This is a genomic window from Mammaliicoccus sp. P-M59 (genome assembly GCF_022386135.1).
GTDB classification, from domain to species: domain Bacteria; phylum Bacillota; class Bacilli; order Staphylococcales; family Staphylococcaceae; genus Mammaliicoccus; species Mammaliicoccus sciuri_A.
Genome location: NZ_JAJNJJ010000009.1, coordinates 1 through 57,671, shown reverse-complemented (window position 1 = coordinate 57,671; position 57,671 = coordinate 1). Strand labels below are relative to the sequence as shown.

51 protein-coding genes and 1 pseudogene (1 of these 52 running past the window's edge) are annotated in these 57,671 nt (G+C 32.8%); 17 read left to right on the top strand and 35 right to left on the bottom strand.

Annotated elements, in window-relative coordinates:
* Positions 1–135, bottom strand: the 5' portion of a protein-coding gene (locus LQ617_RS13510) for a hypothetical protein (RefSeq protein ID WP_037590487.1). Its footprint begins 87 nt before the window's first position; only the first 135 of its 222 coding nucleotides appear in the window; the start codon lies at positions 133–135; the stop codon falls past the left edge of the window.
* Between the two features lie 7 nt (positions 136–142).
* Entirely contained in the window at positions 143–1,318 is a 1,176-nt protein-coding gene (locus LQ617_RS13505; protein WP_239740592.1) for a DUF418 domain-containing protein, read from the bottom strand.
* 134 nt (positions 1,319–1,452) lie between these two features.
* Here LQ617_RS13505 and LQ617_RS13500 point away from each other — a divergent pair, with 134 nt between their 5' ends.
* The 3 genes from LQ617_RS13500 to LQ617_RS13490 are packed head-to-tail and all read left to right on the top strand — an operon-like array spanning position 1,453 to position 3,947.
* Complete coding sequence (locus tag LQ617_RS13500) at positions 1,453–2,112, top strand: response regulator transcription factor (protein WP_239740591.1); 660 nt, start codon at positions 1,453–1,455, stop codon at positions 2,110–2,112.
* Between the two features lie 4 nt (positions 2,113–2,116).
* Positions 2,117–3,580: a sensor histidine kinase gene (locus LQ617_RS13495; RefSeq protein WP_239740590.1), complete on the top strand. Its 1,464-nt coding sequence runs from the start codon at positions 2,117–2,119 to the stop codon at positions 3,578–3,580.
* A gap of 13 nt (positions 3,581–3,593) precedes the next feature.
* Entirely contained in the window at positions 3,594–3,947 is a 354-nt protein-coding gene (locus LQ617_RS13490; RefSeq protein ID WP_206166654.1) for a hypothetical protein, read from the top strand.
* Between the two features lie 636 nt (positions 3,948–4,583).
* Here the strand turns inward: LQ617_RS13490 and LQ617_RS13485 are convergent.
* The 4 genes from LQ617_RS13485 to LQ617_RS13470 all read right to left on the bottom strand — a co-directional run bounded on the left by LQ617_RS13485 (position 4,584) and on the right by LQ617_RS13470 (position 8,438).
* Positions 4,584–4,754 (bottom strand): LPXTG cell wall anchor domain-containing protein, encoded by a 171-nt coding sequence (locus LQ617_RS13485; RefSeq protein WP_239705850.1) that lies wholly within the window; start codon positions 4,752–4,754, stop codon positions 4,584–4,586.
* A 564-nt stretch (positions 4,755–5,318) separates the two neighbouring features.
* Positions 5,319–7,085 (bottom strand): SpaA isopeptide-forming pilin-related protein, encoded by a 1,767-nt coding sequence (locus LQ617_RS13480; RefSeq protein ID WP_239740589.1) that lies wholly within the window; start codon positions 7,083–7,085, stop codon positions 5,319–5,321.
* A gap of 295 nt (positions 7,086–7,380) precedes the next feature.
* Positions 7,381–8,139: a membrane protein insertase YidC gene (yidC, locus tag LQ617_RS13475; RefSeq protein ID WP_239740588.1), complete on the bottom strand. Its 759-nt coding sequence runs from the start codon at positions 8,137–8,139 to the stop codon at positions 7,381–7,383.
* Positions 8,140–8,168: 29 nt separating this feature from the next.
* Complete coding sequence (locus tag LQ617_RS13470) at positions 8,169–8,438, bottom strand: hypothetical protein (RefSeq protein WP_037590157.1); 270 nt, start codon at positions 8,436–8,438, stop codon at positions 8,169–8,171.
* Between the two features lie 170 nt (positions 8,439–8,608).
* Between LQ617_RS13470 and LQ617_RS13465 the strand changes: the two genes are divergently transcribed.
* Positions 8,609–9,532: an ABC transporter substrate-binding protein gene (locus LQ617_RS13465; RefSeq protein ID WP_239740587.1), complete on the top strand. Its 924-nt coding sequence runs from the start codon at positions 8,609–8,611 to the stop codon at positions 9,530–9,532.
* 580 nt (positions 9,533–10,112) lie between these two features.
* Here LQ617_RS13465 and LQ617_RS13460 read toward each other — a convergent pair.
* The 6 genes and pseudogenes from LQ617_RS13460 to LQ617_RS13435 form a co-directional block, all read right to left on the bottom strand.
* Positions 10,113–11,477: an MFS transporter gene (locus LQ617_RS13460; RefSeq protein WP_239740586.1), complete on the bottom strand. Its 1,365-nt coding sequence runs from the start codon at positions 11,475–11,477 to the stop codon at positions 10,113–10,115.
* Positions 11,478–11,493: 16 nt separating this feature from the next.
* Entirely contained in the window at positions 11,494–12,057 is a 564-nt protein-coding gene (locus LQ617_RS13455; RefSeq protein ID WP_239740585.1) for a cysteine hydrolase family protein, read from the bottom strand.
* A 118-nt stretch (positions 12,058–12,175) separates the two neighbouring features.
* Entirely contained in the window at positions 12,176–13,147 is a 972-nt protein-coding gene (locus LQ617_RS13450) for a FecCD family ABC transporter permease (protein WP_239740584.1), read from the bottom strand.
* The gene (locus LQ617_RS13445; RefSeq protein WP_103361815.1) at positions 13,144–14,130 is read right to left on the bottom strand and encodes a FecCD family ABC transporter permease; all 987 of its coding nucleotides are present in this window, start codon (positions 14,128–14,130) and stop codon (positions 13,144–13,146) included. The genes LQ617_RS13450 and LQ617_RS13445 overlap by 4 nt, the downstream gene beginning before the upstream one ends.
* A gap of 70 nt (positions 14,131–14,200) precedes the next feature.
* Entirely contained in the window at positions 14,201–15,139 is a 939-nt protein-coding gene (locus LQ617_RS13440) for an ABC transporter substrate-binding protein (protein ID WP_159315968.1), read from the bottom strand.
* A 209-nt stretch (positions 15,140–15,348) separates the two neighbouring features.
* Positions 15,349–16,699 (bottom strand): annotated as a pseudogene (locus LQ617_RS13435) (amino acid permease).
* A gap of 242 nt (positions 16,700–16,941) precedes the next feature.
* On the opposite strand from LQ617_RS13435, the gene add reads away from it, so the two are divergent.
* Entirely contained in the window at positions 16,942–17,919 is a 978-nt protein-coding gene (add, locus tag LQ617_RS13430; protein WP_239740583.1) for an adenosine deaminase, read from the top strand.
* A 1,302-nt stretch (positions 17,920–19,221) separates the two neighbouring features.
* Here add and LQ617_RS13425 read toward each other — a convergent pair.
* Complete coding sequence (locus LQ617_RS13425; RefSeq protein WP_239740582.1) at positions 19,222–19,851, bottom strand: NDxxF motif lipoprotein; 630 nt, start codon at positions 19,849–19,851, stop codon at positions 19,222–19,224.
* 173 nt (positions 19,852–20,024) lie between these two features.
* Here LQ617_RS13425 and bioB point away from each other — a divergent pair, with 173 nt between their 5' ends.
* Both bioB and LQ617_RS13415 read left to right on the top strand, forming a co-directional pair.
* Positions 20,025–20,987: a biotin synthase BioB gene (gene bioB / locus LQ617_RS13420; protein WP_239740581.1), complete on the top strand. Its 963-nt coding sequence runs from the start codon at positions 20,025–20,027 to the stop codon at positions 20,985–20,987.
* Positions 20,988–21,135: 148 nt separating this feature from the next.
* Entirely contained in the window at positions 21,136–22,497 is a 1,362-nt protein-coding gene (locus LQ617_RS13415; RefSeq protein ID WP_159315977.1) for a CitMHS family transporter, read from the top strand.
* Positions 22,498–23,165: 668 nt separating this feature from the next.
* On the opposite strand, the gene LQ617_RS13410 is transcribed toward LQ617_RS13415, so the two are convergent.
* From LQ617_RS13410 to LQ617_RS13400, 3 genes are all read right to left on the bottom strand, one after another.
* Positions 23,166–24,104, bottom strand: coding sequence for a mechanosensitive ion channel (locus LQ617_RS13410; protein WP_025907316.1), 939 nt, complete (start codon positions 24,102–24,104; stop codon positions 23,166–23,168).
* Between the two features lie 197 nt (positions 24,105–24,301).
* On the bottom strand, positions 24,302–24,787 hold the full coding sequence (locus tag LQ617_RS13405; RefSeq protein ID WP_239740580.1) for a GNAT family N-acetyltransferase: 486 nt from the start codon (positions 24,785–24,787) through the stop codon (positions 24,302–24,304).
* 112 nt (positions 24,788–24,899) lie between these two features.
* Entirely contained in the window at positions 24,900–25,229 is a 330-nt protein-coding gene (locus LQ617_RS13400; protein ID WP_025907313.1) for a DUF4889 domain-containing protein, read from the bottom strand.
* Between the two features lie 190 nt (positions 25,230–25,419).
* Here LQ617_RS13400 and LQ617_RS13395 point away from each other — a divergent pair, with 190 nt between their 5' ends.
* From LQ617_RS13395 to LQ617_RS13380, 4 genes are all read left to right on the top strand, one after another.
* Entirely contained in the window at positions 25,420–26,310 is an 891-nt protein-coding gene (locus LQ617_RS13395) for a fructose bisphosphate aldolase (protein ID WP_037590178.1), read from the top strand.
* Positions 26,311–26,704: 394 nt separating this feature from the next.
* Complete coding sequence (locus tag LQ617_RS13390) at positions 26,705–28,009, top strand: MFS transporter (protein WP_159315988.1); 1,305 nt, start codon at positions 26,705–26,707, stop codon at positions 28,007–28,009.
* 4 nt (positions 28,010–28,013) lie between these two features.
* On the top strand, positions 28,014–29,438 hold the full coding sequence (locus tag LQ617_RS13385; protein WP_239740579.1) for a glycoside hydrolase family 32 protein: 1,425 nt from the start codon (positions 28,014–28,016) through the stop codon (positions 29,436–29,438).
* Between the two features lie 265 nt (positions 29,439–29,703).
* Positions 29,704–30,681: a LacI family DNA-binding transcriptional regulator gene (locus LQ617_RS13380; RefSeq protein WP_204253295.1), complete on the top strand. Its 978-nt coding sequence runs from the start codon at positions 29,704–29,706 to the stop codon at positions 30,679–30,681.
* Positions 30,682–30,765: 84 nt separating this feature from the next.
* Here LQ617_RS13380 and LQ617_RS13375 read toward each other — a convergent pair whose 3' ends face one another.
* Positions 30,766–32,217 carry a SulP family inorganic anion transporter gene (locus LQ617_RS13375; protein WP_239740578.1) on the bottom strand — a complete coding sequence of 484 codons (1,452 nt, stop codon included), beginning with the start codon at positions 32,215–32,217 and terminating at the stop codon, positions 30,766–30,768.
* Between the two features lie 94 nt (positions 32,218–32,311).
* Here LQ617_RS13375 and LQ617_RS13370 point away from each other — a divergent pair, with 94 nt between their 5' ends.
* Positions 32,312–32,854: a recombinase family protein gene (locus LQ617_RS13370; protein ID WP_239740577.1), complete on the top strand. Its 543-nt coding sequence runs from the start codon at positions 32,312–32,314 to the stop codon at positions 32,852–32,854.
* Positions 32,855–33,153: 299 nt separating this feature from the next.
* Here the strand turns inward: LQ617_RS13370 and betA are convergent, their stop codons facing one another.
* Positions 33,154–34,836 carry a choline dehydrogenase gene (betA, locus tag LQ617_RS13365; protein ID WP_159315997.1) on the bottom strand — a complete coding sequence of 561 codons (1,683 nt, stop codon included), beginning with the start codon at positions 34,834–34,836 and terminating at the stop codon, positions 33,154–33,156.
* A gap of 39 nt (positions 34,837–34,875) precedes the next feature.
* Positions 34,876–36,366: a betaine-aldehyde dehydrogenase gene (gene betB, locus LQ617_RS13360; protein ID WP_239740576.1), complete on the bottom strand. Its 1,491-nt coding sequence runs from the start codon at positions 36,364–36,366 to the stop codon at positions 34,876–34,878.
* A gap of 208 nt (positions 36,367–36,574) precedes the next feature.
* Between betB and cudC the strand changes: the two genes are divergently transcribed.
* Positions 36,575–37,129, top strand: a complete 555-nt coding sequence (cudC, locus tag LQ617_RS13355) for a choline uptake/conversion transcriptional regulator CudC (RefSeq protein WP_107565381.1) — start codon at positions 36,575–36,577, stop codon at positions 37,127–37,129.
* Between the two features lie 306 nt (positions 37,130–37,435).
* On the opposite strand, the gene cysC is transcribed toward cudC, so the two are convergent.
* The 16 genes from cysC to LQ617_RS13275 all read right to left on the bottom strand — a co-directional run bounded on the left by cysC (position 37,436) and on the right by LQ617_RS13275 (position 54,276).
* On the bottom strand, positions 37,436–38,035 hold the full coding sequence (cysC, locus tag LQ617_RS13350; protein WP_239740575.1) for an adenylyl-sulfate kinase: 600 nt from the start codon (positions 38,033–38,035) through the stop codon (positions 37,436–37,438).
* Positions 38,036–38,054: 19 nt separating this feature from the next.
* On the bottom strand, positions 38,055–39,233 hold the full coding sequence (sat, locus tag LQ617_RS13345) for a sulfate adenylyltransferase (protein WP_159316000.1): 1,179 nt from the start codon (positions 39,231–39,233) through the stop codon (positions 38,055–38,057).
* 15 nt (positions 39,234–39,248) lie between these two features.
* Complete coding sequence (locus LQ617_RS13340) at positions 39,249–40,157, bottom strand: sulfite exporter TauE/SafE family protein (protein WP_025907279.1); 909 nt, start codon at positions 40,155–40,157, stop codon at positions 39,249–39,251.
* A gap of 21 nt (positions 40,158–40,178) precedes the next feature.
* On the bottom strand, positions 40,179–40,793 hold the full coding sequence (locus LQ617_RS13335) for an NAD(P)-binding protein (protein ID WP_239740574.1): 615 nt from the start codon (positions 40,791–40,793) through the stop codon (positions 40,179–40,181).
* Between the two features lie 25 nt (positions 40,794–40,818).
* A complete protein-coding gene (locus tag LQ617_RS13330; protein WP_239740573.1) occupies positions 40,819–41,559 on the bottom strand; it encodes a sirohydrochlorin chelatase in 741 nt (246 codons plus the stop codon).
* 15 nt (positions 41,560–41,574) lie between these two features.
* The gene (cobA, locus tag LQ617_RS13325) at positions 41,575–42,345 is read right to left on the bottom strand and encodes a uroporphyrinogen-III C-methyltransferase (RefSeq protein WP_191836299.1); all 771 of its coding nucleotides are present in this window, start codon (positions 42,343–42,345) and stop codon (positions 41,575–41,577) included.
* A 20-nt stretch (positions 42,346–42,365) separates the two neighbouring features.
* Positions 42,366–44,069 (bottom strand): assimilatory sulfite reductase (NADPH) hemoprotein subunit, encoded by a 1,704-nt coding sequence (gene cysI, locus LQ617_RS13320; RefSeq protein ID WP_481816979.1) that lies wholly within the window; start codon positions 44,067–44,069, stop codon positions 42,366–42,368.
* Positions 44,070–44,083: 14 nt separating this feature from the next.
* Positions 44,084–45,904: an assimilatory sulfite reductase (NADPH) flavoprotein subunit gene (locus LQ617_RS13315; protein ID WP_126477974.1), complete on the bottom strand. Its 1,821-nt coding sequence runs from the start codon at positions 45,902–45,904 to the stop codon at positions 44,084–44,086.
* 102 nt (positions 45,905–46,006) lie between these two features.
* Positions 46,007–46,738, bottom strand: a complete 732-nt coding sequence (locus LQ617_RS13310; RefSeq protein ID WP_048540518.1) for a phosphoadenylyl-sulfate reductase — start codon at positions 46,736–46,738, stop codon at positions 46,007–46,009.
* Between the two features lie 295 nt (positions 46,739–47,033).
* Complete coding sequence (locus LQ617_RS13305) at positions 47,034–48,656, bottom strand: BCCT family transporter (protein ID WP_126477972.1); 1,623 nt, start codon at positions 48,654–48,656, stop codon at positions 47,034–47,036.
* A 339-nt stretch (positions 48,657–48,995) separates the two neighbouring features.
* Positions 48,996–49,685 (bottom strand): LrgB family protein, encoded by a 690-nt coding sequence (locus LQ617_RS13300; RefSeq protein WP_049320490.1) that lies wholly within the window; start codon positions 49,683–49,685, stop codon positions 48,996–48,998.
* Positions 49,682–50,065: a CidA/LrgA family protein gene (locus tag LQ617_RS13295; protein WP_048540515.1), complete on the bottom strand. Its 384-nt coding sequence runs from the start codon at positions 50,063–50,065 to the stop codon at positions 49,682–49,684. The genes LQ617_RS13300 and LQ617_RS13295 overlap by 4 nt, the downstream gene beginning before the upstream one ends.
* Positions 50,066–50,213: 148 nt before the next feature.
* A complete protein-coding gene (cidR, locus tag LQ617_RS13290) occupies positions 50,214–51,110 on the bottom strand; it encodes a cidABC operon transcriptional activator CidR (RefSeq protein WP_239740572.1) in 897 nt (298 codons plus the stop codon).
* Positions 51,111–51,145: 35 nt separating this feature from the next.
* Positions 51,146–52,480, bottom strand: a complete 1,335-nt coding sequence (locus LQ617_RS13285) for a sodium-dependent transporter (RefSeq protein WP_159316009.1) — start codon at positions 52,478–52,480, stop codon at positions 51,146–51,148.
* A gap of 70 nt (positions 52,481–52,550) precedes the next feature.
* A complete protein-coding gene (locus LQ617_RS13280; protein ID WP_239740571.1) occupies positions 52,551–53,699 on the bottom strand; it encodes an FAD-dependent oxidoreductase in 1,149 nt (382 codons plus the stop codon).
* A 13-nt stretch (positions 53,700–53,712) separates the two neighbouring features.
* Entirely contained in the window at positions 53,713–54,276 is a 564-nt protein-coding gene (locus LQ617_RS13275; protein ID WP_103361078.1) for a PadR family transcriptional regulator, read from the bottom strand.
* A gap of 214 nt (positions 54,277–54,490) precedes the next feature.
* On the opposite strand from LQ617_RS13275, the gene scdA reads away from it, so the two are divergent.
* From scdA to LQ617_RS13255, 4 genes are all read left to right on the top strand, one after another.
* Positions 54,491–55,174 (top strand): iron-sulfur cluster repair di-iron protein ScdA, encoded by a 684-nt coding sequence (scdA, locus tag LQ617_RS13270; protein WP_239740570.1) that lies wholly within the window; start codon positions 54,491–54,493, stop codon positions 55,172–55,174.
* Positions 55,175–55,199: 25 nt separating this feature from the next.
* Positions 55,200–55,955: a class I SAM-dependent methyltransferase gene (locus tag LQ617_RS13265; RefSeq protein ID WP_239740569.1), complete on the top strand. Its 756-nt coding sequence runs from the start codon at positions 55,200–55,202 to the stop codon at positions 55,953–55,955.
* Between the two features lie 58 nt (positions 55,956–56,013).
* Positions 56,014–56,451: a VOC family protein gene (locus LQ617_RS13260; RefSeq protein WP_239740568.1), complete on the top strand. Its 438-nt coding sequence runs from the start codon at positions 56,014–56,016 to the stop codon at positions 56,449–56,451.
* A gap of 111 nt (positions 56,452–56,562) precedes the next feature.
* Positions 56,563–57,429 (top strand): nuclease-related domain-containing protein, encoded by an 867-nt coding sequence (locus LQ617_RS13255; protein ID WP_239740567.1) that lies wholly within the window; start codon positions 56,563–56,565, stop codon positions 57,427–57,429.
* Positions 57,430–57,671 lie beyond the last annotated feature (242 nt).

Below are 57,671 nucleotides of genomic sequence, written 5' to 3'. Positions count from 1 at the left end.
CACACGTTCTAAATAGAACCAACTTAATTGCAAATCAGTAAATTGATTAAGCTGCTGAATGACATATCTTGCGACTAATAGCCCTGAAAATACGACAAATAATATGCGTGCGACTTTCTTAACTATTTCAATCATTATTATTTCATCTCCTCTTCCCTACTTTAATTTTCCAATGTGTAAACATTCGAAGTATATATTCTAACGGACCATATCGCCAATGCTTTTGATACCATGTTGCAAAAAGCATTTGTAATACATAAATTAATATAAAACTAAACGATGTCACTATGAGTATATCTTTACCGAATAATCCTAATCCATAGCCATACAGAATGAGTGTTCCGATAATACTTTGTAAAATATACATCGATAACGACATTTTACCGAGACTTTCAAACCCTCTAAATATTACGTTCTGTTGATACGTTTGATATAAATATTTAAATAAACAAATATAGCTGATGGCCAACAATATACCAAATATCATGGCAATGCTCTCTGCTGCATTTTCATTCGATAACCATAAATAAGAGGACTTTCCTAATATCCATACTGGTGTTATATATATAAACCATTTTGAAATGTGTTGATCTTTAATACGTTTTTCAAACCATTTATATTTAGATAAACATATACCTAGTGTGAAATACGGAACTTCTATAAACAGAATCATTACAAATAACCATCCCATATTATCGCCAAGCATTGCTTTTAATTGCATGAATTTCGGATCTTGTATCGTGTCATCTGCTTCACGAATATCCCAATAACTACCTTCACTAAATAATGTTTTAACTTCATGCACATACGAAGCTTTATCACTCGTTTCTATAATAGGAGCTGAAGTATCAAATAAAGAGCCAACCGACATTGCTAATATGAACCCAAATCCAATAATCGTCACCCATTTAAAAAATTTACGATTCAATGAAATGAACGGAATCACGATTAACATCGATAGTGCATAACCAAATAAGATATCTCCTTCCCATATAAAATAAGCATGTAAACTACCTAATATTAATAAGAATATGGCTCTTCTTAACAGTTTAATTCTCGGACGTTTAACTTGTTTACTTTTCATAGATTGATAGAGCTTATCTAAAGAAAAACCAAATAAAATCGCAAATATTGGCATAAAGCTACCTTCAAATATAATCTTGATAATATGATAAATTGTTTGATTCAAACCACTTAAATGATACTGATCTATGTATAATTGCCCGGTTAAACCAAATTGGAAAATTAATAAATTGGCCATAAATATGCCAAATAAACTAAATCCCCTTAGTGCATCGGCAACTTCTATTCTGTTCATTCTATTCACCTCACATATTATATTAACAAGTTAAAATAAAATGTGACTTATATAAACCTTAAATCTGACTTAATTTTACATATACGTGTAGATACATATAAAATGAAAATATACAATAATATAGAGGTGTAAAAATGACTGCCAAAATATTAATAGTAGAAGATGATTTAGATATACAAACATTGATAAAAATATCCTTATCGAATAAACAATTAGGTGAGATATATTTAGCAAGCGACAAACCAGAAGCTGAATCAAAATTAAAAGCCCATCACTTTGATGTTGTGTTGCTTGATTTAAACTTAAAATCAGAAAATGGCTATGAACTCGTCAAATATATTAAACATGAAGATACCAAACTTATTATCGTTACAGCAAAAGATTCTGATTTAGATGTTTATAAAGGATTTGAAAATGGTGCCGTAGATTATGTTAAGAAACCATTTGATCCTATTGAACTTGCTTATCGCGTTTCCGTACATATTAAAAATATCAATACGCATCATAATAAGAATTTGAAAGTCAATCTCGATACAACTGATGTCATCACAAATAACAAGAAGGCTAATCTAACATCAAGAGAATATGACCTTCTCGCTTATTTCATTAAAAATAAAAACCAAGTTTTGACAAAGAGTCAACTATACGAACGTGTATGGGGTTATTCAGTCAGTGTGGATGACAATACATTAATGGTTCACATACGTACACTACGCAAAAAAATAGAAGATGACCCGAATAATCCTCAACTTATACAGACAGTTCGAGGCAAAGGTTACATATATAGAGGTTAATGAAATGAATAAAAGATTCACATGGAAATTCACGAAATACATTTTTATTTTTCTTACGATTACTTTTATTATAGGTGTTATCGGCATCTGGCTTTTCTTTACCAATGTTATAAAAATTTCTTATTCCGATTTAGATGATGTTGATGATTTTTATATGGATTTTTCAATATCAAATGAAGAAAACGGCTATAAATTAAATGATGATTTAAAACAAAAATTAAAAGACAATCATGTTCAGTTGTATATTATCGATAAAAATGCCAATGTCCTTTATCCTAAAAAACAAATGAATTTGAAAAATAAAATTGTTGAAAACTTATACAACACACAAGCCATTCCATTTCGCAGTGATGACTATAGCGTCATATTAATTTATCCAAAATCACATAGACATGCTATTCAATCAACAGAAAATATTGATACAAAGAAATTGATAAGTAGCTTGTACATCAATAATTACAATAAATATTATCATGTCGAAAAGGATAATCAATTAACATTTATAGATAATCCTGCCTATCATAAAGTAGAATATACAGATGAGTTTAATGACATTGAAAATAAGACATTTAAATTTTTAGCACTATCTTATTTATTATTGATTATACTCAACATGATTTTAGTAATCATTTTCGCATTTATCATTTCTAAAAGACTTTCTAAGCCATTATTCTTCTATACCGATTGGATAGAAAATCTTTCTAAAGGTAAATTGTTTAAGCCAAGCTCTAAACACTACAACAAAAGAAGCAAAAAATTATTTAAAGAACTGAATGATTCTGTAGAAAGCTTAAACTTACAACTGACTGAAGATAAAATCTACCAAAATCAAATTAATTACTATCGCGAGAAATGGCTTAATCAACTATCTCATGATTTAAAATCACCTTTAACATCTATTTATGGTTACGCCAAGCTCTTATCATCAGAAGAAATTGATACTAAGAAATATGCGATTTTAATTTCAGATAAAGCTGCATATATGACTGAGCTGATTGATAGTTTAAACAATAACTTCAGATACGAAACAGATCAAATGACCATTCATAAAGAATCATTCGATATTACTGAGACATTAAAGCAGCTGAGAAGAACCTTACAATATGACAAACTTGAAATTATCAATGAATTAACAGAACAAAAATTTTATGGCAATAAACTATATTTTGAACGTATGATGATGAACCTTATAGATAATAGTATCGATCATAATAAATGTAACCCAAACATCGAAATCAACATTAAGAATATAAATGAAGGTTTAGAAATTAACTACAAAGATGACGGTGTCGGCATAAGTAAGACGACAGAGAAACACATGCTTCATTCAAATTACACAACAAAAGACAACAAAGAAGGACACGGTATCGGTTCAACAATCATTATGGATTGCATCACATTTCATAACGGAACCTTTAAAATTATGCCCACTACAAAAGGTGTAAACTTCAAAATCCATTTAAATTAAGGAGCTGAGAAGAATGAAGGAGAAATTGTTTTATAGTGTGACATATGGATTGTATATCATTACAATTATTTTATTAACCCAACTTATTATTTTCAATAAAGTGGATTTAGCGTCATTAATTGGTTCAATAATCGGAATTTCACTAGTTATGCCACTAGTTTTAGCAAGTGATATATATAAAAAAGAAAAATACAATATCTTTACTAAAGAATACTTAATACTATTTAGCTCATTAATTATCGCATTCATCTTAATAAGATTATTCGTTGCTCCCGATTATAGAATATATCCTATGATGGTGATTGTTGTTATCTTGATTACATATGAATTCATTAAGAGAAGAAAGAAAAAGAAGCTCGAGAATTGAGCTTCAAGTGTTTAAGTCACTAGACAAATTGTATTTTTTCATGATATTCTATAATCAAATAAAGGTAACGTGCTGGTACACGTTACCTCAACAAGCCCGTTTAAGTGACGGTGACTTTTAGATGATTAAATAACCATCAGCTTGCCAAAGTTGTGATGGTTATTTTTTATTTCTTTTTTTCATTACAATGACTACTTCAATAAACATTAGTACTAATATACTCATGCTTATTTTGAGTTGCATTGCAATTTCAATAGAAAACAAAGGCTATCCTCCTTTCTAGAGATTGTTTAAATACCTTCATAGGCATCAACCTCCTTAGATTGGATTAGCCACCATCTACCCAACTTGCTTGTGACATCATTATACCATTATATGTTTTTCTAATTCTATAAAAAACACATAAAATTTTAGAGAACTTATATCTATACAAATACTAATATTTTATTTATAATAGAGTTATAAGCCCGTTTAAGTGACGGTAGCTGTATATAATTTTAATAACCTTCTATATGCACGCTAAAGCGAATAGAAGGTTATTTTTTTATGTTTTTATTCATAAAAAGACGCTCAAAAATCGAGCGTCTTTTTTGTATAGTCGTTAGTCTTTATTTGCAATTAAGGCCAACATTTACCTTATTTTTGTTTTTTTCTAAAGAATAGTAATACAGATCCAATTGCTAATAATAATAGTATGCTTGCTGTTGTTATTATTGGATGATTTTGTATGACTTCACCTGTATTAGGCAATATTCCATCTTTATCATTTTTTTGTTTTTGTTGTGTTTTGTCAGATGTTACTGTCATATTTCCATCTTTTTCAGTATTATTTTTAGCTTGATCTTTATTTACATTTTCTTCACTTGATTTACCTGATTTTGCTTCTTCTTTATTTTGAGCTTCTGGTGTTGGTTTTTCATGTGTTGGTTTATCTGGTGTTGGATTATCTGGCTCTGGTTTGTCTGGATTTGGATTATCCGGTGTTGGGTTATCTGGTTTTGGATTGTCCGGTTTCGGATTGTCTGGTTTTGGATTATCTGGCTCTGGTTCATCCGGTGTTGGGTTATCTGGTTTTGGCTCATCCGGTTTCGGATTATCTGGTTTTGGTTCATCCGGTGTTGGGTTATCTGGTTTCGGGTTATCTGGTTTTGGTTCATCTGGTTTCGGGTTATCTGGTTTTGGTTCATCCGGTTTCGGATTATCCGGTGTTGGGTTATCTGGATCTGGTTTGTCTGGATTTGGATTATCCGGTGTTGGATTATCCGGTGTTGGATTATCTGGTTTTGGTTCATCCGGTGTTGGATTGTCCGGTTTCGGATTATCTGGTTTTGGATTGTCCGGTGTTGGGTTATCTGGTTTTGGTTTATCCGGTTATGGATTATCTGGTTTCGGCTTATCCGGTGTTGGATTATCTGGTTTTGGTTCATCCGGTGTCGGATTATCCGGTGTTGGGTTATCTGGTTCTGGCTTGTCTGGTTCTGGTTTATCTGGATCCGGCTTATCTGGATCCGGCTTATCTGGTTCTGGCTTATCCGGATCTGGGTTATCTGGATCCGGCTTATCTGGATCCGGCTTATCTGGTTCTGGCTTATCCGGATCTGGGTTATCTGGATCCGGATTGTCCGGTGTTGGGTTATCTGGTTTCGGATTATCTGGTTTTGGATTGTCCGGTGTTGGGTTATCTGGTTTTGGTTCATCCGGTTTCGGATTATCTGGTTTTGGTTCATCCGGTTTCGGATTATCCGGTGTTGGGTTATCTGGTTTCGGATTATCCGGTGTTGGGTTATCTGGTTTCGGATTATCTGGATCCGGATTGTCCGGTGTTGGGTTATCTGGTTCCGGATTGTCCGGTGTTGGGTTATCTGGTTCTGGATCTTTAATGTTCACAACAGTCAAATTAATTTCTTTATCTTTTTCAAAATCTAATACAACCTTACTAGGAAAATCAGCTTCATTAATTTTATATCCATCTGGAATTTTAGTCTCTTTAAGCGTGTGTGTTCCACCTTTAATATTTTCAAAAACTAATGTCCCATTTGAATCAGTCGTTCCTTTACCAACTACTTCTCCATCTAAATTAACTAATTCAAATTCTGCACCTTCAAGTGGTTTTGAATTTCCTTTTTCATCATTTCCAACTTTAGAAATCACTACTTTACCACTATATTTTGCTAAATCTCCTTCTGCCTTACCGCCAGAGTTAATATTCTGAACAACAGCATTAGAATGCTCTATTATTTGTTTTTCATTTTTATCTATATATGTAACTGATGATTGATTTTCAAATGATTTCAATGAATTATCAGTGATCTTTGTTGAATAATAGACAATTAATTCATTGTAACTAGGTGTGTTGAACCTAATATTTATCGTTTTATTGGTAACATCAACATTTCCTAATCCAGCATTTTCAAATTCTTCAACTGTATAAAATCTTGGTTGTGCTTCATTTACTTGTTTTACCGATAATTGCAAGCTATCTTTATTTAATTCCATACCGCTTCCAATATTATCAGATATTAAAGCTGGATCATTTCCTCTAAAATAATCTTGCTTGTTATTGAATCTTATTGCCCATTGTATATTATTTACGTCATCTGGGAGTATCTGTCCGGTTTTATGAAATATCTCTTCCGATTTTCCTCCTGCAGAAGACCCATTATTTACAGTTATCACTTTAGTGATATTTGTATTTCCAAAATCTAAGTCAACTTTATGTGATCCTTCTTCTGATTTATTTATTTCTGCTTCAAAGAAGAATTCTCCTCTAATATTATCTAATTTTTCTACATTGTCATTAAAAGTACAATTAACAGAATTATTAGATACCTGACATGTACCAAGTTCTGTACCCTCAGAATTTTTCAAAGAAATTGCTGAATTAAATCCTAATAATTCCTTCGGGAGCAAAACTGATAAAGTATCGTTTGGTGAAATTTTAGTACCATTTCCGGCAAAGGTTACGGATATTTTAGTTCTTTCTCTATGTGAAAATTCACCATTAGAACCATCTTGTTTAGTAACATTGATGTCTTTAATAACATGGTTCGTTAAATCCTTTGCTTGAACTTGATTGTTAAAACTAAAAATTTGTGTAAAAAGTAATAAAAACATAATTAAAATTGAAACTTTCCTCATATTAACCTCCTAATTTTTGTATATTTTTGGTTATTATACCATTATTTATCAAAAATAAAAATATTTTCTAAACAAAATTGTTTGAAAAATATTTCTATTATAGAAACTAGTTAGCTTTATCTAAAAGTTTATTTACTAATAATAAAATATAGTATTTCTATAAAAATGGTCACCTTTAATTCAATATACAAACATTTTATAAAAATTGATTATTCTTTTAACCCTGTCTAAAAAGTCATTAAAAAATGCCACTAAAGTCATAGACTTTAGCGGCATATCGAGCGTCTTTTATTATTTATGAACTTGTTTGAAGTTCGTCTTCGTGATAATTAAAGTACTTATTAGATATATATTGTTGAACGATAAGTACGATCGCACTTGCACTCCAATATAATGGAAGTGCTGCTGGTGTGCTCATACTTACAATAAAGATCATAATTGGACTAATATACATGATGTATTTCATTTGTCCATTTGATTCTTCTGGTAAATATTTTGTTGATAAATATGCTTGTAATAAATAGAGTGCTCCGGCAATCAGTGCCATAAATATATTTGGTGTACCTAGGTTAAACCAAGCGAAACTATGACTTGCAAGTGCATCATTATGAGATATTGCAAAGTACAACGCCATTAGTATCGGCATCTGTATAATCATTGGTAAACATCCCATACCTAAAGGATTTATACCATGTTCTTTATATAAAGCCATCATTTCTTGGCTATATTGTGCACGTTCTTGTTCATCTTTAGCTGATTTCATCTTCTTATTAATTTCATCCATTTGTGGTTTTATTTTCTTCATTTTAAATTGCATTTTCTTCTGTCCTTTAAAAGAACGCAACATAAACGGCATAACAATTAGTCTTACACATATAGTAACGATGATAATGCCAATTCCGTAACTATTATTAAAGAATGATGCAAAGAATTTAATCAAATAAATGAATGGTTCTACTAATGAATTATAAAATACACCACCTTCTTGTGGTGCACATCCACTTAGTAATATCGATACTGCTAAAAATGCTAAAACTGTATATAATTTTTTCAAAATTTCTCCTCCAATATATTAATTATGCGTTAATATATTGGACTAGCGTCTTCTTCATCGACTGTTTTGGATAAGCAACGTGTTCTCCACCTTAAAATAGGGACTATCCATTCGAAAATGTATTGATCCTCTACTTCAGTTGAAAACCTTACAATCCAATCTTTGTGGAGCTTGATGTTTGCCTGCATTTGCAAGTAAACAAACAAGAGCGTTAATAACACAGGAATGAAATAATGTATGCTAAATGCAACATAATTAATTAATATCTCTTCACCTAACAACCCTATGAGCCATTCCATTACGCCTTCACTCCTTTCCAATTGAATTTACTACGTTCAATATACATGGTAAAAATATGATATTCAAATAATTACACTCTTTAAATTTCGCAAAACCTATTGTAATATCACTATATTTTGATACAATTGAGAAAGATTATCAATATCAATAACAAAGGGGAGGCCTTTTAATGAAAAAGGTATTAATTTTAGTATTAACGTTAATTTTATTTGTTGCAGCATGCGGGAACAACAATGACAATAAAGATTCAAGTAGTAAGAAAGATTCAAACTCTGATACAAAATCATTTACGATGGATAATGGTAAGAAAGTTGACGTACCAAAAAATCCTAAACGAATTGCAGTATTACATCCAACATATGTCGGCGCATTAGTTAAATTTGATCATACTCCAGTAGCGGTACCAGAATTTATTAATCAAAATAAAGTACTTAAAGATGTTACGAAAGATGCTAAGAAAATAGATCAAACAAATGTTGAACAAGTTGCGAAATCTAAACCAGACTTAATTATTACAAGTGCACAAGACAAAAACCTTAATAAACTTAAAAAGATTGCACCTACAGTTACTTTTGATGCAATGACTTCTACATATAAAGATAATACAACTAAATTAGCAGAATCAGTCGGCGAAGAAGATAAAGCCAAAGAATGGATTAAAGAATGGGATAAAAAGCTTAAAAATGATAGAGAAGAATTAGATCCACTTATTAAAGGAAAAACAGCGACAGTCTTACAACAAACACCAAAAGGACTAATGGCATTCAGTGATGAATTAGGTCGAGGTACTGAAATCTTATATAGCGGTTGGGGATTAAAACAACCAGAAGACCTTAAGAAAGCAACAGAAAAAACAAATGCTATCTCAATAACACCAGAAGAATTCGATAAATATTTAGGTGACTTTGTTGTAATCGCAGCAAACGGAGATCAAAAAGCACCATTCGAAGATACAAATGTTTGGGCAAATACAGAAGCTAAGAAAAATGATCATGTCGTTAAATTCGATGTATCAGAAACACAATATAACGATCCAATTTCATTAGAAAAACAAAGAGAAATATTCTTAAAAGCATTTAAAGAAATGAAATAAATATGAAAAGAGCTAGGATACGTGCCCTAGCTCTTTTTTTGATGGAGAATGTGGAATTGGTTGGTGTTGTGGCTTTAATTAGTAAATTAGTAAAAGTTGTGAGTTTATTCTGCCTTTAACTCACATCTTTTGCGATCTCGTGAGTTTACTCCGCCTTTAACTCACATCTTTTACGATCTCGTGAGTTTATTCTGCCTTTAACTCACATGTTTTGCGATCTCGTGAGTTTATTCCACCTTTAACTCACATCTTTCCCAATCTCGTGAGTTTATTCCGCCTTTAACTCACATCTTTTACGATCTCGTGAGTTTACTCCGCCTTTAACTCACATCTTTTACGATCTCGTGAGTTTATTCCGCCTTTAACTCACATCTTTTACGATTTCGTGAGTTTACTCCGCCTTTAACTCACATCTTTCCCAATCTCATGAGTTTTCTCTATCATTAACTCACAAGTTTCTAAATCCCAAATATTCACTTGATCATTAACACATAAATCCCCACATTATAAAAGGACATTTTCTAAGCAACCACTCCAAAACCAACCCACCCTTCTCTCTAACTTCAGACAACCCGCAGTCTTACCTTGCGCTTAATGAACGTCTGCTGACAAAGGTTAGAATGATGATAACTACGCCTATTAGCATACAGAAAAAACCTAATTCATGTATGCCATTTGTGATGTGGTCACCTTTGAATAAAGTACTAATGAGAGTGGATGATACGATCGCTCCGATATACATCGCAGTTCTTAATAATCCTGCTGACATGCCTATCATTGATTTTGGCGCTTGATGATAAAGTGCATTTTGGTTTGCTAAATTTAGTAATCCTTGTGGCACACCGAAAATTGCTGCTAATAATATTAATATCCATAATGGTGTATCAGCTTGTATGAATTGAAATCCCATCATTGTTATGAGTGCGCAAATTGTTCCTAAATATAGTTTGAACTTGATTGATAATCTTGTGCCTGTTAATTGTGCCATAAAAATTCCAACCAAGAATTGAGGTATCATCATGAGTCCTGCATGTGCCGCAGTCAACCCTCTCCCCTCTTCTAACCATTGAACATATCCGTATAGCACACTATAAGAAATAACTGCTGTAAGTAGTGATCTTACATACGTGTTGTTTAAAGCACCATTATGACCAAGGACTCTTAAATCGATGAATGGCTTTTTAGATTTAAGTTCCATGATAACAAAAGCAACTAAACTGAACAGTCCAATTATAAATAGATAAAGAATAGATTGATCTGGCTCCATAAAGAAAATCATCCAAGTTGTTAAAGTAATTGTAAACAACGTTATACCTATAAAGTCAATTTGTTCTTTTAATGCATTTAATTTTTTCGGACTTTCAACTTTTGGATAATATAAAAATCCAAATACGAATGACAGAATGGAAAGTGGAACATTAACTAAGAATATTGCTTGCCAACCGCCACTGTGAATTAATAAACCACCGATTGTTGGACCAATAACAGAAATCGTCTGATTGGATATCGATAACATTGTTAATATTTTACTTGGACTATCTTTACCTGTACGCTTACCCTCATAACTGATTAAATACATTGCTGAAGGATAACCTGCACAAGTACCAATACCTATAAGAAATCTTGCTAATACTAATCCATAAAAAGATGGTGTAAAAATCGCAATCAAACTTGCTACACCTACTAAACTTGTAGCAAATAAAAACAACCCTCTAGGGCCAAATATATCTATAAGTTTACCTATCACCGGTTGACCAATACTCGTTGCTAAATATAACGATGACACAAGCCATGTCGTTTGATAAAAAGGTATATCAAAAGCTTGTGCAATTGGTATAAGTGCAACAGCTAACATAGAAGAGTTGATAGGATTCAATATTGACCCTAATATCATTGGAGGATATAGTTTCGTATTAAAGGTTTCCTCACTCGAAACTTGACGCATATAAATTATCTCCTATCTATACGATTGTATTTGACCAATCTATCGTCTCAGTTACTTCCGCATACCTAGGAAAAATTTTATCTATTAAAAATTGATGTGTTTCAAGATCTCTGTCTGTCATCGCATCTGATAAGACCGTTAATTCAAAGTCTTTGTCTGCCGCTTCAACTAAAGTAGATAACACAACACCACTCGTTACCACACCTGTTAAAATAAGGTGATCAATTTGCATACCACGCAATAACACTTCTAAATTACTACCTGTAAAAGCACTAAAGCGATGTTTTGTAACAATGACTTCATCTTCATTTGGTGCAAGTTCGTCTATAATTTGAGTTGATGCATCATTCACACTCATTTGTTGTCCACTTGCTTTAATTCGTGAAAATGATTTGTTGTGAGGTGACACTTCATGAAATTCTTTCGAAAAAGCGACTCTCACAAAAATGACGGGAATTTGATGTTTCCTAGCACTTTCGATAGCCTTTTTATTTTTATCGATAATTTCATTCGAATTAGATAAACTACCAACAATACCATTTTGCATATCCATAACTAATAAAGCAGATTGATTAGACATACTTACACTTCCTTAATATTCTTTTTAATGCAATGTTATCACAGCCATATTTCTCAAGAAATAATTATGCCTATCAAAAAAGCCGAAACAATCATGACTGTTTCGGCTAAATAACTCATTACACACTTTGAGATTTTTTTAATAAATATAAGAAATAAGGGGCACCAATAATGGCTGTAACTACACCTGCAGGAATTTCGAGTGGTGGAAACAGCCCTTTACCTATTGCATCTGCTACTAATAAGAATATTGAACCTATTAAAGCTGACAATGGTAACAATTTAATAGCTTTCGGTCCTGCTAATAACCTTGCTATATGAGGTGCAATTAAGCCTATAAAGCCAATTGTTCCTGTTACTGACACAACAGATCCAACGCAAATTGCTGCCATCACAAGATATACATTTCTAATAAGAGATACTTTTTCACCCAAACTGACAGCAGATTCATCACCTAAACTTAATATGTCAATTTTACGAGCAAATAAGAAAATAAATGGAAACACCACTATGCCTGGGATAAAGAACCATAAATCATCATAATTCCGTCCCCACACACTTCCTGACAACCACAATAATGTCGTATTAATATTGTCTGGATATCTAATCATGAAATATTGAAGACCTGCCTGACATATCGCACTTAAAGCAACACCTATTAATGCAATGGTGTATGTACTTGCTTGGAACAATTTGCCGATAAGCATAATAAGCATGATGAGTACAACTGCACCTATAAATGAAGCAATACCTAAGAAATAAAATGGTAGTGCTGGTAACAATAATGTTTGTGCGACTGCAAATAATCCTGCTCCTTTTGTAACACCGATGATATCTGGTGATGCTAAAGGATTTCTCAGTAAACTTTGGACAATAGCACCTGATACACCTAATAAGCCTCCACCAATCAATGAAATAATCATTCTTGGTAATCGATAATTATATACAACAAAATCATAATCATCTGAAAAGCCAGAAAATGTAGATATAATCTTTGATGTACCTATAAACTGAGAACCTACTTGTAGATTAATGAATAATGCGACCAATAGTACGAGTGAAACGATGATATATTTCCATTTAAGTTTCATCCTTTTTGAACACTCCTTCCATTTTTACATAAGTAAAGGAAGAATGGTCCGCCTATTAAAGCTGTTACAATTCCGACAGGCGATTCATAAGGATAAGCAATAATATGTGATAACGCATCTGAATAAACGAGTAACACTGCACCAATGAGTGCTGTTAATATAATATGTCTTTCATAACCGCCTCTAATCAACCTCTTAGAAATATGAGGTGCAATTAAGCCTACAAAGCCAATTGGACCTGCAACAGATACTGATGAACCAGCTAGAATAATAACCATCAATCCAAATACTATATAAATCAGTTTCTTATAAACACCTAAACCTGTAGCTAAATCATCACCAAGTGAAATAACCGTTAAATGTCTCGCTAACATAATTGTGATAATCGTACCGATTACAAACCACGGTAATAAGACTTCCACACTATCCCAATCTTTACCGTTTAACGACCCTGTTAACCAATATAGAATATCTGTGGCGTTTTCATTCATTAATATCAACACTTCAGTGACTGAAGATAGTAATAAATGAATGGTCATACCCGCTAATGCTAAACGAACTTGATTATTCTCATGTCCATAAATAAAGGTATACACAATCACGCCACCTAAAATCGCACCAATAAATCCAATATACGCACTTTGATTACCATTATAATCAGGAAAGAAAACTAATGCCGCAACAAGCACTAACGAAGCACCGGCATTAATACCAAATGTTTGAGGTGAAGCAAGTGCATTTCTCGTAATACCTTGCATGATTGCACCTGCTAGCGCTAAACTCACACCAACCATAATCGCAACTAATAGTCTTGGTAGTCTTACTGTTCTAATAATTAATGTATCTTTCGAATGATCATTATGTAATAAAGCATGAAATATCGTTTTAAAACTCATAATTGACGAAGCAAAGCTTAAATTTATAAAAATTCCTATTATTAAGATTATGACTGTTGCTATAATGATTATCGTTTCTTTTTTCATAACATCACCAACTCAACTCAGAAATAAAACAATGAACGGACAATTGTATGTACGTTCATTGTTCAAGTATTTATTTCTCTTCGTTATATTTTTCTAAATCTTTTATGATATAGTCATTTGCATTAATACCTCTGAATCTTGTCCAGAAGTCTCTATCTACTTGGTATATTTGACCTTTTTTATATGCTTTAAGATCTTTCCAAATTGCTTTTTCTTTCCAATCATCTGTTATTGGATGCTTTTTGTCAGTTGTAAAAATGATTTTATCTGGATTAATTTTAGATAAATTTTCTAGATTAATATCTTCATATGCATTTTTAGATTCTACAGCGTTGTCTAATCCCAATTTCGTTAATAGTTGACCAGCATAAGAAGTAGAAGTATGCGCTTGGAATGCATCTTCCCTCGCAACAGCTATCATCACTTTTTGACCTTCGTTTTCTTTTGTATCTATTTTATCTTTAGCTTTTTTAATTTTCGCATCTTGCTCTTCAAGTAATTGTTTCGCTTTATCTTCTTTACCTAAAGCTTTACCAATTGTTTTGAATGAGCCATTCACATCATCGTAGCTTGCTTCTCTACTTTTCAATACAAGTGTTGGTGCAATTTTCTTCAAGTCTTCACTTATTCCTTTATGACGTTGAACATCGGCTATAATCAAATCTGGTTTAAGCGAACTGATAGATTCTAAGTTTGGTTGTTTACGTGTACCAACTGATGTATATTTCACATCTTCACCATATAATTTTTTAATAATTTCTTTCTTATTATCATCCGCAATACCGACTGGTGTATTGCCAAGATTTTTAACTGCATCTGCAAAAGAATACTCTAACACGACAATGTTTTTAGGATTCTTTTTAACTTTTTGAGTACCTAATTCGTCTTTTATTTCTATTGTTTCAGATTTCTTAGCACCTGCTTCGCTACCTTTATTATTGCCACATGCTGCTAGAAACATTGCTGAAACAACTAATACTGCCATAAAAATTCTTGAATATTTATTCATGATGTCCTCCTATTAATTGATAACTGTTATCAATTGTATTATATTCATAAAATAATGTCTATAGTCAATTTTGAATATTTAATTTATAAATCCCTTTATTTAACTGTTATATAACAATTCATAGTTATAAAATAGATTTACTTTATTTTGATTCAGACTATAAAAAAATACATATACATTCAAAATGTACATGTATTTTTATTCATATATTATGGTTTTTTAATAAATGCGTATAAACTAATGATCGCAATAAATACAATCCCAATAATGACTGAGATTCTTGTTTCAGCGTTGAACAACATGCCAATAACAACTAATACAAGCATAATAATTGTGATTATAGTACTGACTGGTGCGAATGGCATCTTAAATGGATGATCTTTAATTTGTTCTCTCTTTCTAAAATTCATATGACTAATTAAAATAGCAAACCAAGGTACCATACCTGGAAGCACACCTGCACTGAACACATATACAAATATATTCGTATCTTTACCTAATATCAGAGGTAATACAATATCTAAGACGATACCGAAGAAGATACCAATTGATACTGCGATAACAGCTATATGTGGGACACCATTTTTATTCGTTCTATAGAATATTTGAGAAATTTGCTTTTGTTTAGATAACGTATAAAGTATACGACTCGTACTAAAAATACCAGAGTTACACCCTGACATTGCTGCTGTAATCACAACAAAGTTAATAATAGTTGCAGCTGCAGTGATACCTACTTTTGCAAATGTCGCAACAAACGGTGAACCAATTTGATTCACTTCATCCCATGGATAAACAGTTACAATAACGAAAATCGAACCGATATAGAAAATTAATATTCTCCATACAACACCGTTAATAGCTTTTACTATATTTTTCTGTGGATCTTTCGTTTCACCTGCAGTAATACCAATTAATTCAATACCAATATAAGAACCAAATACGATCGATAATGCAAAGAAGAAACCACTTAGACCACCTGTGAAGAAACCACCACGATCCCATAAATGACTGATTCCAATCGGATTAAAGTTATTACCTATTCCAAAAAGTATTAACCCTAACCCTGCAATAATCATTAATATAATCGTTACAACTTTTACAGCGGCAAACCAAAATTCAAATTCACCAAACCACTTAACAGAAACTAAGTTTGCAGAAAGCAATATAAGAACGACAGCTAAACCTGGTATCCATGAAGGTAAATCTGGCCACCAAAATTTAAAATACGAACCTACTGCTATAACTTCACTCATACCGACAATAATCCAGTTAAATGTACTACTTCCAGCGGTTACGAATGAAAATGACGGGTGAATATAATCATTTGCGAACTTAGCAAATGAACCCGTGTCTGGATAAACGTAAACCATTTCACCTAACGCTCTCATAATTAAAAATACAAATACACCTGCAATCGCATATGCTAATAACACGGATGGTCCTGTCCACTTAATCGTACTTGATGCCCCCCATAAATAAACCAACACCAATTGTGCCACCAATCGCAATCATTTGCATTTGTCTTGACGTTAACGCTCTTTTCAAATTATTATTCATGTCTGACCCTTCTTAATATGTATGTACTAAATTTTGAAACTGTAATTTTAAAAATATTCTATAAATATAGCATTTTTAATAATTCGAAACCAAGAATTTTCAGATAAAAAAATAATATTTTTATAAACTTTCTCACAAAATCTACACATTTGTGCTAAATACTACCAGATATTTCTGAATTTGTTTATAATATATAACTATATTTAAAAATCATACCAATAGATAAAGAAAGGATATTCCCAATGTCTACAATAAATGAAGTAGCAAAAACAGAGTTACACTGTCACCTAGACGGTTCTGTTAGCATCGAATTAATCCAGCAACTCGCACGAGAACAACATGTATCTATTAATTTAGAAGATATTCAAGTAGACCAAAATTGCGAAAGCTTAGATGACTACTTAAAATCTTTCGACACCATTTTAAAAGTTTTACAAACAAAAGATAGTTTAGAGAAAGCAGTTGTCGATGTCGCACAACAAGCACATCACGACAACATTAAATATATAGAAATACGATTTGCGCCACTTTTCCATACAGATAAAGGCTTAAACATTGAAAAAATTTTAGAAGCTGTTAACAACGGAGCAATCGAAGCTGAAGATACATATGATATTAAAGTCAATTTGCTAATTTGTGGCATGCGACATCACGACAACCAAACAAACATTGAACTATTTAAATCAGTAGATCAGTTAAATACAACCAATCGTCACATTGTAGGTTTTGATTTTGCAGGTCCTGAAGAAGCATTTCCTACAAAAGTCATACAGGAAGCCATTCAACATTCTACAGATTCTGGCCACCACTTAACATTGCATGCCGGTGAATGCGGATGTATACATAATATAATAGAAGGAATCGAACTCGGTGCACGAAGAATAGGACATGGCGTTGCTGCAATTCAAGACAATCAAGCATTATCATACATTAAACAAAACAACGCATTATTAGAAATTTGTCCAACGAGCAACTTACAAACAAAAGCAATTCAATCAGTAGAAGAACTTAATATTAGAAAGCTTATAGAACAAGGCATTCCATTTAATATTAATACAGATAATAGAACAGTTTCGAATACAAACTTAAACAAAGAATACCAACTCTTGTACAACCATCAGTTGTTATCTATAGCAGAAATGAAAGACATTAATATTAAAGCAATAGACCATGCATTTATATCAGACATTGAAAAAGAACAATTAAAGACGAAATATTAAAATATCCAAAAGGCTGAGACAGATTATACTGTCCCAGCCTTTTTGGTTTCTTGATTATTATTTATCCGATTCTTTTTTTATGAAATATTTATTCTCAATAATGTAGCCGATAAAGATAACAATACACCAGCCAAGCATATACAAAATATTTGGGCCACTATCACTTTGGTATGAACTGAAAATATATAGAATCATTAATACAAAGATTATTATGTTAATGATGAGCCTAAATACCATAAAATGCTTCAAATTTTTTGCTTCCTCTTGTCCCTTTAGCCAATCTCTAAACATCATGAAAATGATTAATACAGGAGATATACATATCAAAATTTGTTCAAGACTTAGGAATGTACCCAGTAACAAACATATGCCTATCAAGATAAAAATAAATATCAACGTTAATAACTCTCTATTTTTTATTAATCGTTTCATCATACAACCACCATCTTTCAAAATAACCTTTTAGCTTTTATCCAATTTCGTGTTCATATTGTTTTGTTTTATAAAATATTTATTTTCAATAATGTCAGTAATGAATAATACAATAAACCAACCAAAAATATATAATGGATTCGTAAATTGATTATTCATATACGTACTCAATATGTATAATGACATTATTACCAAAAATATTATCATTACAACTATTCTAAATATCATGAATTTCTTGAAATCCTTTGCTTTCTCTCGTCCTCTCAACCAATCTCTAAATAAAAGAAAAATAATAAAAATCGGAAAGATACATATAAGAATTTGTTCAGGATTTAGGAATAAACCTAATAATAAACTTAAGGCGATAATTAGAAATACAAATACCACCGTTAATAACTCTCTATTTTTAATTAATTGTTTCATCATACAACCACCATCTTTCAAAATAACCTTTTAGCTTTTATCCAAATTCGTGTTCATATTGTTTTGTTTAAGGAAATATTTATTTTCAATAATGTCAGCGATAAATGATATTATAAGCCATGCAAACAAGTATAAAGACTTTACGTCTTCTCGATAAATACTTAAAAAATATTGAACCAATAATACAACACCTATTAAGAGTATAATTAACCTATAGGTCATAAAATGTTGTATGTTCTTGGCTTTTTCTACACCTCTTAACCAATCACAAAATAGCACCAATAATATAAACAATGGAACCATGAAAACGAGCATTTTCGGAACTGACATAAATGAATATAGAAGTGCTCCAATTACAAAGATTAAAAACAAGCTTGCTCCTCTTATTAGTGTTTGATTCTCTAATAGTCGCTTCTGCATACAACCACCATCTTTCAAAATAACTTTTTACCTTTTAAACGCATTTGTCGTCACATTGATTTGTTTAAGGAATTTTTCTATTTTTGCTTGTTGTCTACCATTTACATTTTGACTATCTGGTACGATATCTTTTATATCTTTTGTTGAGATGGTACCTTTTTCTGCTTTATCTTCTATTTTTTGCACTTGTTGATCTAATTTTTTAATTGTTTGATTGTAACTTGTAAAGTACTGACTGATTCTATTTGTTTCTTTTTGATAGCCTTTTGGGAGTGTATTATTTTCTATATAATTTGAGAAGTTCTGGTCATTCTTTTCTAAAAGTTTTCTACCTTCTTCTAATTGATCTGCTTCTCTCTTCGTTAAAGGTTGTTCGTCCCATACTTTTTCTTCAATCTTTGTTGTCACTTTATAAATACTTTCACTTGTATCTAAATAACGTTGAATACTTTTATGTATTTCTGACTTTGATAATTTTTCATTTGTTAAATCAGATTCAAATACAACAGTAGGCAACTTAGCATTTTCATGTTTATTTGACTGCTGTTCTGAATTATTGTGCTCATTATCTTTACTTGCTGAACTTTCTTCGTTTCCACACCCTACAAGTAATAAAGCTAAAGTACTATATATAATGACTGATTTAAACCCCTTCATTTTATCTCCCCTATGTATAATTTAAACCTTTCAATATATATGCTATCACTAGTTCATTGTAATTTCTACCATATTTTAGCAATTAATCATTAATTGTTAACCTTAAAAATATTTAGGTTTACAATTAAGAATATTATTAGTATTCTATTAATAATTATAGAGGGGGAATTTTAATGACTTTAGGAAATAACGTAATCAATGGTCATCACTTAACATTTGATGAATCTTTAAAAATTTATCAAGATGAATCGATTGATACATTAACACTTGTTCAAGAAGCTTATAAAGTTCGACATCATTATTATGGTAAGAAAGTAAAACTGAATATGATTTTAAATGCCAAAAGTGGTATTTGCCCCGAAGACTGTGGTTATTGCGGACAATCAAGAGATGTTAAACAAAAATCTCAAAGATATGCACTGATTCCGGAGAATCAAATTGTTGAAGGTGCTAAAGTGGCTTCTGAAAATAAAATTGGAACTTACTGTATTGTTATGAGTGGTCGTGGCCCTAGTGATAAAGAGATTTCTCACATTACTGATTCTGTTGAACAAATTAAAAGAAATCATCCTCAACTTAAGATTTGTGCTTGTCTCGGATTAACAAATGAACAACAAGCAGAGTCCCTTAAAAACAGTGGTGTAGACCGATATAATCACAATATAAATACTAGTGCTAATTATCATGATGAAGTTGTGACAACACATAGTTTTGATGATCGTGTAAATACAATAAATATAATGAAGGAAAAGAATATTTCTCCATGTTCTGGCGTGATTTGTGGTATGGGTGAATCTGACGAAGATATTATCGATATGGCTTTTACATTGAATCAATTAGATGCTGATAGTATTCCAGTCAATTTCTTACATCCTATAAAAGGTACGAAATTTGGGAGTATGGATGACTTAACTCCTATGAAATGCATTAGAATTTTATGTATGTTTAGACTCATTAATCCTACGAAAGAAATACGTATTGCTGGTGGACGCGAAGTAAATTTAAGATCGCTTCAATCATTATCACTCATGATTGCGAATTCTATTTTTGTTGGAGACTATTTAATTACTGGTGGTCAACCAAATCAAATGGACTATGACATGATTCAAGATTTAGGATTTGAAATTGATTATTAAAGTATTATTAGAATTTTCAAATTATTATATTAATTTTTAATGTAAAATGATATAATAAACATATGCTTTCTATTACACTTTAATGTGTTGTAGAAAGCTTTTTAATTTTTAATAATGTAAGCGCTATATTAAACTGAGGGGGATAAAAATGGAAGAACCAAATACGCTGCTGACAATAGTTGGACTCGTTATTATTATTTCAATTGTCGCAATGTTAATTATGAAAAAAATTAGTCCAGTTGTAGGAATGATTTTAATACCTGTAATTGGCGCATTAGTTATTGGTCATGGATTTGGAGATATTCGAAAATATGTCGAATCCGGTATTGATCAAGTATTTAATGTCGCAATCATGTTTATTTTTGCGATTATCTATTTCGGTATTATCTCAGATAGTGGTTTATTCAGACCTTTTGTTAGAGGAATGATTAAATTAACACGAGGTAATATTATTATCGTAGCAATTGTCACAACGATTATCGGTACTTTTGCACAATTAGACGGTGCTGGTGCCACTACTTTCTTATTAGCAATTCCTGCTTTATTACCATTATACAGGGCACTAAAAATGAGCCCATACTTATTAGTACTACTTCTTGCATTAAGTGCAGCAATTATCAACATGGTACCTTGGGGCGGACCAATGGCAAGAACCGCTTCAGTTCTTAAAGTCGATAATATCAACGACTTATGGTATCAAGTTATACCTATTCAACTAGTCGGAATCGTACTCGCAATTCTATTCTCTATCTATTTAGGAATCCGCGAAAAAAGACGTATTGCTAAAGCTTTTCCTAATGAAGATGTTGTGAAAATCAATATGGATGAAATTATTGCAAACTATGAAAAAGACCAAGAAGAGAATGCTACTATTAAAGGTGAAGCTACTAAGCATACTTACATACTTTGGCTCAATTTAATACTTACAGTAATCGTCGTAGCTATGATGTTATTAGATATTGTTCCACCTGAATTTGCATTTATGCTCGGTGTCGCAATCGCGTTACCATTAAACTTTAGAGATGTCGACGAACAAATGGAGCGTATTCGAGCACATGCACCAAATGCCTTAATGATGGCAGCTGTTATATTAGCAGCCGGCGTCTTCCTAGGAATACTTAATGAAACAGGCATGTTAGAATCGATTGCATTATCGTTAATTGCTGTATTACCAACAGTTGTAGGACCATATTTACACATTATAATCGGTGTATTAGGTGTTCCTTTAGATTTATTAACAAGTACAGATGCTTATTATTTCGCTATCTTACCTATAGTAGAATCAACAGCCAGTCAATTTGGTGTTCCATCACAATCAACAGCCTTTTCACTTATGATAGGTAACGTAATTGGAACATTCGTCAGCCCATTCGCACCAGCAGTATGGTTAGCCGTTGGACTTGCAGAAATAAATATGGGTAGATATATCAAATACGCATTCTTCTGGGTTTGGGGCTTCTCCATCCTAATGCTATTTATCGCTATCTTGATGGGCATTGTGACGATATAGAAAGTGATTTTTGGAAGATGTGAGGATGTTTAGGGTTTAAGGAAAGACTTTGGTGGATCTTGTGAGTTTATTATGTCTTTAACTCGCATGTTTGGCTATCTCGTGAGTTTACTCTGCTTTTAACTCACATCTTTTGTGATCTTGTGAGTTTATTCTACCTTTAACTCACATCTTTTGCGATCTTGTGAGTTTATTACGCTTTTAACTCACATCTTTTGTGATCTTGTGAGTTTACTCAATCTTTAACTCACATCTTTGCCTATCTCGTGAGTTTATTCTACCTTTAACTCACATCTTTTGTGATCTTGTGAGTTTATTATGTCTTTAACTCACATCTTTCGCGATCTTGTGAGTTTATTATGTCTTTAACTCACATCTTTTGCTATCTCGTGAGTTTATTCTACCTTTAACTCACATCTTTTGCTATCTCGTGAGTTTATTATGTCTTTAACTCACATCTTTTGCTATCTCGTGAGTTTATTATGTCTTTAACTCACATCTTTTGCTATCTTGTGAGTTTACTCAATCTTTAACTCACATCTTTGCCTATCTCGTGAGTTTATTCTACCTTTAACTCACATGTTTTCATCACTTACCTTCACTCACTCATTATATATATTCACAAAAAAAGCTGAGACACGGATGTCTCAGCTTTTTCTAATCATCTTTTATTTGTCATTTGATTCAGCTTTACGTTCAATTTTTGATAATGTTTTTTCTGCAAATGACTTACCACCGATACCGAATGAGATAGCAAATGCTACTGCTACAGCACCTAAGATTAGTAAGAATGCTACATTAACAATGCTTTGAGCAAAGTTTAATTGATCTAATGTCATAAATACTGAAACGATGATTACTAAATATTTAACGATTTCAGATACAAATACGTTACCTGTAGATTTTTTAATTAATTTAGATAGTAAGTTACCACCAATGAAACCAATTAATAAGATAATTGCTGCTGAAATTACTAATGGTAAGTATCCAATAATTGCTTCACCAATTGTATTTAATACTTCTAAATTAACTGTATTTAATGATTCAACAACAAAGAATAAACCAATGATTGTTGAAATTACCCAGCCTGCAGCTGAAGGAATATCAATACTTTCTTTATTCTCACCAAAGTTTACATAGTGATTATATTTACTAACATTTAAATTTGTTAATAAGTTTTTAACTAATGTACCTAATACTTTTGCGATAAATAAACCAACAACTAATATAACAATCGCAACAATAATTCTAGGTAAGAAGTCTAATACACTACCCATCATATTCTTAATCGGAGTTGATACAGAAGTCATATTTAATGCATCAAACACTGATGGTAAGAATAATAAGAATATAATGAAGTAAGCTAATTTACCAAATGTCTGAATTAAACCTTCAGACCCTGATTTGCCACTTCCTGATTCAGTTAACCCCTTTTTCTCTAGCCATTTTTCAAAACCAACTGCGTTTAAACCTTTCACAATAACTGTTTTAACAATTACTGCAATTAACCAAGCGACAATTAATAAGATAATTGCACTAATTAAGTTTGGTATGAATGCTATAATGCTATCTAAAGCATTTAAGAATGAATCTGTTATTTTACTCATATTTAATTCCTCCTTTCTTGATATGTTACCCTAGTATAATAATACTAATCATATTTTTTAGAATAATTTTTGATTTGTTTAAAAATCTATTCTGAAAACCTAAATAAATTGAATAAGTAATTAATATTTCTAAAAAAATAAACGAGCCGATGATCAAACATCTGCCCGTTTCACGTAAAACACAATTCCCATATGTATCATATTCTTTTCATCATTCTTACTTCTTTTAATTCTTTACTAACTTCGCTTATTTCAGATTTACCATCTTTTTTAAAGCCATGTTTTTCATAAAATTTAATCGTAGGATGATTATCTTCAAAAACCCAAAGACTTAATTCATCATATTTATCCTTCATTTGTTCTTCCGCTTCTTGCATCAAATGTGTGCCTATTCCTTGGTGTTGATATGCTTCAAGTAAGTAAATGACCATAATTTCACCGCATGTATCACTTGTATCTTCATCTTTGTCTTTACCATACATTAGAAATCCAATCACTTCTCCATCAACCTCTGCAACAATACATGGCGCATTAAATTTATGGTGTCTTTCAATATATGACGCTAACGTTAATTGATCCAAATAGCTATCTGGAACAATTCCTCTATATGTCGTCAACCAAGACTCATAATGAACCTTAGCAATCGCTTCAACATCTGATTCTTGTTTATTTCTGATTAACATCACTTTAACCACCCACATTCTATAGAAGTTAAATGTAATTTTACTATATGTATCTATTAAATAAAATAGTAAAAGTCCGAGACATTAGCATTTGTCTCAGACTTTATATTTCTTACATTTCCATATCATGTATTTTCATCATTAAACCATGTGGTATGTCATCATGTTTTACGACTTCTTTTTTATAAAATGTTTTGCCGTTATCGTTTGAAATTAATTTTACAAAATCGCCTTTTTTAGGTTTGAAATCACTTGTTGATTCGATTTTGATATTTTCCGTAACTTCATTATTTTTCTCACTGACTACTTTTTCTGCAGTTGTACTATTCTCCATATACCCGTAGTATGTACTTTTTTGAGTTGAAAATAATAATAAAGCTGCGACTGCTAAAGCTACAATAGCTAAGCCACCTATTAATAATATTGCTGATTTTTTATTCATTGAGAATCCTCCCTAATGTACATCATAATGCGTATAAGCATTTTATGAAATAATCATGCGTCAATCTTCTTAAATTCGACATATTTATTGAGCATTTTCTCACTTAAAAATTCATTAAAAGTTGAATAACTTGCGATAAATGGTAAAAATCATCATACTATAAGTGAAAATATCTAAAGGAGTGGAAAAAATGAACCAAGAACAATTTGAAAAAATAAAAAATGGTAAAGGTTTTATAGCTGCACTAGATCAAAGTGGTGGTAGTACTCCAAAAGCTCTTAAAGATTATGGTATTGATGAAAATCAATACAGCAATGAAGATGAAATGTTTACACTTGTTCATGAAATGAGAACACGTATCGTAACATCTCCAGCCTTTACTTCTGAAAAAATATTAGGTGCAATTTTATTTGAACAAACAATGGACCGTGAAGTTGAAGGTCAATATACTTCTGACTACTTAGCTTCAAAAGGTATCGTTCCTTTCTTAAAAGTAGACAAAGGTTTAGCAGATGAAGAAAATGGCGTTCAGTTAATGAAAGTCATTCCTGGTTTAGATGAGTTATTACAACGTGCAAAAGAACGTAATGTATTTGGTACAAAAATGCGTTCAAATATTCTTGAAGCAAATCAAGAAGCTATTGCTAAAGTTGTAGAACAACAATTTGAAATTGGTAAACAAATTATCGAAGCAGGATTAGTTCCAATTATCGAACCAGAAGTGAACATTAATGCTAAAGATAAAGAAGAAATTGAAGATATCTTAAAAGAAGAAATCGCGAAAGAATTAGATAAATTAAACGACGATCAATACGTTATGTTGAAATTAACAATTCCAACAAAACCAAACCAATATAAATCATTAATCGAACACCCTAACGTTGTTCGTGTCGTTGCATTATCAGGCGGTTACTCAAGAGAAAAAGCAAATGAATTACTTAAAGAAAATGACGGACTTATCGCAAGTTTCTCACGTGCATTAGTAACTGACCTATTCGCTGGACAATCAGCAGAAGAATTTAATAGCGGACTACAAGACGCAGTAGATTCAATCTATGACGCATCAGTCAATAAAAATTAATAACATAACAAAAGGCTTGGACAATTTATTAGTGTCCGAGCCTTTTTTGTATTGGGGTTAAATAAAGTTTCTCAGTCTTCCTGCACCTTCATACTTTCTTATTTCCATCTTCCAAATATTTATCGCGCACTTTTAATACATATATTTCAATCTCTTTCTGTTCTTCAAGCTCTATTTTTTGCACTCATTTTATACACCTCAACTTCAGAGTATTTAAAATTAATTTGCTTTAAGTATTCATGTTTAATCGCACCTTTAACATCAGCTGAGTATCTAATAAAGAATTAAATACTTTTTTAAAAAAGATATTATTTTTATGTCAACCGGTTGACATACTAAAAGTTTAGCTATAAAATCACATTAAGAAAGCCCTTACATTAAGGAGGTTATTCAATTGGGATTCGGAAATTCAATTAAAACATTTAAAAATCAGTCATACTTGCAGTCATCATTTACATTACTGTTATTCTTTGCGTCATGGTCAATTTGGTGGTCTTTCTTCCAAATTTGGTTAACGTCTGAGAAAAATGGTTTAGGCTTATCGGGAAGTGAAGTTGGTACGATTTATTCTGCCAATTCTCTAACTACATTAATTTTGATGTTTTTATACGGCATCATACAAGATAAACTCGCTATTAAAAGAACGTTATTAGTATTTTGTGCCTCACTGTCTACACTAGTTGGTCCATTTTTCATTTGGATCTATGCACCATTAATTCAAAATAATTTTATGGTTGGTATCTTTGTAGGTTCTATCTTTTTATCAGCTGGATTCTTAGCAGCTGCTGGTATTTATGAAGCTGTGTCAGAAAGATTTAGCCGATATTTTGACTTTAAATACGGACAAGCTCGTGCTTGGGGGTCATTTGGATATGCAGTTTCAGCTCTAATAGCAGGATTCTTATTCGTTAAAAATCCTGAATATAATTTTTGGGTTGGTTCAGTGATTGGCTTATTACTATTATTAAATCTTATTTTTATAAAACCTAAAGTCGAAGACAAAGCTAAACACGAAATTACAAATGATAATACAGATGCATCAATTCCTAGTTTCAAAGAAATGATCGCATTATTAAAATTACCTCATCTATGGGTAATTGTTATCTTTATCATGTTTTCATGGTCATTCTACACAATTTATGATCAACAAATGTTTCCAGACTTTTATACTAAATTATTCGAAACACCTGAAGCTGGTCAACAAATGTACGGTACGTTAAATTCCGTACAAGTATTTTTTGAAGCATTAATGATGAGTATTATACCTATTGTTATGTATAAACTTGGTGTCAAAAACACTTTAATGTTAGGTATTTGTTTCATGGTAGCAAGAATCGGTCTTAGTGGTTTACTAGAACACCCTATTTCAGTTTCAATGATAAAAATGATGCATGCAATTGAGGTGCCATTATTTATGCTACCTATGTTTAGATATATAACGTTACACTTTAATCCGAAATTATCAGCAACTCTATATATGATAGGCTTCCAAATTGCAGCACAGATTGGACAAGTTATTTTATCAACACCACTTGGAAATTTACGAGATCATATTGGATATGGTGATACATTCCTAATTATTTCAGGTATTGCACTGGTAGCTGGTATCTTTGCGATATTCACATTCAAAAAAGACGATGAAGATGTAAATGGTGATCCTTTCATTCGTCAAAAAGATATAAAAGAAAAAGGAGCATAATATTATGACTAATCATCAAATTGAAGTTACTAATGAACGATATAGACTAGGTTATCACGTAATGGCAAAATCAGGTTGGATTAATGACCCAAATGGATTTTGTTACTTTAAAGGATATTATCATATTTTCTATCAGCATCATCCATACAGCGCAGACTGGGGACCAATGCATTGGGGGCATGCAAGAAGTAAAGATTTAGTACACTGGGAAGATTTACCTATCGCTTTAACACCTGGCTCAAAAGAAGATAAGGACGGTTGTTTCTCTGGTAGTGCAATCGTTAAAGACGATACTTTATATTTATTCTATACCGGCCACCACTATTATGGTGATAATGATCCAGAACATTTTTGGCAAAATCAAAACATGGCATATAGTACAGATGGTGTAAATTTCACTAAATACGAACATAACCCTGTCATTGCTTCTGAACCTGATGATAACACGCATCACTTTAGAGATCCTAAAGTTTGGGAAGATAACGGCAAATATTATATGATACTCGGTAGTCAAGAAAAAGATGGTTTAGGAAGAGTTATATTATATCAATCATCTAATTTAAAAGAATGGGATTATATAGATGCTATAGCTAAGTCGGAGTCATTAGAAGATGAAGGTTTTATGTGGGAATGCCCTGACCTATTTTCATTGAGTCAAAAAGACATCCTTCTCTGTTCACCTCAAGGTATAAAAGAAACAGATAAGAAATATTTAAATCTATTTCAGACTGGATATTTTTTAGGACATTTAAATGATGATAAAAATCTTTTCACACGTGAACAATTTAAAGAATTAGACTACGGGCATGATTTTTACGCTGCTCAAACTACTTTGGCACCAGATGGTAGACGCATACTCATCGGTTGGATGGCAATGTGGGAAAGTCCTATGCCTGAGAAAGATGACGGATGGGCAGGCGCTCTAACGATACCTAGAGAGCTAACATTAGAAAATAGTCACTTATACATGAAACCAATTGAGGAATTAAAAGATTTAAGAACACATTCAATAGATACTGCAAGTATCACTTTAAAAGAACCCGAATTAATTGCCAGCAAGTCATCTCATATAGAAGTGAATATTGAGCATCAATTTGAACATACTCAAGAAACGATCACTAAATTCGAATTAAAAGACAATCATAATAATTTATTATCTCTTGAATATAATGTAAATAATAATGAATTATCATTATATAGAACAGATAAAGATGACTATAGGTATGCCACTATTCAAAATCATCAAGACTTAAAACTACAAATATTTATTGATAAAAGTTCTATCGAAATATTTATTAATGATGGTGAAGCAATATTTACTGAACGTTACTACACTGAAGATGATATACAAGTATGGATTAGCTCTACTGAAAATGTTCCAACAAACTATCAAATTTATCAATTAAATAATGAAGCTATTCAATATTAAAATGACTGAGGGACTGGGACATAATGTAATGTCTCAGTCTTTTTTATCATCTTGGCAGTAGCTGACTGAATTGAAAATGCGCTTTTACCAAGCTTTTTTCAACTCTAGTCATCCTTGCAGGGGCGGGACTACGAAATCTTTTTATACAAATTAGATTTCTGTCCCGCTCCCTCTTTTACATTAGTGATAACAAATATTTATTCAAACTATGTATGTTTGCTATAATTATTGCTAAGGTTAAATATTGGATTGAGAGGGATTATAAATGAAACCTAAATTAGATGATGTTGCAAAATTGGCAAATGTATCAAAAACAACTGTTTCAAGAGTACTAAACAAGCGTGGCTATTTAAGTCAAGAAACAATCGATAAAGTGTATGACGCAATGGCAAAATTAAATTATCAGCCAAATACCGTAGCTCGCCAACTTTATAACAAGAAAACTCAAATAATAGGTTTGATATTCCCTACTGTCACTAATCCTTTTTTCGGAGAGCTCGTTGAAGAATTAGAAAAGAAACTTTATTTACAAGGTTATAAAGTCATTATCGGGAATTCAATGAACGATCCTGAAAAAGAAACTAATTATTTAAACCAACTTTTATCTAATCAGGTAGATGGCCTTATTGTCGGTACGCACAATCAAGATATTGAACAATATAAAAACGACAACTTACCTATTGTTGCAATTGACCAAATTATGAATGAAGATATTCCGATAATAGAATCTGATAACTATTTGGGCGGACAACTCGCAACCGAAAGATTAATTAATAAAGGTGCAAAAAAAATCATCCACACATCTGGTCCAGATTATCTCAATTCACCAACCCATAGACGTCGAATCGCCTATGAAGATAAGATGAGAGAACATGGTTTAAATCCAATAAGTTATTCAGTTGATTTCAATATACCTTACGAAGATAAAATTCAAATTTTCAATCGTATATTTAAGGAACACCCTGATCTCGAAGGTATCTTTGCATCAAACGACCTAGATGCCGCTCTTATTATGAACATAGCAAAAAATTATAATAAAAAAATACCTGAAGATTTATTACTCGTTGGTTACGATGGGACAAAAATCATGCGTACTGTATTCTCAGAACTTACAACGATTATTCAACCAATCGATCAAATATCAACGAAAGCAATAGAAGTATTAAATGACAGAATGGAAAACAAAGACACTTTAAAAGAATATATCTTCCCTGTTACTATTTGGGAAGGCGGTACATGTTAAGTTTAACCAAAATAATTTATATAATAAAAAACCAGTATAAATCCATTTTACGGTGAATTTATACTGGTTTATTTTATTATTTTCTTATGTTAAATGTGTTTCATTGAGCTGACTTAATTCGGAAATAATTTTTCTGCTATCTGTATTTAATTGTTTAACAAATACTGTATTGTTTTTATCTTCGAATTTTTTTACCATTGAATCGATTGCATTGACTGCTGAGTCATCCCATAAATGTGCGTGTGTAAAGTCTAATTCAATCTGACTATTTTCAATAGAAAAGTCTAGCTGATTCATCATTGAATCTATTGAAACAAAGAATATTTGTCCGGTGAATGCATATTTATAAAAATGATTTTCTATTGTTTGATGAACATGAACATTCGATATTTTAGTAGCAAAGAATAAAGAACTAAATATAACACCGACAATAACGCCTATAGCTAAGTTATGTGTAAACAACACGATGACCACTGTCAAAATCATAACGACAGCGTCTGTTCTTGGCGCTTGCTTAACGTACTTAAATGATTGCCAATCAAATGTACTAATAGATACCATCACCATAATACCCGCTAAAATTGGCATAGGGATTTGTACAACTACATCTCCTAATAATAGGATGAGAATGATTAAGAAGACACCCGCCGTAAATGTTGATAATCTACTCGTTGCACCTGATTTTACATTGATGACAGATTGACCAATCATAGCACAGCCACCCATTCCTCCAAATAGACCTGTGATGATATTGGCAATACCTTGACCTCTAGATTCTTTATTTTTATTACTATGAGAATCTGTTGCTTCATCGACAATTTTAGCCGTTAATAAACTTTCTACTAATCCTACAATTGCCATTGATAAAGAATACGGCAAAATGATAGTTAATGTCTCTAAGTTAAAAGGTACTTGTGGTATTAAGAAATTCGGAAATGCTCTTGTTATCGTACCTAAATCGCCAACTGTTCTTACATTAGAACCTGTTACCATATATAGCGTTGTTAATAAAATAATTGCGATAAGCGGTGCAGGAATTGCTTTGAAATATTTTGGTACAATATAAACAATGAGTAATGTAATAGCTATATAAATATATGTACTTATTGAAATACCAAATATATGCTCAAGTTGAGACATAAAAATCATAATTGCTAAGGCATTTACAAATCCAATCATGACTGACCTTGGTATAAACTTCATGAGTCTACCAATTTTGAGAATTCCTAATAATAACTGTATAATACCCATGAGTATCGTTGCTGCAAATAAATAATCGACACCGTGTTCTCTAACTAAAGGTGTTACAATAAGCGCAATAGCTCCTGCAGCTCCAGATATCATAGCAGGTCTACCACCTACTATTGAAGTTGTCGTAGCAATAATAAAAGCAGCGTACAATCCTACCATTGGATCTACACCTGCAATTATAGAAAATGCAATGGCTTCAGGAATAAGTGCTAGCGCTACAACAATACCAGCTAGTAAATTTTTCCCTGGATTAGAAAGCCATTCTTCTATATAAGATTTAAACATTATACATACTCCTATTTTATATATTTTCAATAGTGCTATTATAAACAAAAGAGTTTCATATGTATACATTTATGAAACTATTGAGGTGAAATTTATGAATTATGGTTATATTAGACCAATCGAATTATATGATACAATCGCTGAACAACTTTCAAAGTTAAGCAAATTTTCGTTAACAATTATTGAAGAATCTCATGCACAAACTGAAATCAGAAAAGAATTAAATACATTATTTTATAGTAAATTACAAAGCGGGGATAAATTATACATAACTGATTTATGTATTCTTGCAGATACTTCATACCAATTAGAAGAACTCATTACAATTGCCCAGGAAATCAATGTGGACATTCATATAATTAATGCTCAAATAACAATTAGTCAGCATGAGCAAATGAATTTTAACAAATTTTTAAGTCTACTTAATCAGTTTCAAAGCGATATGATTAAATTCAGAACTAAGTCAGGTATCGCAAAAGCCAAAACAGCAGGTAAGACTATCGGAAGACCGAAGCGAAATGATCTTAATTTAAAAAACGCCATCGAGATGTACCATTCTAAGAAATATACTTTAGAAGAAATTAAAGAAGCGACAAACATTAGCAGAGCAACATTATATAGACACTTAAATAAATAACAATTAGGGACAGAATTCTTGGAAATGTCCCTTAGAGGTGCTGTTAGGGACACAATTCGGAATAATGTCCCTTAGACACACTGTTAGGGACACAATTCTGAGTAATGTCCCTTAGACACCCATCTCTTATTACCACTATTCAGAATTATGGTCGTTAGCGCGTTCTTATTACCATTATTCAGAATTATGGTCGTTAGCGCGTTCTTATTACCACTTTTCAGAATTATGGTAGTTAGCGCATCCCCATATAACAACTAAAGGCTGAGACAATTTCTGTCTCAGCCTTCTTTCTTCTCCTATTATTTCACAACGCCTGCGTCTTTAGGGTGGACGCCGTGTTTATAGTAATCTATTTCTTCTGGTTCTAATGGTTTTTTACCACGAATGATGTCTGCTGCTTTTTCTGCTAGCATCAATACTGGTGCGTGGATATTACCGTTTGTTGTACGTGGCATTGCTGATGCATCGACTACTCTCAAGTTCTCCATACCGTGTACTTTCATTGTTAATGGGTCAACTACAGCCATTGGATCTGATGCTGGTCCCATTTTTGCACTACATGATGGGTGAAGTGCAGTTTCTGCATCTTTTTTAACCCACTCTAAAATTTCTTCATCTGTTTGTACTGAAGGTCCTGGAGATATTTCTCCATCGTTGTATGGTGCTAGAGCTGGTTGTTTCAAGATGTTTCTTGCAACTCTAATTGCTTCTACCCATTCTTGTTCGTCTTCTTTTGTAGATAAATAATTAAAGACAAATTTAGGTTTTTCAAATGGATCTTTAGATTTAATCTTCAAGCTACCTCTAGAGTTAGAATACATTGGTCCGATATGTACTTGGAAACCATGTTTCGTATCTGCTTTTTGTCCATCATAACGTACTGCTAATGGTAAGAAGTGGAACATTAAGTTTGGATAATCAACTTTATCATTAGATCTTACAAATCCGCCACCTTCAAAGTGGTTACTTGCTGCTGGTCCTTTTCTACCGAAGATCCATTGTAATCCGATAAAAGGCATTCTAAATTTATTTAAACTTGGCTGCTCAGATACTGGTTTAGAAGATGCATGTTGTACATATACTTCTAAGTGGTCTTCAAAGTTTTCACCTACACCTGGCAAGTGAACACGTGTCTCTATACCTAATGAATTTAAATGTTCAGAGTCACCAATTCCAGAAAGTTGAAGTAATTGTGGCGTATTGAACGCACCACCTGATAGAATAACTTCTCCTGCAGCAACTGTATGTGTCTTACCATTTTTCTTGAATGTTACACCAGTTGCTCGTCTACCTTCATAATTGATTTCTGTAACAAAAGCTCTTGTTTGAACAGTTAAATTCTTACGTTTCATAGCTGGTCTTAAATAAGCAATTGATGCTGAAACACGTCGACCATTATGAATTTGGCTATCAAATGGTCCAAATCCTTCTTGTCTAAATCCATTTACATCAGGTGTCTTATTGTATCCAGCTTGAACACCCGCTTCAAAGAAAGCTTGGAATAATGGGTTTGTTGCTGGTCCTCTTCTCAATTTAATTGGTCCATTGTGACCACGATATTGATCTGATTTATCTGCTCCAAAAGTTTTTTCTAATCGCTTAAAGTATGGTAAACAATTCGCAAACTTCCACGTTTCCATGCCTTCAGGTTCTCCCCAACCTTCATAGTCCATTGGGTTACCTCGTTGATAAATCATACCATTGATTGAACTTGAACCACCAAGTACTTTACCTCTTGTATGTGCTACTTTTCTACCGCCCATATGAGGTTCGCCATCTGTTTCATATTTCCAGTCATAGAAACGATTACCCGATGGATACATTAGTGCTGCTGGCATTTGAATTAATAAATCCCATGGATAGTCACTTCTACCCGCTTCTAATACTAATACGGTCTTATCTTTATCTTCACTTAAACGATTACCTAATACAGATCCGGCACTTCCGCCTCCAATAATTATATAATCATAAGATTGCTTCATCTCAAAATCCTCCTATATACTCGTTCTTCTTTGTTGTATTTATTTACTAAACCAATTCACTGGCTCAGGTTGAATATTTGTATAAATATGTTTAGAAATTAAATATTCTTCTAATCCTTCTTTACCTAACTCTCTACCAATACCAGATTGTTTATATCCACCCCATGGTGCTTGTGCAAAATATGGATGGAAGTCATTAATCCAAACTGTACCCATTTTCAATTTATTAGCCACACGATTTGCTTTAGCGATATCTTGTGTAAATACGCCGCCTGCGAGTCCATAAATAGAATCATTCGCTAATTCAATCGCTTCTTGTTCATTAGAGAATCCTTCAATTGTTACGACAGGTCCAAATACTTCTTCTTGTACAATTCTCATAGATGTATCACAGTTTGTAATGACAGTTGGTTCAAAGAAGAAACCGTCTTGTAAGTCTGCTCTGTCTGGTCGTTTACCACCTGCAGCAATTGTCGTACCTTCTTCTTTCGCAACTTCTATATATTTTTCAACTTTATCGCGGTGTTCTCCTGAAATTAACGGTCCCATCTCAGTTTTTTCATCAAAACCATTACCGATTTTAATTTTATTAACACGTTCAACTAAAGCTTTTTCAAATTTATCTTTAATATCGTTATGGACGATAATTCGTGATCCAGCTGAACAAACTTGACCGGCATGGAAATAGCCACCATTTAATGCTTGATCAATCGCTAAATCAAAATCTGCATCATCGAAAATAATATTCGGATTCTTGCCACCTAGTTCTAATGCAATATTCGTTACATTGTCTGCTGCACGTTTCATAATATGCTTACCTGTTTGAATACCACCTGTAAATGAAACGAGATCGACTTCTTTATGAGATGCTAATACTTCACCAACTTCAGAACCTTTACCTAGTACAAGATTAATGACACCGTTAGGAAATCCAACTTGTTCCATTAATTCAAATACACGAATTGTTGTTAATGGCGTAATTTCACTTGGTTTCATAACTAACGAACAACCTGTTACAAGAGCAGGTGCTATTTTCCATGAAGCTTGAAGTAACGGATAATTCCACGGCGTAATTTGCGTTACAACGCCTACAGGTTCTTTTACTAATTTACTTTCTGAATGAGGTATTGGGGAATCAATAATTTCACCACCATCATGTCCTGCTAAACCTGCAAAATACATAAATACATTATGAATATCATCCATATCTGCATATGATTCTTCTAATGTCTTACCAGTATCTAATGTTTCAAGTTCCGCTAGTTCTTCTTTATGTTCTTTAATTAAATCTGCAATTTCTCTAACTTTACGACTTCTATTTTCAGTCGTCTCACCTGACCATTCACCAGCTTCAAATGACTGTCTAGCTGCTAAAATTGCTTTTTCAGCATCTTCTTCTGTACCTTCTGCTACTGAAATCACAACTTCTTGATTATATGGATTCACAATGTCGCGAGTCGCTTTATTAGAAGCTTCTACCCACTCACCATTTATAAATTGACGTCTAGATAAATGCTCTATATATCCCATTCAAAATACCTCCGTTAACTTTGTTAAATTTTTATTTAACGAACTTTACAGATTTTATGTTAGCATAGAATTATGAAAGGCGTCAAATTTCCAAAGTCCATTTATGATTTGTTTTTAATAGGTATTTCAAATAGACAAGTAATGGAAAAGCAACTACAATGTAAAAGGATTCATGGTACAATTAAGGTAACTATTGGAGGTGTATGTAGTGGTACGTTCAGATAACTACAAAAAACAACTAGACCAAGCTAAAGACATCGTGATTAACGGTATTGGAGAAACGATGGATTTATATGGTATTAATCGAAGTGTTGGAAATTTATACGGGACGATGGTATTTGAAGGTAGTATGACACTAGATGAAATGCGTGAACAACTTCAAATGAGCAAACCAAGCATGAGTGCTGGTGTTAAGAAACTACAAGAATTTGATATCGTCAAACAACAATTTACAAGAGGAAGTAGAAAACAACATTTCATCGCTGAAAAAGACTTCTTTATCTTCTTTAATAACTTTTTCTCAAGAAAATGGGATCGAGAAATTTCTATTAATATGGATTCTGTTAAAGACGCAGAAATCTTGCTACAAAAAATCATAGACGCAGATGATGTCGATGAAGAAACTAAAGAAGAAGCAATCACCATTCATACACAATTAGAAGAATCAAAAGTATATTATGAATGGTTAGCAAATATCAGTAACGCTATTAAAACTGGAGAGATATATAAATATTTCCCAATACCAAGTCAAGAAGACAAATAAGTAAAAGCGCGAGGTAGCAATGCATACCCCGCGCTTTTGCTATTTTTGTTGGCACCAGTATTTGCACCTTTGACCAGAACTGCTAATAACGGTATCAGTATTTGCACCTTTGGGCAAAACTGCTTGTAACGGCTACTTTATTTACAAAACTCTTAAAAATTGTAAATACTGACACCCTTATGAACACTTCTCACCAAACTTGTTCGTAACAACACCCTTATGAACACTTCTCACCAAACTTGTTCATAAGCGCCATACCACAATACAAAAAGCTCACAACACTAGCCAGCGTTGTGAGCTTCTTCTTTATAAATATTGATTTTCTTTTAAGTATGCAACGATTTTCTCTACAGATTCTTCTACACTTTCGTTTTCTGTATCGATGACTATTTCAGGGTTTGATGGTTCTTCATATGGTGCATTAATACCAGTGAATTCTTTGATTTCACCGCTTCTTGCTTTCTTATACAGTCCTTTTGGATCTCTTGCTTCACACTCGTCTAAACTACATTTAGTGAAGACTTCGATGAATTCACCGTCTTCAAGTATTTCTCTAACTGTATTACGGTCTTCTTCATATGGTGAGATGAATGCTGTCATTGTAACAACACCAGCATCTACCATTAATTTACCGACTTCACCGATACGACGGATATTTTCTTTTCGATCTTCTGGACTGAATCCAAGGTTTTGGTTTAATCCATGACGAATGTTATCTCCATCTAAACGATATGACGTGATATTTTGTTCAAATAATGCTTTTTCTAATGCTACAGATATTGTTGATTTACCTGATCCTGATAAACCAGTAAACCAAATTACAACACTTTTATGACCGTTACGTTCTTGTCTTTGTGCTTTTGTTACTTCAGAATCATGCCATGTAATATTTGTTGACGCGCTCATTATTCCACTCCTAAAGAAATTAATTTTGTCTTAAACCTTTAATTAATACTTCTGCTACTTCTGGTCTTGAGAATTCTTTTGGTAATTGTTCACCGTTACGAAGTTTCTCTCTCACTTTTGTTCCACTTAAATGAACATGATTTGATTTGTCATGAGGACATGTCTTAGCTGTTGTCATGTTGTCACAAACTGTACAGAAGAATGCATGTTCAAATTTAAAGATTTGAATACCTATTTCATCTTCATATTGTGAAATTAATTCTTGTGCGTCATATGTACCATAGTAGTCACCTACACCTGCATGGTCACGACCGACGATAAAGTGTGTACAGCCATAATTCTTACGTACTAATGCATGTAAAATGGCTTCACGTGGGCCAGCATATCTCATTGCTGCTGGATAAATCACAAGACGTGTTCTTTCTTCAGGATAATAATGTTTCAAGATAACTTGATAACTTTCCATTCTTATTTCAGCTGAAATATCATCAGACTTCGTTTCACCAACTAAAGGATTTAATAATAATCCATCCACTGATTCAAGCGCTATTTTTTGAATATATTCATGCGCACGATGAACTGGGTTTCTCGTTTGGAAACCTACAACTGTTTTCCATCCTAATTCTTTAAATAATTCACGTGTTTCACTTGGATCTAAATGGAAATCACTAAATTCATCATGTTTTGGTCGATCAACTAATTGAATTGGACCAGCTAAATAAACATTACCTTTTTCATATACACGTTTCACACCTGGGTGATCCACATCAGTTGTTCCGTATACATTTTGAGCTTCTTTAGCTTTATCATACGTATATTTCTCTTCAAGCTTTAACACACCATATAAATGATTGTCTTCTCCATATAAAGCGATGTCTGAACCTATTTCATAGTTGTTTGCTTCTTCTTCAGTAACCGGTAATGTAATTGGAATACTCCATACAAGTCCGTTTTCTAGACGTAGATTTTCAACGACACTGATATAATCTTTCTCACCTAAAAATCCTGTCAGTGGACTGAAACCACCAATTGCAATTAATTCTAAATCGGATAGACTCCAAGGATTTAATGTTAATTTAGGATATGATTGTGCCGCTTCAATAAGTTCTGCTCTTTCTTGACCTGTTACTTGGCGATTAATTAATTCTCCACCATGAGCTTCGATTGTTTCTTTAGTCTTTTGAGTTGCTGATACCATCAATATTCACTCCTATTAATTAATTTGATCTACTTCTTTTGATTTTTGATTTTGAATATTAAAAGGAAATTTATTATGTTGGTAAAGTGTGAATAGTACTAGACCTAACCAAGCAAGGATAATAACACCTTTTATAATATTGACTGTTGCTTCACTGCTAATTAAAGTACCTAATAAAACGCTACTATTTGTAAATATGATTAGACCACCGACAAGTACCGCTAAAACGTACACCGGTAAAGTCTTCACTAACCATGCTGAGAACGGTGCTGCTACGACGCCACCAAATGCTAACGCAACGACAAGTAAAATGTTTATTTGGCTCCAACCTAAGAAGATAATAAATCCTAATGAAGTTGAAATTGTCACAAAGAACTCACTCGCTGAAACTGTTCCGATAACATATCTTGGTTCAATTTTATTTCTTGATAGTAATAATGGCGTGTTGACTGGACCCCAGCCACCACCACCAATTGCATCTAAGAATCCTGCAATTGCACCTTGTGGAACAAGTAATAAAGCTGAAAATCTGCCGTCTTTCACTTGTTGGTTTTGCTGTTTTTTAAATACAAATTGATAAATAATATAAATCCCCATTGATAATAAGAATAAGGCGATGAATGGTTTAATAAAATCACTGTGCAAGTTACTCAATACACCTGCACCGATAAATCCAGTTATCGCGCCTGGTAAAGCAAGCTTTAGAATGATGGACTTATCAACATTTTTAAACTTTAAATGTGAAAGTCCTGATGCTGCTGTTGTTGCCACTTCTGAAAAATGAATGGTTGCAGATGCGATTGCTGGTGCCACTCCAAAAGTTAATAGTAATGATGAAGAGGTTGCACCAAATCCCATCCCAAGAGAACCGTCTATAAGTTGTGCTAAAAAACCTACTAATGCAAATATCGTTAACTTTCGCATACGCTACTCCTCTCTGGCTTTCTATTTAAGTTGTCGTTTCAACCAATTGATGAATTTATTTTGCTCATCCGTATCAAAATATTGATGAGACAAAATGGTCTCTAATAATTGGTTTTTTTCTGTTTGATCTATTTCTAGTGATTTAATGATTGTGCGACATTCATATAAAAAATCTACATATTCTGTATAATCTACTGAATATTGTTGTTCTAAATCTTTCAAAATATTACGCACTAACTTTGGGCTTGCACCATTTGATGTGACGCTTATCTGCAACTTACCTCTATTTAATGTCCCAGGAAATATCACATTGCCATCTTGTGCATCACCGACCATGTTGATTAGACAATGTTTAGGGGCATTATCTTTAATGACATCGGTTATTTCTGGTGAGTTCGTGGCATTTATAATAAAATCAACATATTCTATATCAGATATTTCAAAGTCCTTTTTGTGCCATTTCAATTTCCTTTCAATTTCATACTGCTTTAACTTGTCAGTAAGTTCTGGTGAAATAACATGTATCAACGCTCCACTATTTATCAGTGTGTTCACTCTGTGTTCAGCAATTTTACCGCCACCAATAACTTTGACGATTTTATCTTGTAAATCTAAATTGATTGGAATGTATGCCACAATAAATCATCCTTTAATCTGATATTTAAACTGTTTGAGTCGTTAGTGTTTCTAACACGCGATCTTTCAATGCTTCTTGTATGGATGGATGATGACCTAAATGTTCGCATACGATGATGTCGCTTTTCGTATTATGCTCCGCTGCTGTTTGCTCTATGTGACGCTCTAAGACACCTGTAAACCAAAGATATGGCGCAATGAATACTTGTGAATGTTCTTCATGTAATGCATCTTGCAAAGCTTCTTCAAAAGATGGCTCACAAGCAGCTAAGTAACACACTTCTACATTTTTAAATGCTGTCGTTTCGTATAAGGATTGACCTATAGCTGTAATATCTATCTTCGTTTGCGGATTGTAACTGCCTCTTCCAACAACAAGTAATTTAGCATCTTCTTGAATCGCAACTTTCGTTTCTTCAATACGTTCTTTAAGAATGGCTGTTAATCTTGGTTGAACACCTAAAGGCTCTCCATAAGTAAAAGTTACTTCTGGATATTGTGTCTTAATTTCATTTATCTCTTTCGGTATATCTTTAAAATAATGACCTGCACTTAGTAACAATACGGGTATAACGGATATCTCGGTTGCACCTTTCGCTATAAGCTTTTCAACGCCTTGATGAATATCTGGTTGTGCTAATTCTAAGAAACAAATTTCTTGTAACGGTATATCAATAGACTGTTTCACTGATTCAATAAAAGAAATTGCCTCATCTGTCGCTTCTTTAATTCTGCTACCGTGACTGACATATAACACGCCTATCATTGTATCCCTCCAGTATTAATAAATAAGTTGTGGAACGTTCTGTTCTGATGCCACTTCTTCAAACCAGCTCATGCGTTCTCTCAGTTTGACGACTTCTCCAATAACAATCATTGCAGGGTTTGTAATTTGATGTGATTTCTCTACAATGTCTTCTAAAGTCCCTGTCACTGTTACTTGTTTCTGTGAAGTTCCACAATGAATTAATGCTACTGGTGTTTGAATATCTTTACCGTGTTTCACTAATAATTTTTGAATATCAGGTAACTTCTTTACACCCATATAAATACAAAGTGTTTCTGGTCCTAGTGCTAAGTGTTTCCAATATTCATCTTCATCAACACTGTCTTTCATAACACCTGTTATAAAGGCAACAGATGAACTATAATCTCTATGTGTCACTGGAATACCAGCATAAGCTGGTGCCGCAACACCAGCAGTAATACCTGGAACTACTTCGAACGGAATATCATAGTTCTTTAATGTTTCTGCTTCCTCGCCACCACGACCAAAGATAAATGGATCGCCACCTTTAAGTCTTGTTATGGTGTAACCTTCTAGAGAAAGTTTTACGAGCAATTCATTAATTTCATCTTGAGTTAAAGAATGCTTATTCGGACTTTTACCACAATAAATCATTCTCGTGTCTTCAGTTGCATAATCTAATAATGCTTTATTAACGAGTCGGTCATATAATATGACATTAGACTGTTTAATGGCTTTAATACCTTTAACTGTTATTAAATCTGGATCGCCCGGTCCAGCACCAACCAAGAATACTTTCCCCATTCTTACACCCCATTTTCTGATTAACTATGGAAGTCTTGCCCTGATTGCACTTCTTTAATTATGCCTTTACGGATAACAAAGTCTCCAAAGTGTTCTCCATCATTTTTTTCTTTACCGTATTGAATCAGAATTGGTTTTAAGCTTTCTAAAATCTCATCTTCACCAATATTTTCTTTAAATAATTTATTTAAACGATTTCCAGTGAATCCGCCGCCAAGGTACATATTATATTTACCTGGCGCTTTACCGATAAATGCAATTTCAGCTAATGCTGGTCTTGCACATCCATTTGGACAACCAGTCATTCGAATCGTAATTTCTTCTTCATTTAAACCTGCTTCATCTAAAAGTCCTTCAATTTTATTGATCAGTGTTGGAAGGTAACGTTCTGATTCAGCCATTGCTAAACCACATGTTGGAAATGCAACACATGCCATTGAATTTCTTCTAAGTCCTGTATAATGTTCACCATCTGTTATGCCGTATTGATCAATAATTTTTTGAATTTGTTGTTTTTTACTTTTGGCAACATTGGCAATAATTAAGTTCTGGTTTGGTGTTAAACGGAAGTCACCTGTATGAATTTCAGCTATTTCTCTCAAGGCTGTCTTCAATTTGTAATCAGAAGTATCTTTGACACGTCCATTTTGAATAAATAATGTAAAGTGCCATTTTCCGCTTCCTTCAGTCCAACCGTATCGGTCACCATTATGTTCAAATTCAAATGGTTTCGCCTCTTCAATTTCCCAACCTAAACGTTTATTCAATTCTTCACGAATAAAATCAACACCTAGACGATCAACAGTATATTTAAATCGTGCATTCTTTCTGTTTTCTCTATTACCATAATCACGTTGGATAGTTAAAATCTTCTCACAAACATCTACCGCTTCTTCTTTAGGGAAGTAGCCTAATAGACGTCCTACTTGAGGGTATGTCTTCGTATCACCGTGTGTCATACCCATACCGCCACCGACTGTCACATTAAATCCTACTAATTGATCATCTTCAATAACTGCAATCAATCCGATATCTTGTGAATAAACATCAATATCATTTGATGGTGGTACAGCGATACCGATTTTGAATTTTCTTGGCAAGTATGTCTTACCGTACATTGGTTCAATTTCTTCTTTTGTATCGACTATTTTTTCATCGTCTAACCAAATCTCATGATACGCACCAGTTTGAGGTGATAAATGATCACTTATTTTTGTAGCAAGTGTGTCTACTTCTTTGTGCACGCCTGACTGATATGGATTTGGATTACACATGACGTTTCTGTTAACGTCACCACATGCTGCTAATGAATCCATAACAGCATGGTGGATACTTTGCATTGAACTTTTTAAGTTTCTTTTTAAGATGCCGTGGAATTGAAATGCTTGTCTTGTTGTCAATTTGATTGTGTTGTTAGCGTATTCTGTTGAAATATCATCCATCGCAATCCATTGATCAGCAGTAGCCGTACCACCTGGAACTCTTACTCTAATCATGAAACTATATGCTGGTTCTAACTTTTGTTTACGACGCTCATCACGAATATCCCTATCATCTTGCATATAACTACCATGGAATTTAAGTAATTTAGTATCATCTTCAGCTATTGCTCCAGTTATTTCATCTGCTAAACCTTCTTTAATTGTTCCTCTTAAATAATTACTTCTATTCTTAATGTGTTCCATTTCATCTAATTTGTCGGATAAATTAGTTTGAGTGCTCACAATATTGCCCCCTCTTAATAAATATCTCTTTGATATCTTCTCTCTTTTTTCAATTCAGTTAAAAATGCTTCTGCTTCTTCTTCGTTATAATGCCCTTCTTTTTGAATGACATTTAAAATGGATTGATGCACATCTTTAGCCATATGTTTTTCATCTCCACATACATAGATAGCTGCACCTTCTTGAATCCATTGATAAAATTCTTTACTGTTTTCTTCAATTCTGTGTTGTACATATACTTTTTCTTCTGAATCTCTTGAGAACGCGACACTTAATTTATCAAGCACGCCATCTTTCAACCAACCTTGCCATTCTGTTTGGTATAAAAAGTCTGTCGTAAAGTGTTGTTCACCGAAGAATAACCAAGCTTTATTAGTAAGCTCTAATTCTTCTTTTTCTTGAATATATGATCTAAATGGTGCAACACCTGTACCTGGACCAATCATAATGACAGGCGTTTCACTTGTTTTAGGGAACTTAAAGTTCGGATTCTTCTTCAAGTAAATTGGTACTGTATCACCTGGTTGTAATCGTTCTGCAAATTGAACTGAGCAAACACCTTTTCTATCTCTATCATGAGAATGGTAACGAACTGCTCCAATTGTTAGATGTACTTCATCAGGTGCTGCTTGATGACTACTTGCGATTGAATATTCACGAGCTGGCAATTTCCTCAATATTTGATGTAAAGCATCTGGTTGTAAATCTTCAGGTGGAAAATCGTTTAATAAGTCTATAAAATCGCGACCTTCAACGTAACCGTATATCCATCTATCTTTTTTAACTTTTTCAGATAACACGCCATTACCAAAGATATTCGCAGCTTTAGTGACGATTGGTTTAGTTAATTTAGTAATTTCGAAATGATTAGTTAATGCATCACGTAAAGTTAACGTATCTCCTGAATCATTAATTGGTACGATTTCTTCAGGATCCCAAACGAGTGTTTCAATTAACTCTGATACAATTTCAGGATCATTTTTCGGGAATATGCCGATACAGTCACCTGGTTCAAATGAATCATTGAAACCTTCTAAAGAAAGTTCTATATGTCTAACTTCTTTATTTGAACCTCTACCATTCAAGTTAATATTTTCTAAAATTTCAGCTTCGTATGGATTCGAGCGTGAATACGTTTGAGTAGCTGATAAATCTTCAGCTTCTAATTTAACGGGTTCTTCTGCTGTTTGACCTGATACTTGGCCAATTGAATTTAAAATGTCTTCCATCCATTTTTCAGCAGGTTCATCAAAGTCTAAATCACAATCTACTCTTGGATGTATTCTCTCTGCACCTAACTCTTCTAATCTCTTATCAAAATCTTTACCAGTCTGACAGAAGAATTCATACGATTCATCTCCAAGTGCTAGCACTGAGAATCTTACATCATTCAACTTAGGTGCCTTACGACTATGTAAAAACTCATGGAACGTAATTGCGTTATCTGGTGGATCTCCTTCTCCATGAGTCGCTGTGATAATAAATAAGTCTTCTACTTTCTTTAAATCTTTTGTCTTAAAATCTTCCATACATGCAAGATTGACATTGAATGATTTTTCTTTTAATTTACTTTCTAACGTTTCAGCTAAACCTTGAGCATTACCAGTTTCAGAACCAAACAATACCGTAATATCTCTTTTCTTAAACTTAGGTTCACTGCTCACTGCCGTAGATTGCTCAACTACAGGCGCACTTGCTTGACCACCTTGTACGACTGACGCCGATAAGTAACCACTCAACCAAATCTTTTGTTCATTTGTAAGTGTTGCAAATACTTGATTTAACTTTTCTGACTGCTCTTGATTAAAAGGGCTATTTGTTACTGATAATTCCAAAGATGTCACCTCATCCTGTCCAATTATTTAAGTTTTAAATACTATTCTTATGGGAATAGTCTGATTTATGCTAAAAAAAGATTAATAAATCTCTTAATTAGATTACTTAGGTTTATTATTTACTGTATGCAAACCACATTCAGTTTTGTTGAAATTCGTCCATCTTCCTTCACGTGAATCACCTGACGAAGATACTTGAGCTGTACAAGGAATACATCCAATACTCGGATAATTAAAGTCATGAAGTTCATTGTAGGTTAAATCGTGGCGTTCGATATATGCCCATACATCGTCCCAAGTCCAATAAATTAAAGGACAAACTTTTATAGATTTAAATCTTTCATCTTTATTAATAAAATCGGTATTTTGTCTACTTGGAGATTGTTCTCTTCTTAATCCTGAGACCCAAGCAGTAGCGCCCGATAATACTTCTTCTAACGGTTTAATCTTTCTGATATAACAACATTGATTCGGGTCACTTGTCCATAGTGCCGGTTCATATTGATCTGCTTGTTGCTCTAGCGTTAAATCTGGCTTTTTAAGTTCAATATTTAATGTTGGATATCTTTCTTTCACACGGTCAATCAAATCGTATGTTTCTTGAAAATGTAAGTCAGTATCTAAGAAAACAATTTTGGCATCTGGTTTAACTTTTGATATTAAATCTATCAAAATCATACCCTCTGCCCCAAAACTACATGAATATACGATAGAATCTCCATAATGTTCATACGCCCATTTAATTATTTGATATGCACCTTTAGTTTCATCGTCAATATCAATATCTTTAAAAGGATCAGTGTCAAAACGTTCATATGTTAACACTTCGGCCATGATATATAACGTCCTCCTTATACTTATTTCTACAAGCTTTTTAAGTTTAAAATCAATGTTTTTAACAGAATTTATTTTAAACAGATAAGTTTACTAAGAAATAATAAATTATGATGATTAGCATACCCGATACATCATATGATGTCAACTGTTCTTTTTGAATTTTCAGTCAATTTAATGAAGAAATTATTCACTCAAAATGATAGCCGTTGCGAACACTTCAGTGTTAGATTGTTTTAAAAAATTAAGATATAAAAATTTCCAACAAAATCATGTGATTTTGTTGGAATTTTCTTTATAAGTTATCGTCTTCTTTTTCTGCTCGTACTTGAACGATTCTTAATGATCGTCGTTCAACTGCTTTTAATTTTTCAGCTCGTTCTTCTAATTTAATTCGATCTCCGCCTAGTGTCCGGATAAATGAAACCATCATCATCACAAATATAACAGTTAGTGGCACACTCGCTAATATGGATGCGGTCTTCAAGACGTCTAACGCGCGTTCTCCACCTACTAACATTAATGAAAATGGCAATAAGCATAATGCAAACGCCCAGAATAAACGATTTGCTTTTAATGGTTCGTCTATAACTTCTTTTTGAGTTGCTGCTGCTAATATATATGATCCTGAATCAAATGTTGTTGCTAAATATAAGAATGCTGAGATTAAGAATAGGACAATCATTACTTTTGGAAATGGTAATTGATGCATCACTTCTATTATAGTGGCTTCAGCGCTATGTTGATTCAAGAATTGAATGACATCAAATTGTCCTGAAATTTGCAAGAACACTGCATAGTTACCAAAGATACCAAAGAATAATACACACCCTAAAGTCCCATAAATAATTGTACCTAATACGACTTCTTTTAACGTACGACCTTTGGAAATTCTGGCAATAAATAAGCCAATAAATGGTGCATATACTAACCACCAAGACCAATAGAATATCGTCCAATCTTGAGGGAAGTTTGTTTCTTTTCTATCACCAATACCGCCAAATGGTTCTAACCATGTAGCCATTCTAAAGAAATTCTTCAACATATTTCCTAATCCTGATACAGTCGTTTCCATAATAAATATCGTTGGTCCGACAATCAGTACGATTCCTAAAATTAAGAATGTTAGCCAAACGTTAATATCGCTTAATTTTTGTATACCTTTTTTCAGACCTGTATAAGAACTAAATGCAAAGATGACCGTAATGATGAGCAAGATAATACTTCTCATAACCATATTCTCACCATCAAGTCCTGTGAGTCGCTCTATCCCTGCAGAAATCATTGGCACACCCAAGGCTAATGATGTTGCTGCACCACCTAATAATCCAAAAATAAATAAAATATCTACAATTTTGCCGAGTAATTTATCCGTTTGACCTTTTAAAATTGGTCTACATGCTTGGCTGATTTTATAGATTGGTTTCTTCTTAACAAATACTAAATAACCAATTGGCAATGCAGGTAACACATAAATCGCCCAAGCTATTGGTCCCCAATGAAACATGCCATACATTGTTGCATACTCGAGTGCTTCATCTGTCATACTACCTGCACCATACGGTGGCACTTGATAATAGTATGCCCATTCGATGACACCCCAGTATAAAATGTCTGAACCGATACCCGCACAAAACAGCATCGAAATCCAACTAAAATTATTAAATTCAGGTTTATCACTTGCTTTACCTAAAGTGACATTCCCGTATTTCCCAAACGCTATGTATAATACAAATGCAAAAACAATCAATCCAAGTAATAGATACCATGCACCTAATGAATCCGAAATAATATCATTGATACTTGTGATGACTTCTTGACTAGCTTTAGGGAATACCATCATCGGTATAACAGCGATAAGTAATACTGCAACCGTCCCATAAAATGTCCACCAGTCCATTACTTTATGTTTCTTCACTTCTGAACACTCCTCGTTGTCGATTAATGTACATCGTTAAATAATCATTTTTAATGAACACGATGATTTAAATCACAATGAAGACGATATAGAAGTTTTAATAAAAATGCAAATTACATACAATGAAAAGCATCATTACTTATGAATAAATATATATAAATCGCATTTTATAATCATTATAAATATTGCTACAACGGTTGTGTTAAGTTAAAATTTAACGAACATAACAAATCTAACGTACTTTTATTATGTATTTTTATACATATTTCATGAATATAAATTTATATAAAAAAGAAGGAAATATGACATGAATTTTGCCATTTCTCCTTCTATATCTCATTAAATATAAGTGGTCATTAAATAAAGTACCGGTAACATAATCGCACTGAGTACAGCTGTTAAAATCATACCTATTGTACTAAACGCACCTGCTTCAATATTAGATTCCAAAGCTTTGGCTGTACCAAACGCATGTGAAGCATTACCATACGTTAAACCTTTCGCTAAATCACTTTTAAACTTCGCTTTACTAATATAAAAATTACCTAAAATACTACCAATTAAACCTGTCGCTATAATAAACATTACCGTTATTGTATCTGTGCCACCCATTTGGTGAGACACTTCAATACCTACTGCTGCTGTCATCGATCTAGGTAAAATTGTGACAATCGTTGAACTCGGATATCCCATTATATATAGAACGCCATAAATGAGGACAAAGTTAACCATGATACCAGCTAATACACTTGAAATAATAATTTTGAAGTTCGCGACAATCAACTTTCTATATTTATATAACGGATAAGCTAAACTCACAACTGAACAATCTAAAAATTGATGAATCCATGAACCACCTACCATGTAGTCTTTGTAATTCATACCTAACACTAATAAAATTGTGACAATCATAATTGAAGCAATCAGTGCTGGATTGAGTATAGGATGTTTGTATTTAATTTGTAATTTCTTAGCGATGATAAAACAAGCTAATGTTAAAAGTACCATCAATAAAGATTGTATAATCATGATGCATTCTCCTTATCCGTTTTATTAATATTTAAAAACTTCTCACAAACATAACCAGATGACAGTGCTACCAAACTTGTACTCACAATGAGTAACACGACCATAATGATATAACCTGGTCCAATCTGATCTGCAATATCCATTATGCCTACAATTGAAGGCACAAAGAATAGAATCATTACATTAATTAATTTATTAGCACCGACTTCTATCCATCGTTCAGGTAAAATACCTGTTAGAAGTAATAAAAATAATAATGCTAGTCCAACAATACTACCTGCAATTGGTATATGTAATATTTCTTGAAGCCATTTACCAATTTGAGTAATCATATATATGAGAGATACTTGAAATAGTATCTTAATAAACAATTTAATCATATGCGCTCATCCTTTTAATAAGACTTATAGACAATATTATAGGACGGTTCAAAGTATTAATAAAATACATATTATCGATTTAACATATTCCGTATTGGAATAGTTTAAAAATATCATTACTGCTCAAAGCAAGAAACAGGCTAGAACATTATGTTCCGGCCTGCTTCTTGATTAGTGATTCTTTTAGAAATAATATCCATTCTTTAGTAACTCTGTTAACATAGGCACCCTTTTTCCAAATTAATCCGAGATGCCAATATATCTTTTCACCTTCAAGTTCAATCATTGTCACATCATCACTCATTTGTTCAGCAATACTTTGTGGCACAATAGATAGACCAAGTCCTCTTTCTATCATATTGCTGATAAAGGTAAGCTGTGATATTTTAGCAACTGTCTTTGGATAGAATCCCTCTTTTCGACAGTTCTCAATAATCATATCTCTTAAATAATAGTCATCGTGAAACAAGACAAATTCTTCATCTTTCAATTCACTGATTGATACTTGACGTCTTTCGGCAAGTTGATGTGACTTATTCACTACTAAAAACAATTCCTCTTTATAAAGTGGCACGCTGTTATATTTAGATGAGTCTACTGGTAATGTCGTCACACCAATATCTACTTCATCTTTATTAATATAATGTTCTACCGCTTTACCGCCACCTTCAGTAACTTCGTATGTGACGTTAGAATATTTACCATGAAAATTCTCGAGACTATCTGTTATAAGATCCACTTTAATCATAGGCGACAAACCTAATCTAATATGTCCACGTTGAACTTCAAAGATATCATTCAGTTCGAGCGTCAAATGATCAAACAGCGTTAAGAATTCTACTGCTTTATCGTAAAATACTTCGCCAGTATCTGTTAGTTTAATGTGTTTTTGTGAACGATCAAATAGCGTGATACCAAATTCATTTTCAAGATTTTTTACAGCTTTACTAATTGTAGATTGCGCGACAAATAAATGTTCTGCTGCTTGGGTCATACCACCATTTCTAACAATTTCCACAAAATATTTTAACTGTTTAAACTCCATTTGCTATACCTCATTTCATGGATTTCGTGACAGACTTAAAGTGAACATATAAATACGATAAGTATAATAATCGGAATGATATATCTCATTAAGAATTTCCATAATTTAAACCATTTTAAAGACAGTTGATTCCCCATTTGGAATTCTCGTTTTACGATAGCTTGATCCATTCTAAACGAAATAAATATTGCGATTAGTAAACAGCCAATTGGCAATAATATGTTGCTCACTAAATAATCTGTTGCATCAAATATAGACTTTCCAAAAATCGAAACATCTGCAAGAACACCATATGATAGTGATGACGGAATACAAGCGATAAATGTCAATAACCCTAATATCCACACTATTTTTGAACGTGATCTTTTACCTTCTTTTTCGAAAGCTGAAATGATAATTTCAAATTGACTAAATGAAGAAGTCAATGTCGCAAATAAGAATAACAGTAAAAATAACGTTAAGAATACTGAACCAAATGCCATTTGACCAAATACATTAGGTAATACGATAAATAATAATCCAGGACCTTCAGTAGGTTCTAATGAGAATGCAAATACAACCGGGAATATCGCCATTCCTGCTAATATAGACACGATAATATTCATAATCGATACTGACATAGCTGACGTTGGTAAGCTTTCCTTTTTACTTAAATACGAACTATAAGTAACCATACATGAGAATCCAACAGCTAACGCGAAGAATGACTGACCTAACGCATACAATACACCTTCAGCTGAGAAATCTTCAAAGTTGAAACTAAAGAAGAACGATAATCCTTCAGACGCACCTTCTAAAGTTACTGCTCTCACAACAAGAATAATAAAGAATATAAATAATAAAGGCATTAATACATTATTTGCACGTTCAATACCTTTTTTAATGCCAAAGTTTAACACAACAACATTCATTAAAATAAAGACAAACACACCGATTAATACAGTAAATGGCTCTCCTATAATTTGTTCAAAGACTTTACCGTAGTTTGTACCATCAGATATAAGATTGCCTGTTAATCCCAATGCTGTATAAATTGTAATCCAACCACCTACAACACTGTAAAAGGATAATAATAAGAAACATCCAATAACACCAAGTCTGCCCGTTATTCTCCATGGTGATTTTGGTGCTAGCGTATCATAGGCTGCAACAGCTTCTTTGTTTGTTGCACGTCCAATGATAAATTCCGAAATCAACATCGGTAAGCCAATAAATAATGTAAATATAATAAATAACAATAAGAAGGCGCCACCACCGAATTGACCTGCAACATAAGGAAACTTCCATATTGCGCCAATACCGATTGCAGCACCTGCTGATGCCATAATAAATCCTATCTTAGATGACCATTGATCTCTTTGTTTGACCATGTTATCACTCCATTCAGTTCTTCCTTAATTGAAGTATAACGTAAATTAATCATCTACACAGTAAGAATTTTTATGACATTTGTTCTACATCTGTAAATATACTGCCCATTTTTTCAGCAGCATTATCCGAAAACATTAAATCTAAATTATCTTGAGATTCTTGTGCATGTTCTTCAGAAGCTTTGTACATTTCATCTTCGTAAGCTGTTATCACATCTTCTAAATTGTCATGATTTTTAAATGCGCGTGCTAATAAATACGCATCATATAGTGCTGTATTAACACCTTCACCAGCGAATGGACTCATAACGTGAGCCGCATCACCTAACAATGTCACATTCGATTGACGATTCCATTTGAAACCAATTGGCAATTTATAAATTCTTCTAAATAAAGCTTGATCATCAGCGTATGAAATGTATTTTAAAAGCTCTTTATCCCAATCTTTAAAATCTTGTAATAAACGTGATTTTAGTTGGTCAGGAGACAAAGCTTTATACTTATCTAGATCTTTATATGGCATGCGATAAGTGACATAAACTTTAATCGATCCATCACCATTCAATTGCCCGAGTATAGCTTGATCACCGCCAAGCGCCATGATTTTACCATTCTTATTAAAAGCAGCTAAATCTGGAAATTGTTGTTTCACATCAGAAACGTTTAGTTCGACCATTGAAATACCTGTATAGCTGATTTCTTGCTCTGTTATAAATGGTCTCACTTTAGAAAATGATCCATCTGCACCGACTACAACATCAAAGATTTCACTCACATTATGATTAAAAGTGACTTTAACTTTATGATTATCTAACGTTTCGATTGCTTTAAATTCATAATGATAACGGATGTTTTCTGGATTGATTTCGTTAAGAATCATATCGCAAAGTTCACCACGATCAATCTCTGGTCTTCCACCTTCACCTTCTGCATCATCTTCAAAATACAATGTGCCATCTGGTCCTAGAATTTTTGTATCTTCGCCTTCAAATCTTGCCATACTTTTAAATGTTTCAATAAGACCAGCTTCTTTAATCGGCAATTGTCCGGATTCTTCGTGAATGTCTAACGAACCCCCTCTATTGCCATTAATATTGCGCTCACCTTTTTCAAATATCGTAAATGGAATCCCTTGTTTCTGTAATAACAAACCGAGCATTAAGCCACCAGGACCTCCACCTATAATTGCGACTTTATTATTTATATTGCTTTTCAACATGTTTACCTTCTTTTTAGTTTTTATATAAGTTTTTTGCTTTTTCTTTTGTTTCATTTATAAATGATTCGAATTTCGCTTTTTTCTCATCATCTTCTACTGCTTCTCTTCCCGCTAACATAATTTCTTTAAATAAATCTCTAAGTTGATTTCGTGCATCTTCCATTGCTTTAATATCAACATTTTGGAATCCTTCTAATCGTTTCGTAAATTCATCTTGATCGATGTTTTCATTTAAAAATGTTTCGCCTTCATCTGTAATTGTATAAACTTTTTTATTACCATCTTTAGAAATTGATACAAAGTCTCTATCTTCTAACATTTGTAAAATTGGATAAACTGAACCTGGACTTGGTGCATAGAATCCTTTGAATCTTTCTTCTAAATCTTTAATGACTTGATAACCATGTTTTGGTTCTTCTTTTAACATTTTTAAAATAATAAATTGTAAGTTCCCTTTCTTAAAGAAACGATCTCTTCCCGGATGACCGCCAAAACCTCTGCCAAAATCAAAGCCATCACGATTCATCATATGACCTCTGTGATTGTTAAATCTTCCCTCAAAATTTCTTCTAAACATATAATCACCTTTCTTCTTTTCGATATATCGTTATATTATCCGATATATCGAAAAGAGTCAAGCGATATATCGGAATAAATTTTATCGACATATTTTCATACCATATTTTTTACAATTTTATGTAATTTTCATGGAATTCCCTAATACTGAGAATGTTTCTCATATAATATAATTGAGATATATAGAAGGTAAATATTTTAAAGGAGGTCATTACATGATTACTAAAGAGCGTCATGTTGCTGATGTCGTAACAGATATTCCAAAGTCTGCTGATATTTTTCGTAAATACGGTATCGACTTTTGTTGTGGAGGTGATGTATCCATTGATGAAGCCGTGTCTAAGAATAAAAAGGTCGATTTAGAAACATTGTTAAATCAACTCAATAGCATACCTGTAGATCAACAAAATGGTGGAATTGATATTAAATATTTAGATGCTGCTTCACTTATTCAGTACATTCAATCTCGGTATCATGAAGCTTTGAGAACTGAATTTCAAAACTTAACGCCTTATGTTACAAAGTTGGCTAAAGTTCACGGTCCAAGTCATCCATATTTATTAGAACTAAAGGACTTATATACTAAACTGAAGTCTGCATTATTAGAACATATTGACGAAGAAGATCATCAGTCGTTCCCTAAACTTTTAGATGTATCAGCAGGTAAACAAGTTGATCAATTAAACGAAACGATTACATCTTTAGTTGATGAACATGATGAAGCTGGACAATTATTACGAGAGATACGTACCATCACAAACGATTACCAACCGCCTCTAGAAGCATGTGGTACATGGAGACTTGTCTATCAACGTTTAGAACAATTAGAACGCGACACACATGAACATGTTCATTTAGAAAACCACGTATTATTTAAGAAATACAAACATCTACTTTAAAAACTTTTTAAAGGAATGATTCATTATGAAAAAAGAAGCTGGACATACATTTTTAGCGAAGTTAGGTAAGAAAAGATTAAGACCTGGTGGAAAAATTGCGACAGATTGGCTTATTAAAAAAGGCCATTTCACGAGAGATAAATATGTATTAGAAGTTGGATGCAATATGTGTACAACAGCTATGCAAATTGCGAAAACTTACGGATGTAGAATTGAAGGTGTCGACATAAATGCTAAAGCTCTAGAAAAAGGTATTAAAAATGTATCATCTGCAAACTTATCTCATTTAATAAATGTTCAAAAAGCTAATGCGATGAACTTACCATTTGAAGATGAACAATTTGATATCGTATTAAATGAAGCGATGCTTACGATGCTGCCAATTAAAGCGAAAGAACAAGCATTAAAAGAATATTACCGCGTCTTGAAACCAGGTGGCATCGTATTAACACATGATATCGCCATTATTAATGTTAAATCTAAAGATGAAATTATCCATCATTTAAGTGATGCCATTAACGTTAAAGTAACCCCATTACCAACAGCAGAATGGTATAAACTTTATCAAGATGCTGGCTTCAAACAAATAGAATCGCACATTGGCGCGTTAACACTGATGACGCCAGCTGGCATGATACGAGATGAAGGTGTATTAGGTACGCTTAAAATTATAAAAAATGCCTTAAAAAAAGAAAATCGCTCTATGTTCTTTAATATGTTTAAAACAATGAAACGATATAAAAAAGATATGAATTATATTGTTCATGCTGTTAGGAAATAACCGTCTCAACAGATATAATAGTTATAATATAACTATTAACTGAATTGGAGATGTAAACATGAAATTAAATAAAATGGACCATGTAGGTATTATCGTTGAAGATTTAGAATCTGTTAAAGCATTTTTTACTACGTTAGGATTGGAACTGATCGGAGAACAAAATATTAACGGTGAATGGATTGGCAATATTTATGGTGTAGATGCTTTAGAAGCAAGCATTGCTATGATGAAAGTTCCTCACGATGAAACAGCTATAGAACTCATACAATTTCGTGACCAATCATCAACGACCAACAAATCTATACATTTCCCAAGAAATGTAGGTGCTAGTCATTTTGCATTTTCAGTTCAAAATATTGAACAAGTTGTAGAACAATTGGCCACAACATCTTCTCAAGTGATCGGAGAAATTACGCAATTCGAAGACATCTACAAATTGTGTTATATCAAAGGTCCAGAAGGTATTTATATCGAATTAGCAGAAAAACTCAAATAAGTTATAATAAAAACATTTTGGAAATCAAGATAATCGGTTTCTAAAATGTTTTTATTTGTATTTTAGTGGAATATTATATATAATAAATGTAAAAAAATAGGAGGTTGATAGATGGTACTCACACTATATAACAAGGCAATCTTTGGTCGAATAGATGCCAATCAAGACACCCAAGAAATTTATCGACAAATCCAAGGAGAAGAAGGTGAACAAATTGTACAACAAATGTTAGATAAAGAACTTAAGTTAAATTATGTACATAACATTGAATTAAATATAAAGAACCAAATTCAACTCGATTTCCTCATTGTAGATGATGATAAGATGATTAATTTAGAAGTCAAACACTATAAAGGCGACTACTATATCATCGATAATCAAATGAAAAATAGTTACGGGAATATATTCCAAACCCCTTTTTCACAAATGAAAAGAGCCGAATATGAACTTGAATTGATTAAATCACATCTCAATATTAAACGAGATATTATATCTTATCTCGTATTTACAAACCCCACATTTACACTTCACTCTGACATACCTAATCGTAAACAGGTACTGTTACCAACAGAGTTACACAAAATTCCTAAGTTATTTAATAATTTTAAAGTAGACGAAAATAGAGCCATCCTCAATAAAATCAAAACACTTAAACAAGATTTTTCGAAGACCTACCCTAGACATATAATTCCATTCGAACAAATCAAACCAGGCTTAAGATGCCCACATTGCCGTAAAATCAACCAAATACAATTAGATAAACGAATGCGATTCGGTCATTGTATGTATTGCTCAAGACATATACAGAGACAGTTACTCTACTTAGAAAATTTAAAAGAATTATACGTATTAAAGAATGGGCCATTTACTTTAAAAGAAGCAGAATTGTGGTGTGGTGGGGATAGATGGGCAATTAGGCAAATATGTAATAAATATTTTAAGAAAGAAGGTGATTATATGTACCGATACTTCTTATGAGGCAACTAAAATGTATGTTTGTTTGTAACTCGTGAGTTTATTTCAGCTTTAACTCACATCTTTGCGAATCTCGTGAGTTTACTTCAGCTTTAACTCACATCTTTGTGAATCTCGTGAGTTTATTTAGACTTTAACTCACATCTTTGTGAATCTCGTGAGTTTATTTCAGCTTTAACTCACATCTTTGCGAATCTCGTGAGTTTACTTCAGCTTTAACTCACATCTTTGTGAATCTCGTGAGT

Excerpts from the sequence above, each read along its gene's own strand:
- LQ617_RS13505 (WP_239740592.1), bottom strand. The coding sequence starts at position 1,318 with ATGAACAGAATAGAAGTTGCCGATGCACTAAGGGGATTTAGTTTATTT.
- LQ617_RS13500 (WP_239740591.1), top strand. The coding sequence starts at position 1,453 with ATGACTGCCAAAATATTAATAGTAGAAGATGATTTAGATATACAAACA.
- LQ617_RS13495 (WP_239740590.1), top strand. The coding sequence starts at position 2,117 with ATGAATAAAAGATTCACATGGAAATTCACGAAATACATTTTTATTTTT.
- LQ617_RS13490 (WP_206166654.1), top strand. The coding sequence starts at position 3,594 with ATGAAGGAGAAATTGTTTTATAGTGTGACATATGGATTGTATATCATT.
- LQ617_RS13485 (WP_239705850.1), bottom strand. The coding sequence starts at position 4,754 with ATGACAGTAACATCTGACAAAACACAACAAAAACAAAAAAATGATAAA.
- LQ617_RS13480 (WP_239740589.1), bottom strand. The coding sequence starts at position 7,085 with ATGAGGAAAGTTTCAATTTTAATTATGTTTTTATTACTTTTTACACAA.
- LQ617_RS13470 (WP_037590157.1), bottom strand. The coding sequence starts at position 8,438 with ATGGAATGGCTCATAGGGTTGTTAGGTGAAGAGATATTAATTAATTAT.
- LQ617_RS13465 (WP_239740587.1), top strand. The coding sequence starts at position 8,609 with ATGAAAAAGGTATTAATTTTAGTATTAACGTTAATTTTATTTGTTGCA.
- LQ617_RS13460 (WP_239740586.1), bottom strand. The coding sequence starts at position 11,477 with ATGCGTCAAGTTTCGAGTGAGGAAACCTTTAATACGAAACTATATCCT.
- LQ617_RS13455 (WP_239740585.1), bottom strand. The coding sequence starts at position 12,057 with ATGTCTAATCAATCTGCTTTATTAGTTATGGATATGCAAAATGGTATT.
- LQ617_RS13450 (WP_239740584.1), bottom strand. The coding sequence starts at position 13,147 with ATGAAACTTAAATGGAAATATATCATCGTTTCACTCGTACTATTGGTC.
- LQ617_RS13445 (WP_103361815.1), bottom strand. The coding sequence starts at position 14,130 with ATGAAAAAAGAAACGATAATCATTATAGCAACAGTCATAATCTTAATA.
- LQ617_RS13440 (WP_159315968.1), bottom strand. The coding sequence starts at position 15,139 with ATGAATAAATATTCAAGAATTTTTATGGCAGTATTAGTTGTTTCAGCA.
- add (WP_239740583.1), top strand. The coding sequence starts at position 16,942 with ATGTCTACAATAAATGAAGTAGCAAAAACAGAGTTACACTGTCACCTA.
- LQ617_RS13425 (WP_239740582.1), bottom strand. The coding sequence starts at position 19,851 with ATGAAGGGGTTTAAATCAGTCATTATATATAGTACTTTAGCTTTATTA.
- bioB (WP_239740581.1), top strand. The coding sequence starts at position 20,025 with ATGACTTTAGGAAATAACGTAATCAATGGTCATCACTTAACATTTGAT.
- LQ617_RS13415 (WP_159315977.1), top strand. The coding sequence starts at position 21,136 with ATGGAAGAACCAAATACGCTGCTGACAATAGTTGGACTCGTTATTATT.
- LQ617_RS13410 (WP_025907316.1), bottom strand. The coding sequence starts at position 24,104 with ATGAGTAAAATAACAGATTCATTCTTAAATGCTTTAGATAGCATTATA.
- LQ617_RS13405 (WP_239740580.1), bottom strand. The coding sequence starts at position 24,787 with ATGTTAATCAGAAATAAACAAGAATCAGATGTTGAAGCGATTGCTAAG.
- LQ617_RS13400 (WP_025907313.1), bottom strand. The coding sequence starts at position 25,229 with ATGAATAAAAAATCAGCAATATTATTAATAGGTGGCTTAGCTATTGTA.
- LQ617_RS13395 (WP_037590178.1), top strand. The coding sequence starts at position 25,420 with ATGAACCAAGAACAATTTGAAAAAATAAAAAATGGTAAAGGTTTTATA.
- LQ617_RS13385 (WP_239740579.1), top strand. The coding sequence starts at position 28,014 with ATGACTAATCATCAAATTGAAGTTACTAATGAACGATATAGACTAGGT.
- LQ617_RS13380 (WP_204253295.1), top strand. The coding sequence starts at position 29,704 with ATGAAACCTAAATTAGATGATGTTGCAAAATTGGCAAATGTATCAAAA.
- LQ617_RS13375 (WP_239740578.1), bottom strand. The coding sequence starts at position 32,217 with ATGTTTAAATCTTATATAGAAGAATGGCTTTCTAATCCAGGGAAAAAT.
- LQ617_RS13370 (WP_239740577.1), top strand. The coding sequence starts at position 32,312 with ATGAATTATGGTTATATTAGACCAATCGAATTATATGATACAATCGCT.
- betA (WP_159315997.1), bottom strand. The coding sequence starts at position 34,836 with ATGAAGCAATCTTATGATTATATAATTATTGGAGGCGGAAGTGCCGGA.
- betB (WP_239740576.1), bottom strand. The coding sequence starts at position 36,366 with ATGGGATATATAGAGCATTTATCTAGACGTCAATTTATAAATGGTGAG.
- cysC (WP_239740575.1), bottom strand. The coding sequence starts at position 38,035 with ATGAGCGCGTCAACAAATATTACATGGCATGATTCTGAAGTAACAAAA.
- sat (WP_159316000.1), bottom strand. The coding sequence starts at position 39,233 with ATGGTATCAGCAACTCAAAAGACTAAAGAAACAATCGAAGCTCATGGT.
- LQ617_RS13340 (WP_025907279.1), bottom strand. The coding sequence starts at position 40,157 with ATGCGAAAGTTAACGATATTTGCATTAGTAGGTTTTTTAGCACAACTT.
- LQ617_RS13330 (WP_239740573.1), bottom strand. The coding sequence starts at position 41,559 with ATGATAGGCGTGTTATATGTCAGTCACGGTAGCAGAATTAAAGAAGCG.
- cobA (WP_191836299.1), bottom strand. The coding sequence starts at position 42,345 with ATGGGGAAAGTATTCTTGGTTGGTGCTGGACCGGGCGATCCAGATTTA.
- LQ617_RS13310 (WP_048540518.1), bottom strand. The coding sequence starts at position 46,738 with ATGGCCGAAGTGTTAACATATGAACGTTTTGACACTGATCCTTTTAAA.
- LQ617_RS13300 (WP_049320490.1), bottom strand. The coding sequence starts at position 49,685 with ATGATTATACAATCTTTATTGATGGTACTTTTAACATTAGCTTGTTTT.
- LQ617_RS13295 (WP_048540515.1), bottom strand. The coding sequence starts at position 50,065 with ATGATTAAATTGTTTATTAAGATACTATTTCAAGTATCTCTCATATAT.
- cidR (WP_239740572.1), bottom strand. The coding sequence starts at position 51,110 with ATGGAGTTTAAACAGTTAAAATATTTTGTGGAAATTGTTAGAAATGGT.
- LQ617_RS13285 (WP_159316009.1), bottom strand. The coding sequence starts at position 52,480 with ATGGTCAAACAAAGAGATCAATGGTCATCTAAGATAGGATTTATTATG.
- LQ617_RS13280 (WP_239740571.1), bottom strand. The coding sequence starts at position 53,699 with ATGTTGAAAAGCAATATAAATAATAAAGTCGCAATTATAGGTGGAGGT.
- LQ617_RS13275 (WP_103361078.1), bottom strand. The coding sequence starts at position 54,276 with ATGTTTAGAAGAAATTTTGAGGGAAGATTTAACAATCACAGAGGTCAT.
- scdA (WP_239740570.1), top strand. The coding sequence starts at position 54,491 with ATGATTACTAAAGAGCGTCATGTTGCTGATGTCGTAACAGATATTCCA.
- LQ617_RS13265 (WP_239740569.1), top strand. The coding sequence starts at position 55,200 with ATGAAAAAAGAAGCTGGACATACATTTTTAGCGAAGTTAGGTAAGAAA.
- LQ617_RS13260 (WP_239740568.1), top strand. The coding sequence starts at position 56,014 with ATGAAATTAAATAAAATGGACCATGTAGGTATTATCGTTGAAGATTTA.
- LQ617_RS13255 (WP_239740567.1), top strand. The coding sequence starts at position 56,563 with ATGGTACTCACACTATATAACAAGGCAATCTTTGGTCGAATAGATGCC.